Genomic DNA, 57,671 nt, shown 5'->3' on the forward strand with positions numbered 1-57,671 from the left:
GTCCACTTTTCAGATCCTAACGTCCGATAGGTGGGGGCGTTCATTCCATTTGTCGCTACGCCGGACTTGCTGATTGTCGCCGTCCATTGAGGAGCATCGCGAGCAGTTTCGAACTCTTGAAGTTCGGAAACTTAGTCATTCTGACGACCTCATCGTAGAGCCGGCGCCGCACCTTATACAGGATGATTTTTCCCGCAGGCCCATCCGACTGGACCGCAAACAAATCGCTCCATACGGCGATATACTGGACCGTCCAGCACAGATCGCGCGGTTGCTTGACCTGCGAGGCGAGGAGAATGAGGTTAACGACTACTCTCACAATCAACTCATGGGCATCACTCCGCGGGTCTGTCTTTTTGCGTCGAAGCGGAACGTTCAGTCGGTTCTCGCTAGCGTCGAGAATGTTGACGGCTTCCATGGCAAAATCGACCGCGGCAGATAGCTTGCCCAGTTCGTCGTCCGCCCAACTGTCCTGCGGTGCGCCGTTCAACTTATAGAGGGCGGTTGGGGCGCGGGATATGATTCCTGCAACGCGATTCAGGACGAACGGTTGTTCAGTTTGCGCGCCCGCGCTCACATAACTTCGAAATGTCACAAGAACTAGGCGGCAGAAGGCAGCCCATTGATCCGCTTGCCATCGGCGCGTTTCTTCATGGTGAACATCGAAGACATGCTCGAGCTTGCTCACCACTGAATAATTTCCGTAAAGCGCTGAGGTCAGCGGCTTGTAGTATCCGATGAATCCGGTCTGATACCCTGCTACTTCGTGATAAGCAAAAGAATCCTTGCTCGCTATCGCCTCGGATGTAATATTTTTGGCAAACGTGCCGAGCGCGACGTCATACTTGTTCTGCGTGTTGATTGCTTCAAAGAGCGCCAATACTGTCGAAGGCGCGGACTGAACAACGCTTCTGCAAAACTTGCGGTCCGCGAGAAGCAGTAGCACGTCATACGCGTATTGACGAGTGCTACTGCGGCGCGTACGCGCCGGCACTTGACCACGTGAAAGTAACTTCCTTTGTGCCTCCAGTTCGGCATTAGACCAGGTGTGCCGAATCAGGTGCTTCGCCGACCGCTCCAGTTCGTCTGCAATTTCCGGAAGTTCAGTAGGTGATCCTTTGACGATCACAAGGTAAAACTGACGGGCAAAGCGGCTGGCGTTCCAGCGACCGAAGATGGGCGGCCGAACGAAAGCAAACCAGGCCCAAACCATAAAATTCGCGAGAAATATGCCTCCTAACAACGCCTGCCAAGAGGCGGGTGTCAGCAGCTTTCCTTCGGGGACAAGCCACTGTTCCGCGCGCCACCAGTCAGTTAGCAAGGTGAGCAAACCAACTATCCCGACGATCGTGTACGTGCCTCCTTGCAGAGGGAATGGCGCGGTCCTAACTCTGAACCGGTAACGGATGTCCGCGATGGTCCACGCCAAAACCATTAGTGCGAGGGCCGCCAGGAACTCAGAAAATCCGAAGAATTTCGGATCTTGCGCCCGAAGCGGTATAAAGCTGATCGACCAACAGCAATGTGGCTCGCTCATGCGGATCCCCCGAGAACGGAGCAATATTGAGCGTGAATCTTCGCATTAAACTGAATGAACATAGCTCTCCGGCGTCGCTTTCGAAAAGATCACGGCGCGATCGGCGCGCTGGACCCGATGCGCGGACGAAGGCGACGTTCGAATGTCCGATCGGAGCACCAGGCAATGGCCGTTCGTGGCCGATAGCGCCGGTTCAACTTACCCCTTAAGCCGACATTCGCGAATACTGGGACAAGCTCACCAACAACCGCAATGGCCGATAATGAGACTGACATGTTTCGCGCACGAAGGTCCGTTGCCTGGGCACAACCAACGTTCGAACGTCCACGCGAGCCGTGGGCCCTCGTTCGTAAATGCCCGCTATGCGCCGGCTCCGTAGGAGCTCGTATGCAGCGCATCGCTGCACCGTTGCCAGATGCGTCCAACGAGGGGGTTTTGATAATTCAACCCTAACTCGTTCGTGAACAACGCTGACGCGTCGGACTCACGTACTACGTCAGAAGCAGCCAAGTGCTCGCGGAATAACTGTAGCGCCAGCTGTCCAAGCATCAGGCGGTCCAGCCAACTGGCCGACATCATGTTTCTCGCCAACCAGATGCGTACTGATTCAACGACGTGTTCGACGCGCCATGTTTTCGTCAAAGAATGGGATGCGAGCGCACTCGCCACCAAATAGCACAGTAGATGGGTTCGCGCCGCTGAGTCCAGTGACCGTTTTGAAAGTGACATGTTTGTTTTTTTCACTCCATCCAGTGAAAGTCCTCCGATGCGGCAGGCACATGCTATCCATACTCTCGCGCAATCCACGACGGCCCTGCGAAACAGTGACAACCAAAAAATGAATTTATCGGTTTACTCCTGTACTCCCCGACACTTCCCTCTCAACGGCTTTCCCGCAAAAATGCCCAGGCCGCGTTCCGATTCGGTGAGGAGTACAGGCAGGACCTGAGCGTTCGTTCGTGGCCGAGTCATGCCCCCCGTGCAATCTGCATCAACCTACCAGTAGATGACCTTGTGCGCCGCTCAGCGGATACTTTTAAGCGAATACATCGACCGGCTTATTGCTTGTGGCCGTTCACCACATCCTTGAACGCCTTGCCGGCGGTAAATTTCACAGTCTTCGAAGCCGGAATCTTCAGCTCTTCGCCGGTAGCCGGATTGCGCCCGTTGCGCGCGGCCCGCGCGCCTACTCCGAACGAGCCGAAGCCAATCAGTTGGACGGTATCGCCCTTCACGAGCGCGGTGGTGATCGTCCCGATTAGCGCGTCGATTGCTTCTCCCGTTGCCGACTTGCTCGTTCCGGTCGACGACGCGACGGCATCAATCAACTCTTGTTTGTTCATGGCATCCCTCCTGGATAATCGTTACAGAACGTCAGCGTGCCCGAAGGAACCAGTCCTTCGGCGACCTCCCCGGACCTCTCGACAGCAACGTGTCGACGCTTACGGTACCCGATCGGACGCCTGTGGTGCAAGCGGGCGCGTGAGTTAGGGCGATGGCGAATCAACCCGCAATTCCGTCAAACAGACCGAAGAATGCCCCGCTCGGCTCATGGACGAAACACCCGCTTTCCGATAGCTGCGCCGACGTCATGGGCCACCGGCGGGAAATGGAAAACGCCCCTCGGATTTTCGTCGCAAGGGGCGTTGTCGTGTCAGAACACTTTCGCTTATAGAGCTGCGTCCTTCAGCTTCTTCAGCGGGCGAACCTTGAGGCGCACCGAAGCCGGCTTCGCCGCGAACCATTTATCTTCACCCGTGAACGGGTCCTTGCCGAAGCGCTTCTTCTTTGCCGGCACGTCTTGCGCGACCACCTTCAGCAAGCCTGGCAGCGTGAACTCCTGCGCGCCCTTCTTGTGAATCGATGCGAGCACCGTTTCTTCGAGGGCCGCCAACAACGCCTTGGCCGCCTTCGGCTCCACGCCCGAGCGCTCGGCCAGGTGAATGGTCAGCGATGCCTTCGTGAACGTATCCTTGATAGGTTTCAAGGGAGCGGCGACAACAGACTTCTTCACAGCAGGCGCGGCCGCTTTCTTCGCGACTGGAGCAGCAGCTTTCTTGCTGGCGGGTGCTGCCGCTTTCTTGGAAGCGGGAGCCGCAGTTTTCTTGATAGCGGTTGTTGCCATGAATTCCTCTCTTGTAGTCAAAGGTTGCCCAAGACCTTTGCCTTTGCGCCGTCACCGACTAGCGCAAAGGTACAAATCCTCGGGATGGGCGCCAGCGTACCAACACCGACACAATGACGCAACGTCTGAGGCCATGAATTAAGGGGTTTTTTGCATGAAAGTCACGAAAATGGTGACCTGTACCTTGCTTCATGCGGGCGGGTCCAGAAAAACTCTTAGTACTACAGCCGTAACTATGTATTATGTTGCACCCCGCGTGCGCGGTAATGGGACTGTTGCGCCCGCCATTGATGGGTACGACGCCAGATTGACCATTGCAACACATGGTTGATCGAATGTAGTCCGTCCCATAAAATCCGGCAGAGTAACCGGCGGATCTCCTGGACGCTTAGCGGCATCATGCCTTCAGGAGTTTTTTTTACCACGCTTGCGAAGCGTGACAAGAACAGCATGGGCGAGCAGCGCGAGGGTGATATGTCGATACCAGCCCTGCCAATGACGCACCTCATACTGATCCAGGCCACACTCGCCCTTGGCAGCCTCAAAGCCAATCTCGATTTCCCATCTACGTCCCGCGACATTGACCAGTGTCTGCTTCGTCACCTTGCTGCGTGGAGCATAAACGATGTAATAGGCGTGTTCCTGCTTCTCATCGAGGCTGCGTCGTACCAGCAGGTAATGTCCAAAGCGGCGCTCCTCTGGGGATATCTGCAAGCGCCACAGTTCAGTAAGTGCCCAGTCGTACAGGCGCTCGCCTTTGGCGCCAGTGCCTGCTGACAATCGCCGCCACGCACGGGCGGGTAGGCTCTGCGCAATCCGGTCCGCACGAACGTACGTCGGTCCCTGCCACCATAGTGGTTCGTTCTTCGCGACAGCCATAACGAAGGGCTGCTCGCGCGACTCCAGCCATAGCCGCAGAGACCGGTCACCGCCGTACACCTCGTCGCCCGTCACCCAGCCGCAAGGCACGCCCGCATCCAGTGCCCGCTTCAGCATCTGTCTGGCCAGTTCAGGTTTGGTTTCAAACTTCACCGTTTCGGCAATGCCAGCGGCCTTGCAGCGCTGCGAATCATCTGTCCAGGATTTTGGCAAATAGAGCTCACGATCGATGAAAGCAGTCCCACCCTCGCCTGCATAGCAGAGGAACACGCCAATTTGGCTGTTCTCGATGCGCCCGGCAGTCCCGCTGTACTGGCGCTGGACACCGGCTGAGTGCTCGCCCTTCTTGACAAAGCCGGTCTCATCCACGACCAGCACCGCGTCACGCCCGCCCAACTGTTGGACCACGTACTGTCGCAGCACATTGCGCGCGCTATCAGCATCCCACCGGGCACGATCAAGCAGATACTGTACGCCGTGCGGTGTTGACTCGCCCATCCATTCGGCGAGTTGCCAGCCATTCTTGCGCTCGACCGTACTGAGCAATCCCTTTAGATAAGAAAGGGACCGCTCCCGCGATTCCGAACGACTGAAATTGACCGCGAGACGCTCATGCAATGCTTCCAGCTCACGTTCCCACGTACTCACGAGTGTTTTCATATCGCGCTATATAAGTAGCATTACTAACTAGTATAGGCGATAAATAGTTACGGCTGTAGTATTAGAGGCCAGTTCAAAAAGGCCGCTCAGTTCGGCTGAAGATGTTCCAGCAGACGAGCGAGCAGGCCAGTTTGAGGAATGCTTCGTGAATGTCAGATCGACGTTCGAAGCGAATGCGAAGACGACGGAAACCATGGAGCCACGAGTGAGTCCGTTCGACGACCCAACGGAATTTGCCGAGGCCGCTGCCGTGTTCGGTGCGGCGCCTGGCGATGACCGGTCTGATGCCTCGCTCGCGAAGTCGGCGGCGATGCGCATCAGAATCGTAGCCACGGTCGGCGTAGATGACCTTGGGCTTGCGGAGCGGTCGGCCGCGTGTGCCGCGAATCGGCGGGATAGCGTCGACCAGCGGCAGCAGTTGCGTGACATCGTTGCGGTTCGCGCCGGTCAGGATCGCGCTGACCGGAACGCCGTTCGCGTCTACGAGGACGTGGTGCTTGGACCCTGGTCGTGCGCGATCCGTGGGGTTTGGCCCAGTTTTTGGCCCGCCCCAACGGCTCGCACGGACGATGAATCGACAGCCGCATATGAGAGATCGAGCTGGCCGGATTCGCGCAGCTTGTCGAGCAGCAGCCCGTGCAGCTTGTCCCACACCCCGGCCTGCTGCCAGTCGTGCAACCGACGCCAGCAAGTCGCTCCAGAGCCGAAGCCCAACCGGGTCGGCAGATGGTTCCATCGCATCCCTGTCTTCAGCACAAGCAGGATGCCATTGAGTGCTGCGCGGTCCGAGACCGGCAGGCGCCCAGGGTATCGCTTGCGTCGCGGTTTGGGAGGCGGAAGTAGCGGTTCGATCAGTGTCCACAGCTCGTCATCGATGATAGGTGCCGGCATTCCTTGATCCATTGTTCATGGCATCCAAGGTTAACCGTTTGGCGGAAAAGTAAACAGCCCTTCCGGGCTCTTTTTGAACTGGCCTTTTACCGAATATGGCTTCGAGCGCCCTTAAAATGGCCCGAACTAGACAACAGCCCTGCTCTCGGACAGTCGCTACATTGCAAAAATAGCGCTTCATTTCGTGATCGACTCAGCGCTATGTGGGGTACGCAGGCAGTGGCACACAGACCTTGACTCGCTGACGATCCTCAACGTTCTATGATAGTTGTTCGTTGCACGTACGCCGTGCGAAGGCTTTTCAAGCCTTTCGCAATTGAAGCGCGCGTGGCATATTGCGGGCAGATCTACTAAGGAGGCCGCAATGCCGACACTCGAACAAATCAAAGACAAGATGAAGAAGCTTCAAGAGCAAGCCGAAAAATTGATTGCCAAGCGCGCGCAGTCTGTCCTGACCGATATCCGCAAGCTAATGGAAGAGCATGGTCTTACTACCGCGGACATCGCCGCCCACTCGACTGGAAAGAAGCAGCGCGGCCGACCGGCTGGCTCCAAGCCCAACACCACCGCGACGCGAAAGGTGCCGAGTAGCTCAGTTGTCACCGGAGTCACGCCGCCGAAATATGGCAATCCTAAAACAGGCGCCACGTGGACCGGACACGGGCGCGCGCCGGCATGGATTGCCGATGCGAAGGACCGCAGTAAGTTCTTGATTGATGGCACGAACGGCGGCGCCGTGAGAACGGCGAAGACTGCAACCAAGAAAACCGTGGCAGTTGGCAGTGCTGTGACTCACAAAGGACAGCGCAAAGGTCCGCAGCCGGCGAAATACGTCGATCCCAAGACCGGCGCAAAATGGAGCGGGCGTGGCCCGGCGCCCGCATGGCTTGCGGCGGCAAAAGACCGCTCGAAATTTTTGATTGTCAACGCGGCCACCGTCGCGACTGAGACCGGTGCCGCGAGCAAAGCCGGTAAGTCGAAGTCTTCGTCCAAAAGCAGCGCTGTTGCAGAGAAGACAGTACAGAAGAAGACGACATCAATGAAGGGTGCTGCTGAGAAGACTGTGATCGCCAAGGCGCCGGCTAAGTAGGCCATCGCTAGGAAAGCCGCAACTACGGGCTAGACGGCATCGGCGAAAAGAACCGCGCGCATGCACAGCCGCGGCTGCTCCAGCGGCACCAGTCGCGACAGGTGCCGAGTCGACGACCTGAGCGCAGTTGTCAGTTGCGGGTGCGACCCGCAATTCGGCCGGAGAGCCTTGGAGGGAAAGCCTCCGCGCGCTTTCGTGGAAAAGTTGTCATCTAAGCTACCGCTCCGGAAGCCCGGCTTTCAATGGATCCAGCCAGTCATCTTCCTACGACACCGAATGTCTGCCACTTTGATGTAACGGCCGTTTGAGGGTCTCGTTGGGCGTGCAGGCGAACAGCTGCCGATGGCCGGACCCCGCCAGTCGTTGATCGACTGCACGCGACCCACCCCGAAGATTCGCCAGTTCAAAGACAATGCTCTAGCTGCCATCCGATACGGACCAGTTCTCGCCGAGCAATGACCACTATGAGGTGACTTTGGCAACATTTTTGGCCTTTTCTGTCCTGATCCTTGGTGGTCAGGATTCCCGTTTCCCCAGCATGCGTTCGCAGGGAATGCCCGGCATCTCAACTAAAGCACACGATTCCAATGAAGATCACATGGCACCAATGCAATACGTACGCAGAAGCGCGCGATTATTCGGGAATCGTTTATCTGCACGAATGGAATGACAAGCCGTTCTATTGGGGAAAAGCGCATAAGAGCTTCTTTGGCGGCCATATGCGAGAGCGTGACGGATTGCGAGCGAGTGGGCGCTATAACGTCGGTTATCGACATTGGATTGAAGGCTGTCTTCGGCATGGAGCGAAGCTATATATCGGGCTACTGGACCAAGAAGCTCTCGTTAACATCGACGAAATTGAGAAGTTTCTGATCCATACGTACGGCCATGAGATGAATACAAAGATTGTTGTCCCGATTCGTTCATTGCAAATTGAGCATTCCGGCGTTGCACCTATGTGCCTACGTGAGGTCGACCCCAGTTGAAGTGGCCAGGCGGCAGCGTAGTCAACCCGGGTAGTACGACAGCCAAGGCGATGCGGTGCCACAAAATCGAGGTATCGTCTCTATCTCTTCAACGAAACGAGGACAGCGCTCCGCTTTCCAGGCACACAGCAGTTCCTCTTTTGCCAATACGCCTGTGTAGAAAAGGACCACGTCGAAGTGCAATTTTCCCATCTCGAAGAGGGTATCGCGGGCGACTACAAACACGCGATTTATCTGCCCCTGCGCCGGGCCATGATGTAATCGTACGCGGACTACCTTGACGCGCTAAAAATCGGTATGAAGAGCCCGCAAGAACAGGCGTTCATGAAACGCGTCAACGCACCGCCTTCGCAAGAAGCTAGCCGCCGAACCAGTCGATCGCGATCAAGTTCGAAGCAACCCGCGAACCGAAGGAAGATCACTAAGTTATAGAGGTGGCGCTAAGGTTCGACCAATTCTCCGCATTTAAGCGGGTGCTTGGCCTTGAACCGTCTTGATCACTCTTCGGCCTTGACCATTCGCTGCGGGACACAAGCCGGGCGCGGCGCGACTTCGACATCTGTTCCTCGATGAAGCTTAACCAATTATCGAAAGCCCTGCCGCTAGGCGCACCTGCAAATCAGAGCCCACGCGACGGAACCCGAGTAGTCTCGCTGCGGTACGGATCAAATCTGCGTCAGAGCCACCGGCGTTGTCGTCCCGAGCAATCCTCAGCGCCGCGTTGATCTCGAGCATCGAGATGCTCGTGGATTTCAAGGTCGCTCCGCTCTCGGCGGACCGGTCTCTGACCGGCGGCGCGTCTGAGTGCTCTCGTGTGAACCAGAAGTCTTCGTCGGAGAGGATATCTTGATCGCGCGACTGTGCTTGAACCAGCGCCGAACGTGTCGCCGTCAGAATACGGGAACCGGCCTTCTCCTTGCCGAAGCATGCCGCGAGGCGCCGCGCGGCCTCCTCAAGATGGATCGGCCCCTCGGCTGCCACGATGCGCTTGGCCAGATCGGCCAGCATCGAGACAGGAACCTCATGAGGTTCCTGTCGGCTGTTCACCGGGAAATGCGCACGCTGATAAGCGGGCATCTGCCTCGCGACGACCTCGGGAACCTCAAAGGCGGGAGCAGCCATCTCTACGGCCGCGGTCGGCCGTGCCCGGTTTGCGCCGTCGATTCTCACACCAGCCTCGGCGATCTCACGCGCGGCGTTAAGAGCGACTCGCAAACGTTCGATCTCCGTACGACGGCTGTAGAACCAGTCGGTGCTCCAAATCCGGTGAAAACGCCATCCAAGATGTTCGAGCACGTCCTGCCGCAGGCGATCGCGCTCCCGGGCCCACAGCGCGCTGTGATAGGTCGCGCCGTCACACTCAACTGCCAGAACGTACGTGCCTGGGCGATCTGGATGCCGAACTCCCATGTCAATGCGGAAGCCCGCTGATCCCACCTGCGGGTCGGCCATATAGCCGAAGCTGCGAATGACGTCGGCGACATCCTCCTCGAATGGCGAATCAGCCATCTCACCCGTCTGCTTAGCGTCATCCATGTTGCCGTTCTTCGCGAACTCCAGGAAGCGCTTAAGGATGCGCGCACCTTCGCGGCTTACGCGACTGGGGTCGATATCGCCGGGATCGAACGAGGCGAACACCTCGCATCGCACACGCGCACGGGTAAAGAGCACGTTGAGACGGCGCTCACCGCCCTCCAAGTTCACCGGTCCGAAGGCCATGCTGGCAAGCCTGCCACCGGGTGTAGCGGGACCATAGCAGACGCTGACCAGGATCACGTCACGTTCGTCACCCTGCACGTTTTCGATGTTTTTGACAAATAGATCCTCGGCTTGTCCTTCGCGAAGGAATGCGTCGAGAGTCGCGTCGTTGCGTCGCGCAAGCTCCAAAAGCTCCGTGATCAGGTTCTTTTGAGTCGATGAGAAAGTGACAATGCCGAGCGAAAGCTCCGGATGTATACGGGCATGCTCGGCCACGCGAGCAACAATCGCCTCGCCCTCTTTCCGGTTGTCGCGCTTACCGCCCTTGTCGTAGACACCATCGACGCGAGTGAAACAAAGGCCGTAGGCGGGATCATTTTGCAGCGGTGACGGAGGCAGTATGAGCTCCTCATCATAGAACTCCCTGTTCGACATCCGGATGAGCGAGGGATCGCGCGAGCGATAGTGCCACTGAAGCATGCGCGATCCGAGGCCGCGGGCCTCGCAGAGGCTGAGGATACTTTCCATCGAACTGATCTTCGCGGCGCCGCCGAGCAGATCCTCCTCCCCTTCCTCACCCGGATCATCGTCGGCCTCGTCGTCGAGAAGCCGGTCGAAAAAGGACGACGGCGGCAATTGCTTCTGGTCGCCGACCACCACGATCTGCTTGGCGCGTGCGATGGCGCCCAGCGCATCCTCGGGACGCACCTGCGACGCCTCGTCGATGACAAGCAAATCAAAGGTCAACGCCCCAGGCGGAAGATATTGAGCCACGGAAATCGGGCTCATTAGCAGGACGGGCTTGATCCGCTGCACGGCCGTGCCCGCACTCGAGAACAGTTTGCGGACCGCGATATGCCCTCGCTTCTTGCCGATCTCGCCGCGGATCACCTTCATCTCGCCCATCGCGCCCTGCGGAACCTGTGCCAAATGTCCAGCCAGGATGCCCGTCACATTCTCCGACAAGCGCTTCCTCTCGAGCAAGGCGAACGTCTCGACGAGCTCATGGCGCCTCTCCAGCCTCATGTCGCGAAGCACCGGAGACGAGTCAAGCGCTACGCGCCAAAGCCGCTCGGCGCGTGCGAAGCGAAGTTCCACTGCCGCCGCTGCACCATCGAATTCACCAGATTGCATCCTTCGCATCAGGTCCGGCACGCCAGCAGACGTCATGCGATGTTCCAAACGCCTCAGATTCGTCCAGGCCGCGTAACGGTCGGTCGATGATGCCATCGCACCGAGGCGCGCTGCCATCTCGCCGAGCTCAGCCCTTTCCAGGCCCAAATCGCCGAACACGGTTGGGTCGAGAGTCAAAACGCGGACAACCTCGTTCAACCCGCGACGGGTCGTCGGCTCTGCTTCGCGTAGCATGCGCCGCGTCTTCGCGACCACATCCGGTTGCTGCGCGAGACTCAGCAGTGCGTCATGCGGGCAACTCAGCGCAGCATCGCCGATGCGCTGGCACCACGTTGCGATCGTCAGGAGGGGCCCCAAGTCCGTCCGCTCGCCACGCCAGGCATCGCCCATGACGCGAAGGCAATAGTCTTTATTGTCTTCCCAGCGCGCCTTGCGGGATCCGACACCGTCGAGACAGTCCACCAATTCGACGCGCTTATCCGCCGTCTTTGGCAGGGCGCCGCGCAGGAACCCCGCAAGCACGCGAGACGCGGTGCGATAAGCACCGCCCAATCGAGCGAAGAAGGACCGGCTGCCGGCCACCAACGGTCCGCGCAAAGCGGTCGTCGTCGCGGCGAATGCCGCCTCCACGAATGTCTCCTCGGCAGTGTCTTGTGCTGACCGCCACGCAACTCCGGCCTCGATCGCCTTCTTGAGCCTCGGCAAGTCGGGCGCGGAAAGGAATGCGAGGGCGGTGTCGGCGGCTCCCGCCGGCAGCCCTTCCAGACGGTCAAGGACGTCCGCCAGGCTTATCACCGACGAAATGCTGATGGGGACGGTGACTCCCAATGCTCGCGCGGAACTACCCACAGCTTCTTCAAGCACGACCACGGCAGCACGCGCAGTTTCGAGGAGCGTGGACAGACGGGTAAGGTCGAGCGGCTGGAGATCGAGGTTTTGGGTTCCCGCGAACGGATGTAGGTCGGCGTCGCCCTCTTCCTTAAGCAGTTCACCGTAGCGAGCAACGGTTTCGAGCAGGTGTCGCTCTTGTTCCCGTGTCATCTGCGCGAGGTCTTCGCTGGAGATGGTCGGAGCCGGTGCACCCGAGCCGATGTGGCGCACCTGCAGGCTCAACACGGAGAAAGCTGTCTCCCCCGTTGTTCCGATCGGACAGTGCAGAGCTTCCGCGAACAGGTTCAGCTTGTCGCGGGTTTCGGTAAGGGCAATCGGCGCGCCGGGCAAGGCGGGGACTGCGGCGGCGGCCCCAATGGTTCGGGCGAGCTCTGCGAGCACCGCTTTCTTGTTAGCGCTCCTGGAATGAAGCTCAAGGCAAACGTCACGCAGACCAACCTTCATGAGACGGTCATGCACGACGGATAGTGCGGCCATCTTCTCGGCTATGAAGAGGACACGCTTTCCCTCCTTGGCCGCCGCCGCAATGATGTTGGTGATGGTCTGTGACTTACCCGTTCCCGGGGGACCCTGCACGACCAGGTTGCGGCCCGACCTGACTTCCTCGATGACGCGCGCCTGCGAGGCGTCGGCATCAACCACGTGGAACAGCTTTTCGGGTGGGAGCATCTCATCGAGGCGGTCGTCGGGGCCAAAGAGCGGAGCCTCGGACTCGAAACCTTCGAACAGCAGCCCACGCGTCAGATCGTGCTCGGCAATTACCCCGTCAGGCCACGCGTCGATCGCAAGATCGCGGTACATGAGGAGCTTGGAGAAAGAAAAGAAACCGAGTTGGATACCATCACGATCGAGCTTCCAGTTGGTCCGTCCGGCAACAACCTCCTCAACCTGTTCGAAGTAGATCGAAGGTTTCCACTCCTCCTCGACCTCAATGTCGGGCAACTCGATGCCGAAGTCGTCCTTCAACCTCTGCTGGAGCGGCAAATTGGTAAGGACGTCTTCATCTCGGATACGGAGATCGTAGGTCGAGGTGCGCTGGTTGCGAACGAGCTCAACCGGCAGGAGAACGAGCGGCGCCTCGCGCGCCACCGCCGAAGACTTGTCCTCAAACCATGTGAGGAAGCCGAGCGCCAGATAGAGGATATTGACGCCCGACTCCTCCTCAGCGGTCTGTGCCTCGCGCGCGATCTTGAGGAGTTTCTTCTGCAGGGCATCGGGGCCCATACGTGTTTCGAGCCGCGCATCCGTGTAGCGCTCGGGCTCGAAGCCTTCAGCACCGGCATCGGATAAGTGGATGCCGTCAGTGGAGTCATCTCGGTCACGCCCGATAGCCAGGAAGCGCACAGCCTTCCTACCTGAAAGGATTGCGTTTACGTCGTCCGACCGCTCGTTGACGATGTTCACGACATTCCCGCGTGCGTTCGCGCGGTTGACGTGCACGAGCCGATTTCGGGTCCCCGTTTCGACCAGCCGCTTGCGGGTGTCGTTGAACAGGCGGATCAAAGCCGACCGATCTGACTTATCGGTCGAATGCTCGTCGATTGCAACGGTTGCCACTTATCTGCCCCCTGTCCGCCAGTTTCTCTGATACCGGCTTTTTTGATGACTTCTTGACTGGTGTCGATTCGTCCTTCCCTGCCCCATTCAAATAATGTTCTTTGGCGAAAGGTAGGGTTGATTTGAGCTCAATCGACGCGTACTGAATTTACCAGAATTTCTGAGCGGACCCGGACACGTCTCTGCGCTTTGTTAGTTAGGTCTCTGAGATATCGGCTGATCGGCCCATTTTCTTTAGCCTCATCGGAGAACAGCGCGAGTTAACCCGCAGACCAAGCAACGAATGTCTCAGCGGCATGGAGCAACACCGAACAGAATAGGCAAAGGCGGCCGATGTGCGGCCGCTCGGACATCCGAGCGTCGGCTCGGCCCAGACAATGTTCCTTAGCATGTCGACTCGATATCGGCGAGTAGTCGGCCATAACTGCTATTCGTGGAACTGAAAATAGAGCCGCATGGAACGTCCGCATCTGTCGCTGACCGGCCAATTCAGCCTTCCAGCTCGGCAGGATCTGAAGGGCAGTTTTTAAGGTACTACGGCCTTTCGCTCGATCAGGTCGGCTGGCGGCTGGTCGGCCGAGGCAGTCGTCAGTGTCACTGGATCGGCATGGCCCTCAAAGGCTAGTGACCGTACTCGCGAGCCAGCCATGCGCCGACATCGTTGATCCGCCGGTTCTTCGCATAGAACTTCCACTCATCGTGTATCGGCTTCACCGCTGCAAGGAATGCTCTCCGATCCGTGTCTTTCCAACCGGGAGCGCCAGCAACTGAATGTTCGAGTATAGTGCCCAACGTAAAGGGGTCGGCGTTTTCAAACTCTTGTCGCGTCTTCTGCGCGAACTGCCGCATAGCCCCCCACTCCTCCCGAAGTGTGCGATGTTGCGCATCGTCGGGTGTGATGGGCACACCCGTCCGCGCTTGTTCGTCCGCCACCCGCCGCGCCATTGCATCGTTGACGAGCGCCGTGCGCCTGTCCAGCTCAGCGAAGAATGCGTTAAAGCACGATGTCGCAAGGTCACGAAGCGTGATCCGGTGAAAGGGATCGAGGCTCTTGTCGATATCGGCGCTCTTTACGTCGAGAGACTCCAAGAGCCCTTGAATTCGCGTGACAAGCTCCTGCGTTTCAGGTTTGGGAATCGGCCCGGCCCATCGGCCCGCTCGGGACATCAGTTGAACCGAGATGTCGGCGAACAACTGGCTCACCAGCCGCAACTTCGAGAGAAGCCGGTCGGCTTCCTCGATTTTTTCGTCCAGCTTTTTAGTCTTGGCCTCAAAACCGAATCCCTTGATGAACTCGAAGTGGTTGATATTCGCGAGCAGCAAGATTAGGATGCCTGCCGACAGACAGGCTGTCGCGGCAGCAACGTGGTCGGCAATCGCGATCCACAGACCTGTGCCAACTGCCACGGCGCCGAGCAAGTTGCCAACGAAAGTTCTGGTTTTTTCCATGGATTAGTTGTCCCCTGTCTGATAGGCGGGATTAGACCCACATCCTCATTACGGCAATCGCCCGATAACCTTGAGCCTGATCAACTGACGTAGCTGCGGGGTGCGCGGTGCGATCCAGAGTCGTATTGCGTTACGCACGCGCTGGACCTATTCGAGAAGCGAGTTATGGACGATGAACGAAGAGCACCCAAACATCGCCGACAAGATCATCCTTGCGAACGGAGACGGCGTTTCGTTCACGTAAGCGCTCAGTGGCTTGTGGATTGGGCCGTTGCTCGGCGGAACTCCGCTTGAATCACGGGCCTGCCATGGGGTGAAGCGAGTTTCGAGAAGTCTACGGGAACGAAAAAATTCCACCAAGCTAGGAATACTTCGAAGCAAATCAACAACGCATTTGCATGAAAAAAAATACGAATAGGTTTAGGATGATTTCAGGAGATGTCGAGGTATAGATAGCTCCGAAACGAAAATGGCGCCCGCATTAGGACGCCATTTCTAAGAAGGGGATCGCTCGATACGCCCGCAAAGTTGTCTCAAGCGATCCCTTCACCAACTCTCACAAGCCGGGAGGGCTTATGAGTCCAGCAAACCTGTATCTGGTGCAAGTCGCGAATCTGCTTCTTGCCGCTCATTATCTGTGTTTGAGTGGGGTCGCGATTCTCGCGGCGTTGAATCGAAGTTGACCCCTTCCAGAAACCCGTGTCAACAAAATGCTGAGACATTTGTGTCTAATCTACACCAATTGCGCTGAGCACGCGTAGGCAGTGTTGTGCCCGCCGGAAAGGGCGGGCATTCAGTATATTGATGACGACGTCCGAAGGCACCGTGAAATGACGCGCTATTGCAAGGGAGACATTGCCAAGTGTCACCTGGAAACGGCTGTAAACATCTTCTTGCGCGGATTGGACCGGCCATCAGTCATTACGCTCGCGGGCGCCGCAAATGGAATTCTCGACACCTTAGTCAAGAGAGCAGGCAAAGAGCCGTTTTTGGACTACGCGCGACGGGTCCACCACGAAAGCGTCGGGCATATGCCAAAGAGAAAGTCATATGCCCATCATATCGACAAGGCGCTCGGTATTATTGCTCACAAGCATCTGTCAAAGGACGACGCGGACCCACTTGAGCTCGACCTCGACGCTCTGGCTTTTCGCGCGTTGTCTCGAGCCATAGTCGACTACATTGCGCTAAACGGCCCGGATGAACCGTTCGTAAGAGCCTTTCCTAGTTGGGCCTGGACCAGCCAATGGCCAGGCGATGATGGAACAATTCAAGCACATTCCCGATAGGATGAGGCCGCGATGACTCTAAAGTCGTATAGTCGATTTGAACTGGCGGAGCATCAGCTGACAGCCGCAATTGGTCTGTTTGTCAGCGGCGGCGACCGATTTTCCGCCATTTCCCTCGCCGGTGCCGCTGACGTAATCCTTTGCCGGCTAGTGCTAAACCGCGGGCAAGAAAATTTCACTGTGATCGCTTTGCAGAATGCACTTGAACGAGGCGCACCTGCAAGAACGAAGGAAGTTCACGGCCAAGAGATGAACGAAGTCCTGTTCATCAACCAGATCAAACACATGGATGATGACGATGACGGGTTCGTTGATATAGATCCCGACGAATGCGCCCTCGGAGCTATCTTGAAAGCGCTTGTAAACTACGTCGTCATCGTTGGTCACCGGGCAGACGTAGTCCAAGCGTTCCTCGCTTGGATAAGACTTAACCTCGACCCAAACAAATACAACATTTATCTCGCTCCCGATTGGCAGCCGGCGGAAGGCGCGGAGACCAAGCTATGAACAACATTCCGGCCGCGCCGGCACCGCCGCATATGCTTACGCTTTGCCCTTACTTATTGAAACCGATCGCGGATTTGGCAGAGGTCGACGAAGAGCACATCATTCCTCATGCAATGGGTGGCTCGAATCAGTTTGTCCTACCGGTGGACAAGCCTTCCAACTCGGCATTTGGAATGACGGTGGACAGCGACTTGATCCATGACCCGCGGCTTAGGTTCATGGCTGCGTCGCAAGGTATCAAGTCCCGCACAGGCGATGTCACTATCGAGCTCCCAGGCGTCATTGTGGAGACCGGTATGAAGGTTCTCGTCCCGTTCAATAAAAACGGATTGGGCCAGGCGCGGGTCATGGATGTCTACAAAAGAGATCCGATCACGAACAAGTTGACCGGCATAGCAGGCTTCGACGATCAAATTAACAGCACGCTGCAACGCCTCAGCAAACGCGGCGAGAAAAAATGGGAAATCGCCAGCCGCAGCCGCATTGACCAGCCAGTCGTAAAAGTCGAGTTCCCGTCGGACCCTTTCAAGGTTTCAAAAGGCTTATGCAAGATCGCCTATCTAATGGCTTGTCGGACTTTGGGCGATAGTTTTGCATTATCCGCCGACGCGACTGCGTTCAGGATAGCTATCCATGCGAAAGATTTCGCAGCCTTCGATAGCTGTGGACTACAGCTATTTTTCGCGGCGGAGCTGCCGCTGCTGGTTTTGCCTAATCTCACCGCTGCACAACACCTCGTTGCCTGCTTCCGAGTCAACGACCTGATGATGGTGGCGGTAAAATTATTTGGTAGTGTGGTCGTGTCTACGTTTGGCTTTCCCGCTCGAAGCAACTTAGTTCGCCCGCTGGACGGGATTGTGGTGATCAACGACAACCGCACCAGAACTCATACTGAGAAGGGCCTGCAAGAGATAACTTCAGTCGACGAGATGGTGCGCAGGATGGTGGCATACAAGGAGCGCCAAGATGCGTCAAAGGGTGACCATGCGCATCGAGGCGAAGAAGCGAGCGGCTGGAGCACGGCGAGTTCTTTATCGGCACGACTGCTTGCCTGAGCGCGCTCTATGGCACTCAACGCTACGACGAATTGATCGAGCTGGTGGACAGCGCGCGCGGCACTACCGTCGTTGGGGAGCCGATCCGCTGATGGCGTTTGGCCGGCCGAAGCACTCCCTATGCACAGGCTTCACAGGAATGCAATGGCCTATTGCGAACATTCATTGTTCGTCGATCATTCTAGGACGACGGCTATATATACGATGTCCTTTATCACAAATATCAGGAGCCGCCATGCCGACCCCGGACAACCTGCGTCTGACCCTCGTCCGCGCACCCGACGATGAGGCGTCCTTCAGTCCCGGATACCAGCGCGAGCTACGGCAGTTCTATAGCCTCGCCCGTGCCGAGGGTGGCCAGATAAGCGCGGTCACCTTCACGACCGACCGTGCGGATGGGGGTGACGGCTTCGTTGGGGAGTTCATGATCCCGTTCACCCCGGTCGCCGGGTCCCCGCTCACCTCCGCGACCGGGGCCTGGCTGCAAGGTCGAGCCGGGCGCACATTGCGCCTGACAATGGGCGACGTTGAAGTCGAGGCGACCGGTGCGGACGAACTGTTCGGGCTTTTAAATCTGACGATGGCGGTCAGGGAACGGCACGAAAAACCCGCGACCGATCATGTCTGAGACCGCGCTCGCTGGCCGGTCGCCCGCGCCGTTGGCCGCCCTGATGGTCAGTGCTGGTGAACGCGCTGGCATCCGGTTTCTTGAGCGCTTCACATCGGCCATCCGCAACCCAAACACGCGACGTGCCTATGCGCATGCAGTGAGCGAATTCATGGCTTGGTGCGCGGAGGCCGGCGTCGGCTCCATCACGGATGTGCAGCCGCTGCATGTGGCCGCCTGGATCGAGCTGCAAACGCAGACCTTGTCGACACCGACGGTTAAGCAGCACCTGGCCGTGGTCACCTGTTTGACTGGCTCGTGACCGGCCAGGTGATGCCGCACAATCCCGCCGCCTCCGTGTGTGGGCCGAGTCACACAACGCGCCAAGGTAAGACGCCGGTGCTCAACGCGACCGAGGCGCGGCAGCTGCTCGACAGCGTCGGTGTGACCACGCCGATTGGCCTCCGAGATCGGGCCTTGATCACTTTGATGGTGTTTTCGTTCGCGTGGATTGGCGCGGCCGTTGAAATGCGGGTCGAGGACGTGTATGTGCAGAATCGGCGGCTTGGGTGCGCCTCCATGAAAAGGGCGGGAAGTGCCATGAAATGCCTGTCACCATGCGCTTGACGCCTATTTGCAGGCGTATCTCGACAGTACTGGAATTGAGGCCGTTGCGAAGAGCGCCTCGTTTCGGACAATCCAGCGTGGCACCGGCCGACTCAGCAAGACGCCGCTGCCGCAAGCCAACGCGTATGCGATGGTTCGGCGTCGCGCGATCGCGCCGGCATCAACACCAAGATCGGCAACCACACGTTCCGGGCAACCGGAATCACAGCCCATCTAAAAAACGGCGGCGCACTGGAGAACGCGGCATTGATGGCAAACCACGCATCAACGCGCACAACCTAGTTATACGATCGCCGCCGCGACGAAATCGGTCTTAATGAAATGGAACGAATCCGAGTGTAGATCGATATATCCATGTAGCTGAAGGAGCGAGTTCGGCCATGAAGCGTCATTTGCCCGTACCGTCGCTCGGAAGTTCAGACGTCGGATCCACCCAGCAAGCGGCCATTCAATTCACGAGAGTGAACGTTGCTTCATCGGCCATTGCGGACCTTGACTCGTTGCAACTGCTGACATTCGGCAACTTCCATTTCCGAGCGACGCGATACTGACGCACGTGTTCATCGGGGTTTGATCTGGGGGCTGGGAACTGGTCGGAATAGACCGCGGGCAGGAAACCGCCGGTTGTCACTTCGTCTGACAGCGCCAGCAGCAGGCCCGGCTCGCCGATTGATGGTGGATCCCAGGTGCTCGTGTGCCGGCGCGCGGGGGAGGACGTTACGAGCGCCAGGTTGTAGCAGGCACAGATGCATTAATATCGGTTTGCGTACAACGCTCAGCAACCGGGCGTCTTCAGTTTTCCCCGATCGGAACGCAGGATGACCAAGAGATGCGATCGACGCAGGTGCAGATTGAGCGCGCGTTGCACCCTTCGGTTTACGTTGCCGGTAGATATTTCACTTCGCAGCAGTGGTGTTTTTCTCAGCACGCCCGGGCGTCGCCCAAATGGCCCATATATCCACCCGCCGGTCTGTAGGATTTCCGTGTTCCGACGGACACGAAGGACATTTTTCGATCGGCGATACGTGACCGGGGCCGGCGGTGAGCACCAGTACCTGCTCGGACCTTGGCGCAAGCGTGGGTGCCAGAGTCCCTAATGTTGAGAGCAACAGCTTCTTGATTTCTTCGCCACGTGCCTGGGCGAGGCCAACGTTCGCATCGAAACGTTCTCGCTCGGCACTTTTCAACGGTAATCGATCCGTGGCGCCGACGATTAACAGAGTGCCCTCTTTGCCCAACTGGCGATTGCTTATCCAAACCTGTGCCGCCTTTTCCATTGATGTGGACAGGGTCGCGGTGCCCCCTTCAATCTGGTCTGTGGCACCAGGCAGAAATCCGACGACTTCTCCGATGCGCTCTGGTCCGATGGCCACCGCAGCTTTAGTGACGGAGGTGCCTTCAGACACCTTTTTTTGCTCCGTCGGATTTCCGAAAAAGAGACTGACTATCAGCAAGATGCCGCTCATGAGAGGACCGAAGACATGACACAGTCGCATGGATTTACCGAGATTCTGCATACGCGACGTGTACGGCCAAGGCGACATGGCGCCCGCATTTTCTTCAAATTCTCGGTCCCACCGTTCCTTGTCTGCGTCCACGTACTCATGACGCTGCGTCACTAGCCAGATCATGATTCCGATCAGCGCGAGGTGACCCGCGAGATACGAAACAGCAACGATCATTGACCATCGAGCCCACAGGTTCGAGAGTATCTCTGCGGTGCGCGTTCCATGTACCGCCCAGTTCGCTGCGATAAGCGCGAAGGCTGCCTGTGGACCAAACTCAGTCAGCTTTCCGGTCCAGTGATTGAAAATGTCGTGTAGCTCGCTCGACGCGTCGCCGGAGGTTTTGAAGCGACGAGCTTTGGTAGCGACGACGCGTGCTGGGCGCCTCGCGAATGGTTTCCAACCAATGGGAGGCGGTCCCCGCATGATCATTAGTATCCGGTACCGTGACCGTTCTTCCTGGCTGCGGCTTTTTTAGCCGGTGCTGCTTTCTTCGCGGCTACCTTCTTGGTTGGCGCTTTCTTTGCAGCGACCTTCTTGACGGCAACTTTCTTGGCTGGTGCTACTTTCTTTGCAGCGACCTTCTTGACGGCAACCTTCTTGGCTGGTGCCACTTTCTTTGCAGCGACCTTCTTGGCCGGTGCCGCTCTCTTTGCAGCGACCTTCTTGGCGGCCTTCGCGTGTCCCGGGCCTCTTCCATTCTTCCTTGCCATTGCCATTTTTGTTCTCCGGATCCTAAGGTCGCTTCGTATGTCCCCACGGCATTGAAGCACGCTCTTTATCCCGTTGCAACAAGATGTGACTTGCGTACGAGCGGTCATGCTCTTCAAAGAAAGAAGGCCGCGACGATCTACAGCTGGAAACGGAGCGATGAATGGGACGCGTCGGACCCGGTCGATCGCGTCAATGCGACGCTCGAGCCGCGTCTGATCCAGCTCGTGCGCAAGGAACAGAAGGAAGGTCGCGATTACAAGGAAATTGATCTACTCGCACGGCAGGTCGAGCGGTTGGTGGGCGAAGCGTGCCGCGAACGACGCAATGGTGAGCCAATCAGGGAGCATTCGCGGGGGTGCGCACCAGCTGAGCGGATGATGACGCGCTCTTAAGAGAGTTGACGGTCTCTACTGGGTCGATCTCGACGGTTCAATCTTCCTGAATGCTTCCATTCGAGACAGGTAGGTTCTGTGACTTCTCGATTGGCGGGTTTGGCCGACGAGTTGCCAGCAGAAACAGTAGACCCGGTGGTCGTTCTACCTCGAAAGCGGCCGCCGAGTCTGCGCTGGGTCGAAGGGCAGCTCAGGGTGATCAGCGACATTCGAACAACACAGCTCGCGAACGCTTAACGCGCGCAGTTTTCCGAATCTTGAGAGGCCTCCTTAGTGGCCGGTTGGCGGCGTTTGGCGGGACGAGCGCAGCTTGAAACATCGATGACGCAGATCTCGGGCTGCGGACCCGCAGGCGATTCGCTTCGGATGCGTAACGCCAAATCACGCAGCCGCTGTACTACCGCCTCAAAACTCAGGTAGGTACCATCGAGCTGTTTCCAGCCCTTTGGTCGCGGTTTTTGATGCACCAGGAGAAGGATGCCTTCGCGGCCATCTTGGGCGCGCAGATATCGGCCGCATAGCTGGTTGACCAGCGCATCTTCAAGCTGCTGCATCGTCCAACTCTTCGCGACCTTGATTTCGGTGGCCACACTGGCGTCGCTGGCTTTCGCTCTGAAGCGCAGGTCCGGCTCCTTCTCATCGGCAACGTGCACTTCGCGCTCGATTGAATAGGCGGTTCCCTGCACCTGTCTCAGCCTATCCGCCATCCAGTTCTGCACAGCACGTTCGTCAGGCCGTGCGCTCAGGGTTGTGCCTTGCTGGAAGTCGCCGTGGACAAGATCGTGTTGCAGGTCTTCTAAGCGCTGCAGCGCCGCGAGTTGCAGCTCGCGGCCGGTCACCGGCGGCCTTTCAAACTGCTGCTCAACGCGGAAAGCCTCATCTGCGCGCCAGGCTGTGTGCTCCGCGTCATTGGCCGCCCGTTCTTGCGCCAGCGCGAGCAGCCGTGATCTCGCCACCGGGAAATTGGGCGTATCTATCAAACGCAGGATGGCGGCGTAGGTGGCATGTCCCGGTGTGTTGACCAAAGCGGTGAATGTGGCTGAACGTGCTTCTTGCGCCTCGTCGCGTTCATCCGGGGAATACACGCCCTTGTTCGCGCGATCACGGTCCTCTTCTACCCGGACTACGCTATATGCCAGCCGGACCAGACGCTCGAGGGTTGCTACATCGAAATGCACGTCCGGCGGTGCCGGGCGCGACCAGGGCGAACCGAATATCTGGGGCAGCGCCCGCTCGACGAGAGCTGTCTTCTCAGCCTCGCCCAGCAGATCGAGCTTTGCCATCAGGGCGTCCGTCGCACCCTGCGTGTTGATCGCATATGCGGCACCCAGGTATTGCGCGCTGACTTGCGGTTCCGTCGAAGACTGAAACCTACCGAGGACCAATGTGTAGAACGCCTGCTTTGTGTCTGCAAGCAAGCCGCGCTTGAGGATGGACAGCATCGACTGCAGAGCAACGCGGTTCAGGTCAGATCGTGTTTGCAGTTCGCGCCACAGGGTGGGCGCCATCAGGCGGGCAAGGATTTCGTCGCTTCGGCTGATGGCCTCGAGGATTTGGTAGTGAACCCCTGGCGTGGGGTCGTCCAGATTGCTTGCCGCCTCCTGGGCCAACACCTTCTCTACCGTAGCGGGCCATGCCGCCGCCAGTGCCGCAATCCAATCGGGAAAACCGTTGATCTCCAGCGTCGCGTATTCAGCGGCACGAATCGCGTGCTCTTCGGTCAGGCGCAGCGCCCAGTCTGTCCGGACCGCCGCTTCAATCGAAACCCCTGCAATGCCCAGGCAATCAATCGTGCTGACCTGGTTGCGTTCGCTGGGCGGGCACATGCTGTGCAGCGTCGGTTTCCAGGCTCGCCAGATTTCGGCAAGCCCGGCGGCAAACGCTGCCGCGACGTCCTCGCCAACCAGCTCCGCAATGGGAGCAACGCTGTCGATCGCGTAACGCGAATTGCTACTGGTGACCTCACTGAGTAACTGCCAAAGGCTGTAAATCCGGTGGTCAACGCCCGTTGCTGTGGTGGGCTGCACCTGACGCAGTTGCGCCGGATTTGCCCGCAGATCGGCAATGAAGGCGACCCAAGACTGCTCCCGCTCGGACTGTGCGTTCTCGCTTTCCCGCATGATCTCTGCCAATTCCTCTTCGCTCTTGATTTCTTCCGCCGACTTGGTGTGTGGCGTCATCCATTCGACATAGGCCGCATGCATCTCAGTGTCCGCCGCGGCGACGCCAGCAATGCGTGTCTTCAATGCCTCGGGCTCGCCAGCCGTGAGCCAGAGATTGAGCGCTGCATTAATCGCCAACTGCCGTTCGGTAGCGCGCGCGCGGAATGCACCATCGGTCAGAAGCCAATCAATGTCGTCGAGCAACAGCCCGGGCGACCACCCAAGGAACCCCATCTGGAAAGGGTAGAGCAACGGGCGTCCCGTCAGAGTTCTGTTGTTGCCCAGCCGGTCGGCAGCCCGCCAGAAGGCAGCACGACGGCGCTCCGGCGTTCGATGCAACAGTTCGACCGCATTGGACGCCTCGTTGATCCGCCGCTGCGTCCTATTCAGACGCCGATCGCCGATACGTAGCACTGCGTCGATCGATGAGGTTGGCGCGACATTTGTTGGTGAAAAAACCAGCAGATGCTGTGCGGCCGCCCCGAGCGCTGTGGCGTACTGCTCGTCCCTTGGCGACCTTTCGCCAATACCCCCTTGCGGTTCCGCTTCTAGCTGTTGCAAGAGCCCTTCGATCAATCGAGTCAGGTCGGCGGAACTCATCAGCCGCTCGGCGAGCTTTGCCCCGTTCCAGTCGAACCTGAAGCCGCCCCCCTCGGCGTCACCCAGGTGAATGACCGCCAGGATCGCCAGCAGGTTATCGACGCCGATCAGTTGCGGGAACAAGTCCTCGACGGCTTCCCAGACAACCGTTGGCGAAATTGATGCGCACTGCAGCTTGATGTATTCGGCGTAGTCCTCGTGTACGCTTTCATCAGCAGCAGCAAGCAACGCGCGACCGGCGGTGATGGCGGTGTAGAGGTCTTGGTATTGGCCGAACGACGCGGCGACCGCCAGATCAGCACAATCTTTGATCTTGCCCAACCAGATCAAGCGCAGCACGAAACGGCGAATTTCGTCGTGTTCCTTGTCTGCCGCCCAGATGGCGCGCAGCGCCGGTGCAATGTCCGGCTGAGCAAATCGCGCAAGGCTGCTGAGATCTAGCAGCGGCACTTCTTCGTCTCGGCGCATCCGTTCCACCAGCGCCGTCAGCAACGTTTGCCTGGTTTCAAGGGAGAGGCTTGCCGGGTCTCCTGCGGTGAACAGCAGAAAGGGCGCGCGGCGCACAACCTCACTGGCCACGCTTTCATCCCAGAGAGCAAGCCAGGCCGCCGTTTCCAAGAGCGAAGGCTTGACCAGCTCTACCTCATAGGTCCGCGAAAAGAGCAGATCATGCAGTCGGCGTTGCGGCAGATTGGCCTGCCGCAGACGCTGCAGCCAACGTGCTGCCAAGTAGCCGCGCGCCACACCTTCGTTGTCGTTGTGCAATCTGGCGCGGCCGAAGGTTGCCGGGTCGAACGCCGGCCGTATCAGCAGCTTGATCCGATCTTCGCTGGACCAGTCCGGCAGCACGTCGTCGATCTTGGCTACAGTTCCTTCGGTTTCGAGCGGGGCATCGCTATCCGGTATCGCGACGGTCGTCTGCCGGCCAAAGACCAGGGCTGCGCCGATCCGTTCCAGGCCGTGTTTGGCGCGCTCGGCGTCGAGGCTATCCCGTCGGCCGCGTCCCGGATCAGTTTCCTGGAGTCGTTCACGCAGGCCAACTTCGGTCATCACGGTGAAGCTGCCAAGGCGGCTGTGGCTGCGCCAGTAGCGCACAATCCAGTCCAGGTCTAGCGGCCGGCAGGCGAATCCCCATAGGCTCGCTGCCTCAATGGCGGCCATCAGCCCATCGGGGTTCGGGGCATTTTTGCCTACGGCATAGGTCCGGACTTGCTCGGTATCGAGCGGGGCCATCACCACGATCAGTGGGGTTTCGGCAGGCGTCGGTTCCGGGTGTTTTTCGTGGTGGAGCACGCGGCGGATCAACGTTTCAAGTGAAGGGAGAGGTTCGGCGGGGTTTTCACGTGGCAGTGGCAGTTCGTCGTTCAACCGCCGCGCATCGCGCGCGAATTCCCAATCGGTATGACGGCCGGACAGAACGATGTGGGCGCGGCCCTCTCCACCGGCAATCCCTTCGGCAATTTGCCGCAACGCTCTTTCCAAGCGGATATTGTCTAGTTTCGCCTCATCGATGGAGTCAATGAAAAACCATCCCGGTTCATTGCTGTTGCGCCAAGCATCCAAGCGCTGCCGGTCAGCAGGCCGCAACGCCTTATCGAACCCGTCGCGGCCAACATCTTGAACAGTCGCGTAGACAGCAAACCTGCCTGCTTCCGTCTGCTGGCGTGCTTGCTCGATCAGTTCCTCGGTCTTGCCACTACCGGCCTCAGCAAGGATAACGACGCGGCGCTTTGCGATCAGCTCGGGCCAACCTAGCAAACCATTCGACAAGCCAGCAGCGACTCGATACCTTGAACGGCCCAGCCAATTTGTATTTTCTTGCCATTCATAAAACTGGCGATTCAGCGGGATGGTGGTCATTGGTAGCGTCGCGTTACGTGGTCCCGGGGCATTGTCACAATGGCTTCCGGCTCTGGCCGATAAGGCCAGAACATCAGCGGATGGTTCGCTCCTCGTCCAATTATGGATCCAGGGAAGGACTAGAGGTGGCATTAGCCTCGCTGAAGCATGGTCCTTCCCTGCCCGTCAGTGGTTGATCGTGTAGATAGCAGAGGGAAGCTGCAGCAGGAACCCGATACTGATGAGACTAAGCCCCACCTTTGAAAGCAGCTTATATCTGCGGATAGCATCCGTTTCCTCCGTTGCGCTATACGCACCTGAATCGAGGACATCGATGTTCGGCAGACCGTAGACGAACGTCATGAGGCCACCGATAAAGCCGGCGACGATACCAATGACGTTCAGATAGGCAACTGCATTGTGCATGGTTTGCTCGACTTTCCTAGCTGTCCGACAAACACGCTCGATGGAACAACTTGCCTAAGCCGTTGAGTTCGATGAACCAAAAGTCGAATCCGGCTCCCTTCGCGCCCTTGAACTCGTTATTCCACGGCTCGTTGGTGTACGAAGCGATGCCCAAAGACACCAAATGCTCGATGTAGGTGTACACCAAGTCGGGTTGCGCAAGTTCCTCGGGGCGAACAGCAACGGCTTCAAGATGTTGCTTTTGATTATCCAACAGCCCCGAAGCGTTAATTAACGCTGCCCTCTCGTCTTTGAGCAGGACCACTACCGCCTTCTGCGGCGGTCGCATGTAGGCGGAAGTTTGAGCAGCAGCGATTTGCTGGATCAACACGGCTTCGTCTGGCGCGAGCTGGCCAACGATCTGTACGAATGCAGGATGAGCCTCGCCGACTCGCTCTCGATCCATCGCCCGGGCCAAAAGGCTAACGAACATGTCTCCGACGATGCTCTCTTCGTCGTGGAATCGAAGCTGCTCCACAATCGGCAATGCCAGGGACTCAATCGGGGCGATTCGCCGATCCTCCGGTACGCGATCAATAGATTTGCGGAGATGTTTTGACAGCCTATCTTGAAGGGCAGCGGAGTATTGCAACGGGAAGAGCACCAAGCGAAGGGTCTTAACTAGGTCCTGCCCGATCTTCCCCGTTTCCTTCAAGGCTCCCGACACGGTGTCGTCATAGGCTGCCTTAACGACCTCTGGCGGGATCGCTTTAATCAAGTCGACTTCATCCATGTGTGTGCCCCCGTTGTTGTTGTCCATGCTGCGCGGCAGTAACCGCTTTTCTTGTCTACCGTTTCTCGACACCGACATCACGGACACGCACACCGGATCGCCATTGCACGATGGCCGGCACAACGAGGGCAGCGAGGTGCCGCGTATCATCCTCGGTCCCCGAGTAGTCGAATGAAAGCGACACCGTTACAACAGCAGCGCGTTCGATTACGGGGCGAACCCGCTCGAGAAAGTATCGAATGTCGTCGTCAGTCCAAAGATCCCCGGTCGCCCACATGTCCGATCGATTGAACAGGTCCAGACAAAGATCGAAGATCACCGGCCCGTCGAATTGCACTTGGGCAAGCTGGCCCGCGTCATCATGCATGTATTCGCGGGCTCCTGTATCGATGAGCAGCCGTTCGCCAAGGCCCGGCTCAGTGCCCGTCTGCTTGCAGAAGAAGTGCACCTCTGTCACGAGTTTCCGGATCACGGCTGGCGCGATGAACGAGTCGTATTGGATGCGCTCTTCGTTGCGAACCATCGCCTCAATTTCCGTCAGCTCGGCCGCTAGCAGCCGGTCACGTGCCTCCTCGTTTTCATGGAAGTCGTTGATGCTGTCCCAGTGGTGGTCGGCATGGACGAGCGAAAACCGTCCGATCTCGCGTTCTAAGCCGAAGCGCGTCCAGACAAGGAATGCCCAGCGGTGATCGTCCATGAGCCAGACGTCCGATCCGAGATCGGAAAGGTACTCACCATCAGGCTGTAGCTGGTTGAAATCGATTTCGCGCATGACCTTGTCCTAGCTACCCAGTGGAAACTTTACGCCCGGAAATTTCGGCGCTATCAGCTTGATTAGGCGCTCAAATTGAGAGCGCTCCAGAAAACGGCCAAGCGCATCGAGCTTTCGATACAGCTCGGCGGTCCCAAGATGTAACGTGCAACCAATGAACCGCTTTGACCCGTCGATCCAATGCGCGTGCGGCCTCGAAGGATAGGGTTCGGCGTCGCCCTTGTGAACACGCCACAGCTCGCCACGAACTTTGTAGTCCGCCTCCGCAAAGAATTTTCCCGCAGCATTGACCCACGCCGCGGAGCCTATACTGACTTCGACGAAGTCGTCACCGTCAACAGCGAATTCTCGGTTCAGATCGTTCACACCCACCATGGCCTTGTGCTGTCTTCCTTGTTTCGCGCACGCGAAAATCATGGTGCGCTTTTCCTCGCATTTTCCGGTCAGTGACTTCCTACCGCCTCGGGCGGATGAATCTTCAATACGCCTTTGAGGATCGGTCTGTCGCGTAGTAGCCGGAGCCCGAGGGCAACACTCTGGCACGAATCCAAGCTGATCAATCTAGCCCATCTCGCGCCCTCGCTACCAACGATAAAGTAGGTGTCCACACCTAACTGTGAACGTAGTGCGTCGGCATCGATTTCCAAGACCTCAAATTCGATCTCATCGGCCCGCTCCTTGACGACGAATATCGGAGACGCCAGTATCGTTGCCGGTCCGTTGCCATCGAAACTTGAAATTGCTGCCATAACCTTCCTCGATTTCCGTGTTAGTAGCCAGCAGCCATCACCGCACCGATCACCGCTGCGCAAGCGATTGGCAAGATGGTCAACTTCCACTTGCCTAAGCTGATTCCCCATCCGCTCACAGCAAAAAGTCCGACAGCCTCAATTCCGCGCATGATGTTCAGAGGCACCACGATGCTTTCCCGTGGTTTAGTGCGGTCGTCAATTACTACGGGCAGGAAATGATCTTACCCGTCTTAATATCCTTCTTGCAGGGAATGAACTGTCTGAGCCCGTCGTCGGAGGTGCCGCTCGCACGGGGACAGACGTTGCGACAGCATTCGTCAAGCTGCTCTTCGACAAGAAAACTAGGAATCCGTGCGACACGATTCGAGGGAGCATCTTCATACTTTTCCGAGCCAACGCACAGATGCTCGCGCTACCTACATATAGCGCGACACGCCGACTCGGAAGCTACGTGACACCGTCAATCGGCTCAAAAAGAATTCGCCTTGCACGATTGTCGATTCTTGCACGTTCGACAGAGACTTGAGATCGATCAGTACGCCGAGCGAGCGCCAAAGCTGCTTCATTTACCGACTGAGGTGCAGATGATCCCACGATTACCCGTGCGAATGCCTTATTCGGGACCTCAAAGAGATGCAACTTAGCGCCGTCTTTTTCCACGATACGCGATGCGTCGCGGAGTGATCGGAAAATTCGGACCTCTTTCTCGTAGCTCCAATCGGGTATCTTCGTGAAGAAAGCATCGAATGGAATTTGCCGACCGTAAGCGACTTGGTAGGTTTCAAAACCATACTTTATGTCGCGAAATGATCCAAATCCGGGTATGTGGGTCATGTCGATCTCGGGCGGGTCGTCCCACCAAATGTGAGCGGGACCATCGAAAGGCCTCAGGTCGCTTCGGATTCCAATGACGAAACCGCTATGATTGGAAGCGTAGTGAGCCCACATTAGTTCACTGTCAGGGCACTTTGATAGGCACAGCACACCAAGGGCGCCCATTCTGTGAGTAATGAAAACTTCGACTTCGGCCCATTCCGCGCGAAACCCATCGGCAATGGCAGCATCTCGTTCTCGTTCAAGCGGCTCAAGGTGGAACCGGCCTTCGTACGGGTCGTTTAGCTCATGTAGCGGCGTAAAGCGAACAATATGCTCGTCGAGCACAGAAATGCGCTCGGGCGGATAGTACTTATACAGCAGGTTGCGGTCGTCCATATCAACCTCCGTCCGATTCGAGAGACCGCAACAAGGCGATCCGTGATGCGCCCTGCCCGGCTCCGCATTGCTGCGTAAATCACGCCCTTGGATTCTCCCCTTTACTCAGCCGCTTGTCGCCCTCCAGATGCAACGAGGGGCGAGCAGCCGGAAAGCAGCCGCTTGTGGTGGGTAGCGTCTGGCCGGGTGCGCGAGTCGCGCCCGGCACCCTCGATGTGCTACGGCCACAGAGCTTGTGGCCAACTCCATTGTCTATTCACAGCTCACCGCTAGCGAATGCCAGCGCCTACCTCGATCTGCGTTTCCTTGTGAAGCGCATACAAGACCGCCTGACGCAAGCTTACTGGATAGCCGATGTGGAGGAGCAGATTAGGCCGCCCCTGCGATCGCGACTCAGCGAATCTCGAGTCAAGTTGTGCCCCGGCGAATGGCGCCCCGTGATAGAGAACGCACAGCGAAAGCTTGGATAGCTGCACGCGCGCGAAACTCCGGTTCTTGAAAGTGCCCGATCACGAGACGGCGCGAACGGGTGAGCCCGAACGCTGCAGGATCTGGTAAATGCTCGCCAGATGCTGCTCACCTATTTCGGCGCTGGCATGTCGGACAACGGCATATCGGGGCGGCGTTACCCTAAGGGAGCGACACACCGTGGACAAATACGGCTTGGCGCCGCGGCTAACGCAACGTTGCGCTGCGAGAATGATCGCCGCATCATTAAATTGTGCACGCAACCACGTCAACACCAGGCGATCGCGCTCGTTTTGAACTCGCACCCATTGTTCCATCGCACCCCCAAAAGCTGTATGTATATACAGTGCCTTGAAGATAGCCTATGCTGATGGCAAATACAAGACCGCGCAGTACCCCTTGATGCCCTCGGTCCGCCACCGCCCGATTACACGGCGCGGACATGTCGTCTGGAGCCGGCAATGGATCTCGCAAAACTCGATTACTGGGTGAGTTGTGCCGAACAAGTGAAAGGAAGAGCCGCTGACCAGGACACCCCGTTGGTTGTACGCCCCTACGCGTCCGATCCCACGCTCGCCGCATCGATCATCTCGCGCGAACACATTGTGATCGGCCACATCGTGGACGATGAACGCGGTGAAATGGCGATCGCATGGATCGATCCCGTGGGAGACGTGAATCGGCATCCTGTTGGCGCCAGCATATGGATGGGCGAGACTGAGTGTGAGGCTGCGATGCTGTGTTACGTCAGCGCATGTTTTGGCGACGCCCTACTCGCCTATGATGAAAACCCGGCACCCGATGCGGACTCGCCACTGAACTGACGATCTCATCAATCGATTCTTCGTTAACCGTATCGCCAGTTACGGAGCCGTGCATAACTTGGTGCCCTTCGCGACAAGTGCTCGCTGATATTGGTCGTTGTCGACAAGCAGATGGTCGACGCACTCCTGCAGCTGTTTCACGTGCCGGCGCAACACGTCTGCCTCGGCGGTCGCCTGCAGACGTACGGAGTCGTTTTGAAGTTTCAAAAATTGTTCCGTTCCGCGTAGTTAGGGGGCGCTCAAGATTTGGACTTTTGCGCACGCTTCCGTTCCGCGACGCCTTGATGGGCAAGGCTTCCTACTTCTCGTGGAGTCGTCGTATGGACTGCCGCAATACAAGCTCGCGAAGTCGGTGATTTATATGATTGTGCGGTGCGGCTATCGTACGTTTTCATCCGAATCTTGAGCGCACCCCCACACGCCACTTCACGATGTCGAGAGGGCATCGCCGTCAGTCCCGGCGGGCCAAGGTCGGGTCGGCGAGGACATCGGCTAGAGCAGAAGTAACTTTCTCATGCGTCTCGGGATTAACGTAGAGGTATTGCCCTGCGGGATTCACCTCGAAGAAGACGTATTCTCCGCGCGAGGTAAGGCGCAGATCCACCGCGCCGTAAACTAAGCCCAATCGGGCCATCAGCGAGAGCACATGCTCCTCAACCGATTGCGGGAGAGAGTGCTCGAAGTATTCGACGTCTTTGTTCATACGAACGTCATTCGGATACTGCAAGTCCTTAAGCGGCGTCGCAGCCGCGTAGCAGCGGTTGCCGACTGCTGTCACGCGGATGTCAGCAACGCCGTCTACTCGCTCCTGAAAGATGACCGACGCGAGTCGGACCGCGTTGACGAGCTCTGCCTCCGCTTCGCCGACAATCCGCGTCTCGCGCCAGCTATCCGGCAGAGCGAGAAACTGCTTGAAAACCGTCTGGCCGGGGTATGCATTCCAAAAGCGAACGGCCTCGTCTGGGTCGCTCGTCATCAGGGTTGCGGGAACGGTCAAGCCGCAGTCCTGTGCCAACGTGAGTTGAAACGGCTTATGGTTCGCAACCGAGTCGCGAGCGGGTTCGTTCACCCAGAAGGCGTCCATCGAGTGGAACAAGCCGTAAAGAGCGGTGTGCCACTCTGACCGAATAAATTGAGCGTGTCGGGCGTCAGCCGACGAGAGACCGATCGCTTGGGGACGCCTCCACCATACGGCGTGCACGTCCGTGAGGTCAAAACTCCCTTGAGACCCGCGTGAGAGCGAAAATCGACGTTCGTTATCCGCAAAGCGCAGCGAAAGTGCGATCTGCGTGGGGAAATGTGAGAGGTCTAATACATCGGGCGCCTCATGGCCTTTCGCATGAAGCGCCTTGATCACCGCCTGTGCATGGCCATCATCGAGCGCGGAGATGATGAGTACGCTCATAGCCGCTGGACCTGCGGGTCTAAATGAAACTTAGGAACGTGATAATCGCCGGTGGGTCCCGTTGGCAGGGTGTAGATGGCTCGATTCCACGGAAGCGCGAACTGCATCATCGCGGCCAAGTATTCAGGTGAGACCTGATGGGGTGCCGCGAGCGAAAACGGTGTCATGCCCGCAATACCGGATGCTGGCCCCGTCCATCCTTGCTCATAGCCTCCTCCGACGGGGCCCTCGATAAACTCTGGTTGGTTCGGAAATGTGTGATCGGTAAACGGATACGGGCCTTTGGGCCAAATATCTAGAGCCGGATGACTCAGATCCAAATGACCCTTTTCAAAAGGCGACTTCATTTGTGCGACTGGTGCGTTGAGCTCGGCGTTGGCGATTTCGGACGGCACCTTGTCGACAGCTATCTCAACTTCAACAAACAAGCTACCGAACGAACGTGCGAGTAACTTATACGAACGCACTGCGTCCACAGGCAGGGTTAGACTTCGGCCGGACTGCAGCTTGAGGACGAACGTGCCGGGATCCTTCGAGCGCGCGATTGCACCGTGCAGCACAAGTTGATTCTGCTCCTCGTCCTCTGGGGCCTGAGCTAGCAGTTCTTGAAACGACTTTTCTTCGTTCGGCATGGGTTCCTCCAGCAGCGGTCGCGGCAAGGTGCCACGACGCGCTCAGGCGACATCCGATGTTGCAGAGTGGAAATCCGCGTGTTTTTTGTTTTGCTAATGTCGGGATCGGCGAGGCTCCGTGAAAGGTATGTCACTTAGGGAGCCTTACGGGCAAGAATAGGTAAACCCCACCCGATCTGCAAACGTTGCATCCCGGTCGCATCCGCCATCGGATAGCAGCACCGCACAATCATGTAAATCAACGACTTCGCGCTTGTCTTGTCGCACATTCACTCCACGAGAAACAGAAAGCCCTTGCCCATCAAGGCGTCGCGGAACGCGAGCGTGCGCGAACTGTGCGGTTCGAATGGCACTGGTTGACCCAGTGTTGACTGTCGCCGGCGCATGGTCGACAGCGCGGTCCACCTCCTTGTTCCCGAAGAGCGCATCTGCAGCGACCTGAGCCTTCGAAAGGATCGCGCCTGCCCTCAGATCGAAATCGCGCCCACCTCGCGGATTGCGCGCGACGGGCACCGCGGGGCCCCTAGTTGCACTTAATATCTACCACATAGCCGCCCCAGGAAGCGGCGGTTGCTCCCTGGGGTTTTGCTTTGAGATCGCCGCTACAGAAAATTGTTGTTGACGCTCTGACTTCTGCCACTATTGAGACCGTGCGTACGGTGAGTACCACTAGACAAATCGCAATCACCGTCAGCATTGTTTTGGTATAGAAATCTAGCTTCATTTGGCACTCCTTTTGTATTCCGAGTACACACAAATTTACCACCTCTCTCTTCACATACCCGAGCTAGCCACTTGAGGTATCCGGCTCGTGCTGGTTGATTTTGTCAATCACGCGGCTAACCTGGGGTGCGCTCAAGATTTGGATGAAAACGTACGATAGTCGCACCGCACAATCATATAAATCAACGACTTCGCGCGCTTGTCTTGTCGCAGTCCATATCACGACAGCACGAGAAGCACGAAGCCTTACCCACCAGGGCGTCGCGGAATGCAAGCGTACGCAAATCCGAATCCTGAGGCTACCCCAAACAGGAAGTGTTTGATTTAGCTCGAAATGTTATTAGGGTCGACTCGCAAACCCGCATGGGGCCAAGGGCCCGCTACCCCGCATAGGGGTGCCGTCAAGAAACGGACGCCAACGTACGTTAGCCGCACCGCACCAGCAATACAAACAATGAGTTATCGAAATGGCGCTCTTTCCTGTGGCCCCTCAGGAAAAGGTTCCACTTGTCATGGCGTACGCAAACGTCCGAATCTTGAGCGCACCCCTATTTTGGCGACGCGTTACCCATCTGCGTCGAAGATCCGGCACCCGACTCAGACGCGCCGCTCAACTGACGCTCTGTCGATTCGTTCCCCTGCCCAAACAATGCATGCGTCGATCACCTGGCTAGACTTAGAGCTCCGTTTTCTATGATTCAAAGCCCGCGAGGCACTGTTTTGCCGGACTGCTTCGTATGAGCTTGTCTAATCGCTGGCTCGCTTCAACAATCGCTTGCAGACGGGTTTCCCGCAGTTGTCGATCGTGCTCGTTGACGACTACCGTAAGTGCTTCGACCAGAGGTTTTGGAAAAAGCCATTCGCCCGAATCGCGACCGTGATTCAGTGGATCTGAAACTTGGCGTTCAACGCTGTCGAGAAATTTGGTTTCGAGCAGGCCATGTCCCGCCTGCGTTAGAAACCCGGTTAGTAGTGTCACCTGAGCCATGCAATGGGCTGACGCACGATCCCCAGCCCCACTTCGGATCGTTTCGAGCGCCAGCCTGGTGCGCGACAATTGGGAAGTCCGCTCGGCCATCATAGTTGTCGCGCAACCGGCGCATTGACTCACCAAAACTGCAACTTCCGCTGACCTGTTGCCTCATGTAGTTTGCTACCGGTCGGATTGTCCGGCAGGAGCGGTGCGAGGTGACGAGGCAAATCAGCATGACGACACGCAAGGAGTTGGTTGCAGCATTGCAATTGCGGTATAGCAGCGCGGCGTTCGGCGACCGGATCAAGATTCTCGACGAGTTCGTAGCTTTGACTGGGTATCACCGCAAGCACGCCATACGGCTGCTGCGTGAGAAAGCATCCCCTACGCAGGGGACGCCCGCACGGAATCGTCTCTATGACGAGGCAGTGCGCCAAGCATTGATTGTGTTGTGGGAAGCGGCCGATAGGATTTGCGGCAAGCGTTTAAAGGCGCTGATTCCAATATTGGTTGATGCCATGGAACGGCATGGTCACCTTGACCTGGATCCCGTTATCAAATCGAAGCTCGCTCATATCAGCGCGGCTACCATCAATCGCATGTTGGCCAATGCGCGGTTGCACATCGACGGGCAGCGCAAGCGCCGTAAGGGCGTGGGTGCAGCAATTCGACGAAGCATCCCAGTGCGCACATTTGCTGACTGGCGCGATCCGCCACCCGGATTCTTTGAAATCGACATGGTCGAACACTGCGGTGGCCCGAAGACCGACGGTGACTTCGTTCACACGCTCACGTTGACTGACATCGCCACTGGCTGGACAGAATGTGTGGCGATGCGAGTGCGTAACCAGATGCTGGTCATTGAAGGGTTGGACAAAGCGGCGGCCGATCTGCCGTTCGCAATGCTCGGGGTTGACTCGGATAACGACAGCGCGTTCATGAACCAGAGCGTCTTCGATTACTGCAAGGGACGTGGTCTTGTTCAGACTCGCTCGAGGGCTTACAAGAAGAACGATCAAGCGTGGGTGGAGCAGAAGAACGGCTCTATCGTGCGTCGGTTGGTCGGCTATGGCCGGCTGAGCGGCATCGATGCCAGGAACGCCTTGGCGCAGTTGTACGCATCCTCGCGGTTATACATTAACTTCTTCCAACCCTCGTTCAAGCTGAAGTCCAAGACCCGCGATGGCGCACGCGTGTACAAGGTCTACTTCGCGCCGGCGACGCCGTGCGATCGGCTTCTGGCGCACGACAGCATCGAACCCGCTATAAAGGAGAAACTGAAGGCGCAGTTCAAAGAACTCGATCCTGTGCGCCTTCTGCAGGAGATGCGAACGGCTCAGCAAATATTGAGCGATCTCGCTGCCCACGGAGTGCGTGCCGAAACGGTATCTGCTGACGCATCGGACGTTGCAGTCTTCCTCGCAAACCTGTCTGTGGCGTGGAAGGACGGGGAAGCACGGCCCACTCATCGAAAACAGCCCACAGCGAAACACTGGTGGAGAACCCGAGTCGATCCGTTTGCTGACGTATGGCCGGTTATTGAGGGCTGGTTGATTGCTGAACCCTCTGCATCGGCGGGAGCCGTGATGAGTCGACTTGCCGCAATGGTGCCCGACGTCTATGCAAGCGAGGCACAGTTACGGACGCTGCAGCGTCGCATCAAGGTGTGGCGAGCCGAGCGCGTCAGAGAACTGATCTTGGGCGGTCTGCGCAAGTCCGCCGAGACGCCGGTTGAAGCATAAGTTGCGGAAAAACTGGAAGCCAGAGAGACCGGGCGCTTCGCGCCCGGCAAACCATAAAAGGAAGGAAAAAGGCAAAACGACAACAATCGGTCGGGTAACATTCCTTCTTGAGGCAACACGACCGGACATCGTAGTTGACGATATCCAGCCAGCCGAAACTGAAGACTAATTTTATTGACGGAAGCCTGATCCATCGGCAAGAACAAAGCTTTCAGGTGCATCGACTTCGCGGGCATCGCTTTTTCCTTCTTTCGTTTCTTCGACGTTGCCATCCACAAGTCCAATTTTCGTTGTCGCGAAGCTGGCTGACGACGCATCCCTGCAGCGACTCCACGGAGCAGCAACAACGCATTCAAACTAAAACAACTTTTCTAAGATTCCATCACCTGGTCCGGTGCTACATGTAGCTCGAACAAAAGATGGTGCCGTGTGGCGAGCTCACGTTTTCGTCCGTTTCCTGAAGCACCCGAACTTCAAGGCATCCAGCACCCGTCGATTACCTGTCGGCCTTCGCAACCAGCGCTCGCCGGTATTGGTCGTTGTCGACAAGCAGGTGCTTGACACGCTCCTACAGCTGTTTAACGTGCTAACGCAAGGCGTCTGCCTCTCCGGTCGCCTGCAAGCGAACCAAGTCGTTCTGGAGAACACGACATTTCGAGCAATGGACTAACCTGCCGACGCTGGACCGAATTCCTCCAATGGATCGAAACCCATCAAGCGCCCTCAGAACGCGTCGTCCCACGGCTTCGCCGTGCCTCGCGGATATTTCCCCTCAAGGCTCTGGTTAATAGCCTCAGCAAAGGCCTTGCACTCATCACGCAGTGATTGGACGTCGACTTTCGACAGGATAACTAGGTTGCCGTCGGCATCGCGACCGGCTCGATGCACAATGTCGTGGCGAACCTTTACGGCAGCCATTAACATCGAGATGTCCGGCAAATCTATCTGGAAGGTAGCCTTCAGTATGGGCTTAACTTTATCCAACCGATGCCACATGAAGGTGCTCAGATAGTCCTTGACTGACTCTTTGAGTTTGTCGAATCGCACAAAAATTTCCGACAGCGTAAGGCTTTGTGACTGGAAATCCTTATTGGTCGCCACAAATCGGCGTAACACCTGCTCGTCTGCTTCTAGCCAAAATTTAAGCGTATCCGAAAGATATGCTTCGAGGGCGGCAATCATCGATCCATGTGCCATCTGATGAACAATATGTTCGGCCCGCGGATTCCCGGCGACAGTGTCTAAGACAACGTCAATCTGGTCGAGCCGCTCAACCAGAAATCTATAAGGATCGTCTCGGGAAGAGACCACTAGTTGCGACAAATAGCCGTCGTAATCGACACCCTCGTGCTGGATAGGTGCCCAGTCATTACCCACATCGCGGTACAAGCCATGGATGACAGGTTCCATGATTTCGTATGGAACGATATGTCCGAAGCGCTCTTGTATCTCGTCGTTCGGATCGTAGGGGCCACCCCAGACGTAAACGTAGTCCTTGTCCTCTCCGTCCCAAGGAGTTTGATTGGCAGGATCTTCGTAACGGTCGCAGAACCACCGCAGCATCGCCGCTTGCAGTAGTTCAGGAGGCGCGTCGGCGAGCCACTCATCGTTTGGTTCGAATGGGCTCAGCTCGACGTTTCCAGCTTCGGGTGGAAGATCAAGGTTACGGTAGTCCATAGGTGTCTCTTTCGTCGGGCTCGTCAGGCTCGGATTTCGTTGGGAATTGGTGGCGATAATAACCGGCCTGGATATTTCATTGCTGCCTAGTCCGTGTCGGCAACTAGATCAGTCGCCGCTGCTCGATTCGCATCAACATCGCCAGTTGCGGGTCGTCTTTGGTCGCCTCCTGTTCGCTAAGCTGCCGGAGGATTGCGCCGGCGGAGAACGGCCAGTTAGCGGAATCTTCATCGAGAATGGCAAGCATCAGATCGAGCAGACTTCGTGGCGAAGTGCCGACCAACTTCTCGGTGATCTTCGGGTCATAGAGCACGATGGAATGGCCCCTGAGCGGAACCAGTCTCGGCACCACCACTTTCACCAAGTCAACGAGCTGATCCGGTACCGAGGTCACAAGATCAACCAGCTTTTCCGACAACTCCGGTAAGCGAAGCGCTTTCTGACGCGGCCACACGCGTAGCAAAAATCCGTGCAGCTTGCCTGGGAACGGTGAGTCCGGTACCTGCGCCAGCTGCTTGAGGCACCGCAGTGTTGACGTACGGAATTCTTCCTTGGCGTGAATCAGGACCTCCCGCAATTCGCTATCCGAAAGATACTCGCCCGGATCGCGCGAAAGATCGCCGTATCCCCATGCGAGGAGGAGGATATTTGCCAGCCGCCCTGCTTCTTCGCGTCTTAAAGCGCTACGGCATGCCAGCGAAACGAGACTACCCCTGATTTCCCGAAACAACACAGGCTGCGGATTGTTGTTCCTCCAAAAATAGCCCGACCAGAAGGCGCGACCGTCATCGTTATCGATCGGCTGAACTGCGAGCGGCAGGATATGCTGCATGGTCCAGTCCTTCGCTACAGAGAAAAGCCAGTTCATTCGCCCCGCAATCATGACGATTGCATACTGCCTGTAGTCACCCGGCATCGCCAATAAATGCTCCAGACGGCGAAGCCATACCCCAGGCAACCCCGTTTCGGGCGTGGCCGACTGCAGCCCGGGATATTTGAACCACGTGTCGACCATACGGCCGACGCTGTTGCGCATGCTCCGATCCGCCCAGCTCCTTTTCGAATTCACACTGACGTTCATAGGCCCATCCTTCACCGCGGCCAGAATGGCGACCCAGAGCGCGTCCCGGGCTAGGGGAGTGCCGGCACTCAGCTGCTGGAAATTCCGACATAGCCAATCCGCGGCGGGATCAGCGAGCTCGGCAAGGTGCGCTGCCGGGAGTCGAGCGAGTCGATGCGCGATCGCACGAAGCAAACCCGGGGAGGTCTCGGTCTCGACGTAGAGCAGCGTGCGCCATGCGGAAGGATCGAATATCCCGTTTTTCCCGGCGACCGTTATGGCGCTCAGTGCGCGCGCCGGCCTTGCTCTCGCAAGACCGTTGAAAGGCCGGAGGATCACGCCCTCGGCGAACCGATACCCACCGAGATCCTTCGCCTTCTCGACGATCTCGCCAAGCGGCAACCGATCGAGTGCCGAGCTACTGTTGTCGGTCCCGAGGATCCTTGGCCCCGAAACCATTGGCTGCACGGCGTCCCGGGCACTGTCTTCCGTCCAGTCCGATGCGAGACTCCGCAATGCAGCGATTGCAGGCAAACGGTCGGCTGACAGGCTGACACCGTGCGTTGCGAGCCACTGGATACGGTCAAGCCGGTAGCGAGCAACTACGATTTCTCTGTCGGGCTGGTCATCATCGAACGGGTAGTGACCGCTGCACAAGCGCTCCTCAAGCAATACAACCGTGGGAGATGGCAGTTGCAGCCACCGATTTTTCAGTGCCTGCAGAAGGTCTGTTTGGTTTGCATGCGTCCAGAATGACCGATCATCAAGAGCCAGAAAAGTGTGGCCAGCATCCTCTCCCGATGTGAGCGCGGGTTGGCCAGCCGCCCAGATTCGCAACCGTGCGAAGGTGGGATCATTGGCGTCCCAGCGGGCAACCTCTGCGCTTGCAACGCCTTGGTCAAAATCGACCAGGCGCGACACCATCGATGCCAGTGTGATCAGGTGTGCCCTGACATCAGAGTGAAAGCCATTTTGCTCGTCATCGCTACTGTTCGTGATCGGCTCGATATACATGGTATCCCGATGGCCGAGTTCGTCCTCCAACTGCAGGCCCTCCTGAAGCTGCTGCCTGAAGAGTGTAACGGCGAGGGCAAGCGATTCAGGTGGTATCTGAAGCGGCTGATGCGGGCGGGGATATTCCACGTCGACTTGGATCACATCCTCAAGCTCAAGGCTGTCGCTTTGTTCAGGCGCCCTTTTGCGCATGGAAGCCTCAACCTTAAGAAAAGGTCGATAGAGCGCCATGGCATGCCGAACAATCTCAGGCGACCAGCCATCGGCCTGAGCATCCTGTTCGATGGCATATTGGCCTACGTCCGTGTCGCGCGTGGACCGCTTCCAGCTTCGCAGCAGAAGGCGCCAGCCCGCTCGTACCACCGGTGAGTAGCGGCCCGAATCTATACGCAACGACCGCTCCAGGTCATCCAGAACATGGGGATGAAACGGTATCTGTTTTGCAGCCCACCACAAGGTAGCTGGCTGGTTGGCGATCCTGACGATCCATCGACCCAGGTTTGCGAGGCGAGGCGGCAAGGCCGGAACGTCGCCGGCCCGGATGCGAAAACGGGCAGTCGCCGCCTCCGGAAGCGCCTGCAGGTCGCCGTGCGTAGCAATCATTCCATCCCACACGTCGGGTGCCGCCCGCTGCAGGTAGATATTTTCGGGATCGGGCGGTTCGGGCAGTGGGTCGGAGTCGAGTCCGAATGCCTCGAACGGATCGAACCGGCTTGGCTCTCCGTCTTCATTTCTTTCCGGGTTGCCATAGCGTTCATTTCGATCAAACACGAACAGCCAGTCGGCCGGCAACACGATACCGTTGCTCGCGATATGTCGGGAACCTGTCAAGTTACCCGCAAGATTGGCTACGATGCCGCGCTCGTGAGGTGCCATTGCAGCAGGTCCCAGCGCGGCCCCCTCGATGACTCGGTCATACCAACCGTCGAGGTCGCGTGCGCGATCGGCCCATCGTGCGAGGGTGTCCCAGAGGGGCGCGTGGCCGTTGGAACTGTCATAGGTGATTGGCTCAACACCCTTATGCGCCCATTGCTGCGCAGCCTGTTCCCTATCGCCCGACTGGAATGCGTAGAGGGCATGACGCGGGCGTCCCGACCGGCTCAACGCTTCCAGAAGATACTGGACTGGAGGATCATCAGCCGAGTAGCCAACAAACACGATCTTGTAACGTTGCAGTAGCGCCTGGATATAGCGGGTAGCCCAACCGTCCGAAAGATACGCGTGACCGAAATCGGCGCTGGATAAGACAAATTCGTCGCCGCATGCGCGGCGGTATTCAGCATCGACGACACCATGCAGATGAATGATCCCGTGGAAGTCTCCTTCCCTGCCAGGATCAGGCAGTTGCGGCGGGTACGATGATCTGAGGTCCGGCCCGCACGCCTCGAACAGGCGGTCAAAGTTCGTTGTGACGATGCGAACCAGACCTCCGCGCGCACGGGACAGATCCAGCAACGTCCGATGCGCGTCCAGACCGCACTTTGGCGGAGGTTTCAACGCTATAGACACCGCCTCACGGACATCGGATGCTTCAAATTCACGTTCAAGCATGCCGAAGACTCGGTCGAAAGCGACCAGGCCCTTGACCTTTGCGGCCTGTTCCGCCGTCGCTGCGGCCTCGATCAGCCGGCGCGCGGGGCTATCAGTCGCCGAACCAAGAAGGTCTAGAACATCTCTGGCCAGCTTGGCGAAATCTGGCAGGTCCGCCTGTGCACGCGAAACGCCTGCCCCGCAAAAGAACAACACATTCCCCGCGTCACGGGCGAGCAACAGCTCATCGGGAATCGACGGTCCGTTTTCCACAAAGCGCATCGGCGTCCCTATTCTCTTGTTTTTAATGCATGGATACGGCCAACGAGTCAGGCCCTTCCGCTCTCAGACTTCGCCCGCCACTGGAATGTCCGGTGGCGTTGACTCCGCCCTTGCATGATGAAATTATGTCCGGCCCGTTCGTACCGCATCAGGAGCGGGATGTGCGGTTGCCGAGCGCACGCCAGTACTGGTCATTATCCGGCACATTGTCTTTGCCTCTCTGCTTCAGCGATTTCCACTTCCCTCGCCTCTCGTAGCACGCCGTCGATGGAGTTCGCAATAGTGAGTCTCGCGGGAAATCACCGTCCGACTCCTTTCACCCCTTGCTCCGCAAGTACAAGCCACCGGTCCAGAATAGTCAGCAGATCCGCAGATATCTGCACCTGCGCGTGCGGCCAGAGTGACCCAATCCCGACGATGGTTTTAGCGATGAACAGCATGGAATACTGCAACGGCATCGCTACCACTTGCAACGCACCGGAGTCCCCCGCGTGAGTCAACGTCAACTGACTCAGCGCGAACGGTAGCGTGTGGACGTACTGGGACAGGAACGTCGTCACACTGATGTAGTAGTCGTGGTTGATTCCGCTGGCAGCATTGCGATCCTTTTGACTTCGAAAGTATGCTGGAGCCTTGCCAGCAGCGATCTTTCCTTTCATATCATTCGATAGGTCGGTGTAGAAAGCGTGGGTGGTGACCATGCCGTGCAAGGTTTTCGCGCTGGTTCGGATTTCCTCGACACCCGGACCAGCCGCGCCGATGTTCTCTAGCATGTGCAGACGATGTTCTTGGTCATGCAGTTCCCATACCAAAATCCGTAATTCACGTTCGGGAGGAAGGATGGTCTGGAGGCTAATGTACGCCAATGCGTCGAATGCCTCGATCAAAGTGCGGGCGATCGCGCAGGCAGCGCCGATATCCCAAAGTTCAGGTGGCGAGGAGCGCTCAGGCGTAGGAGATAGCTTTCGCAGGCTGATCGCGTGACAAAGCAGTTTCGTAAAGATGGTCTCGGCGTACGACAGATGTCTTTCAACGACGGTGCGTCCGACCAGACGGTCGGACATCGCGCAAGCATGGGCGAGGATCGCATCGTATTCACTGAGGATCGCCCTGTATCGCTCCGGGGTCATAAGGCCGATGCTCATCGTGGTCGCTCTTCCTTTACAGTTATCCGCCGGAGGAGCTGCCCTCCAATAGGATCTGCATGTTGTAGGGCGTCTGGCAAGTGATCGCTTCGCATGCGTTTCCATTTTGACAGCTTCGAGAGCGAAGCCTAACAGCGTTGCAAAGGCAATCAGCGCGAATACCGGCATGATATTGTTGACGACGCTCATTCCGAGTTGCAGTTTGCCTCTCGTGCGAAATGGTGGCTTAGCTAGTGCGACAAGTTAGCTGTCGGCGGTCCATCGCCGTAGAGCGTATTAAAACTATCAACGTTGCGACAATAAATGTGTCAACTGGTGATCATACCTCGACCACGTTCCGTCCCAGCCTTACTAGGAAAGGGTTTCCAGACGCGAATTAATTGTGTCACCGGCGAAGGTCGGTCCGGCGGTAGCAGTAGCCGGCAGTAAGGTCTTAGTCAGGGCCAGAAGCGGTCACTCGACGGATAGGCGCGAATCATCGACAATCCGGACACACATTGATCACGAGGCTCGCACGGCCTTACGAATCTTGCGGTGCCACGCGCGCGGCGAATTTTTGGCGGCGGCCGATCCACCAGGAGGCGCTAACCCGATGCACGACTCCGATTGGATAGACCTGGACCGTCTGGTCGAAGACGCAATGAAGTGTTGGGGCATTCCCGGTCTTGCCATCGCCGTGGTTCAAGACGATGAAGTCATCTTGCTAAAGGGTTATGGCGTGCGCGAGCTCGGAGTCAACGCTCCGGTTACATGCGACACCCAGTTCATGATCTGCTCGCTGACCAAGTCAGTCACGGCCGCTGGACTCGCGCTTCTGGTCGACGAGCAACGGTTGGATTGGGAGACGCGAGTTCGTGAAATACTGCCGGAGTTCCAGCTTTGCGACGCGGCCGCGACCGAGGCAATCACGATATCCGACTTGCTTACGCATCGCAGTGGGCTTCCGCGTCACGACCGGATATGGTCACCTCCGGGTGAGCGGTCGCGGGAACAGATTCTTGAAGCCATGCGCTATCTGGAACCCAGCCGAAAGCTCCGCGAAGCGTACCAGTACTCGAATCTCGGTTACGTTGTAGCGGGAATGGTCGCGGAACGACTTAGCAGGCAAGCGTGGGAAGAATTTACGGCACAGCGGCTGTTGTTACCTCTCGGCTTCAGCAACTTTGGATTTTCGACAGCAGCGTTGGAATCGTCGATCGACCACGCGCATCCGTATGGCCTCGACGGGCGTGATGTTTACCGCGAGGAGTTGTGGCCGATGCATGCGGCACCTGCTGGAGGCATCACTGCCTCGGTAGAGGATATGGCTCGTTGGCTTCAGTTCCTGCTATCGCGGGGACGCGCCAATGACAAGCAACTCGTTTCAGTTGCCGCGGTTGATGCAATGATGACCCCGCGCGTAGACGTTGGCGATTCGGAGTTTGCGGAAATTGGCAGAAGCCAGTACGGATACGGGCTAGAGTCTGCACACTACCGGGGTGACCGGTCTGTCTTTCACACCGGTTCGCTACCGGGCTGGGCCACGCTGGTCAGCATGCTGCCGGATCATGGGATCGGTGTCGTCGTGCTTACCAACCGCGACCCTTGTTCTGTTCGTGAATTGATAGCTTACGCAGTCTTTGACCGATTGCGCTCGCTCCCGCCAATCAACTGGCTGGAGATTTTTCAGATCAAACGGAAAAAGCAACTTGAAGAAAAAGCATACACGCAAGGCTTTGAAGTGCCTGGCGTGTCGGCCTTACTCTTTGGCGAGCCACCCCGCGATTTCGTTGGCGAATATGAACATCCGGCCTACGGTTGCATCTCAATCGTTCAAACCGCGTCCGAGGCGCGCTGGTCCTGGCGGGGTCTCAGCGGGGTACTGATATATCGCGGTGGAGACTCCTTCCAGCTAAAGGAGGACGGTATACCTCGCTATGCGAGCGGAATTCCGATCTTGTTTGAGAGAAACGCCGGGGGTCTCGTTGATCGTCTGAAATCGCCGCTCGAGCCGGCCGTCTCGGATATTGTCTTCCAACGTCAGATAGCCGGATGAATGATCGTTTTAGCACACGCTTGCCGAATAGCGGCCGCTAGATGGGCCGTCAGGAACGCTAACAATCGATTTGCAAACGGCGACAGATTCCTTTAGAGCGAAGAGAAGAGCGCCCATGATGAGGATGCGTTCAACCCGGGGGCTACATCAGACTTTGAGGAGCACTTGTCTTGCTGGTCTCAGGCTTTCCTACACAGCTTCAGCTGGACAGCTTGAGGATGCAGATCCTTTCGATTAGGAGCAAAACGTGTATTCGGAGCATCCCTCGTTTCCGCAGCCAGAGGACGACACAGTAAGAGTGTGGCGATATATGGACTTCACGAAGTTCGTCTCGCTGCTTGAAAGCCGTTCGCTGCACTTTACGCGAACTGATAAGCTCGTCGACCCATTTGAAGGCTCGTACCCGAAGTTGAGCGTGCTCGCCCGACAAAATCCACCTCCCGGCTTCCCGGTTGAGCACTACGCGGCATATGCGAGGGCTATGACGGAGGACGCACCGAAGATGGCAAAGAACATGGTCAAAATGGTCGGGCTAAATTGCTGGCACATGAATCAGCATGAGTCTGCGGCGATGTGGTCTCTGTACTTGAACAACAGTAATGGCGTAGCCATCCAGTCCACATACCAAAAGCTTCGAGACTGCTTCGCGGGCGTTCAAGAGAATGTCTTTCTCGGCGAAGTTAGATATATAGACTACGAATCGGGGTTCATCGCGGGGAGTTCAAACGCGTTCGATCCGTTTACATAAAAGCGGAAGAGCTTTGAGCACGAAAAAGAGGTGCGCGCGGCTATTGTTCGGGCGCCACCAACTGTGGAAGGCGTTGGGTGGGATTTCGCGGCCACGACGTTTACACATGGTGAGCTAATCCCCGTCGCGCTCAACCTCCTAGTCGAAAAGGTGTACGTAGCCCCGAACTCACCGGAATGGTTTGTAAGTCTGGTGAGGGCCGTAATCAAGCGATATGAGTCAACCTTCGAAGTAATGCACTCGCAAATGGACGCTGGACCGTTATGGTAGCGACTTCGAACGGCAGGGATGGAGAAATTTCCAGGTCCGGAAGGGGTCGACATGGGTCTGCCGCATCCGGCAGTACGCGGCCACTAAGCTTCATTCGCACGCCCCGTCGCTCGGACGCTCAGACGTCGATTCCGCCCAGCAAACGACCATTCGATTTGAGAAGCAGGTCCGCCGTTCACATACAAGCGGCGGGCGCTGCGCTTCTGATGACATGCAGGACGTGTGAGAGAAGGTGGAAGTCCTCTGTGCGCCACCAAACCGACGCCGAAAAAAACAAATAATGGAGGGGTAATCCCGGGCTTTTTCCCACAACGGTTTCTGCCCCCAATCGTCCTTAGCGTCCTATAGTGATGTCAGATGCTGGCCAACCGCGCCGTCGCGGGGGGAAAGTGCAACGGAATGTCCCGGACCCGTTTATCAGCCGCCAACGTACAGTCTTTTTCCCATTGTGTTTAGACATGGCATCGTTGCGAAATCCTGATCCCGCGACGGCCAGTAGAGCATCCTGCCAGCTCACCGGTCCTAAGGATTTCCTGGTGCGGCCGAGTAACGAAGATGTGCACGGTCCGGTCGGGAGGAAAAGTTTAGATAGGTGGCGTAGCGGCCCGTCAGGGGACACGGGAGTACAGCCGAGACAGGCTGCGTTGAGCGGTTGCGGACGCACCACCCCAGTCCTAAAACCCAAAAAAGGAGCCGCCGATGTTGCTTACCCGCATTCCCGATCCCGCTGCCCGCCGCGGACTGCAGGAGATCGCCGGCTGCGACGAGGACGCACGCGCGCTCGATATCGTGTTCGTCCACGGGCTGGGAGGAGATGCCTGGACCACGTGGATGGCCGACCCAGGTGACATCGGCACCTTTTGGCCATATTGGGTCGCCGCGGATCTGCCGAAACTGGGCCTATGGACGCTGGGATACGCCGCCAGCGGTTCGAAATGGCAGGACGAGTCCATGCCGCTTGCCGACCGCGGCAACCAGGTGCTCGATCTGCTCAGCAACGAGGGCCTGGGCGAGCGCCCGCTGGCCTTCATAACCCACAGCATGGGCGGCATCGTCGTTAAACAGATTCTCCGCCATGCCGAAAGTTTCGGCGTTCTGCGTTGGGAGGCGATCGCCGCGCAGACCAAGGGCATCGCTTTCATCGCCACGCCGCATTCCGGAGCGCATGTTGCTACCTTCGCAGAATTGGCCGCCGCGGTTTATCGCACCAATGAGCATGTCAGGGAGCTCGCCGCCCATGACCCGCGGCTGCGCGAGCTGCACGGTTGGTTCCTCAACTATCAGCGCAAGCGCAACGTGATCTGTCGCGCTTACTGCGAGAAGCGCGAGGTGCGCCCCGAGATCCCCTTGCTCGGCGTCAAGCTTCCGAAGGGCATTCTGGTCGTGGATGAAACCAGCGCCGAGCCTAACATTCCAGGCGAGCGCGCCGTACCGCTCGACGAAGATCACATCAGCATCTGCAAGCCGGGCTCGCGCGATGCCCAAGTCTACAAGGGCGTCATGCGCTTCCTGAAGGATTGCTCGGCGGAAGTGGTCCGCCCTCGCTAGGCCCGCTGCAGCAAGCCGCGCCAGGCGCGGCGGGCCTGATAGTACCGGTGCTCGCACACCACGGGGCAGAACCGCACGCAGCATGGTCATCCGCTGCCCAAGCGGTACAAGCGGCGCTGAGCTGGAACTGGCCGCGACCGTGGGATTTTTCCGGTTACCTTGCCGAAAAGCGCCACGACTTCACCGGGCGCGACTGGCTGTTCGACGAGGTGCGCAAATGGTACGAAGACGATGACGGCGCCCAGGCGATGCTGATCCGCGCCGACTTCGGCGTCGGCAAGTCGGCCTTCATGGCCGAACTCACGCACGATGCTCACGGTTTGCAGATCGCGGCCTGTCACTTTTGCAATCACTATGTAAATGCGACGCTCAGCCCGGCGACCTTTGTCTGCAGCGTGGCGGCACAGTTCGCCGACTCTCTGCCGGCATACCGGTCGGCAGTCGAAGCCGATCCGGACGCCCGCCGCTGGCTCGACGACGCGCAACTGCAACTGGATCCGGCGAGTGCGTTCGCGCGCGCGGTCGTCGGCCCGCTCAACGCGATCGAACCCCCGGGTGCGCCCCACATATTGCTCGTGGACGCAATGGACGAGGCGCTGGACTTCAAGGCCACTGCGGCCATCAGCCATCCGACCACGATCGTGCGCCTGCTCGCGAACCAGGCAAAACATTTGCCCGCCTGGCTGAGAGTTCTTGCCACGAGTCGACGGATTCAGGAAGTCCTGCAGCCGCTCCAGAACGCGTTCCGGTACGCGACACTGGACGGCGAGGATATCCGCAACCTCGACGACATCCGCCACTACGTCGCCGGACGCTGCGCCGGCGCAAAGCTGGCACCGATGCTGGTAGAAGGCGGCAAGAGTGCATGCGGTATCGCGGCGTTCCTGTCGGACTCTGAACAAAGTGGCGGCAAGTTCCTCTACGCAGTCAGCGTACTCAACGACGTTGAGTCCGGCGCGCTGCCGCTGGATCGCCTTAACGACCTGCCACCCGGGATGGACGGGTTCTATCTGGATGCCTTCGAGCGGCGCTTTCCGGAGAGCGAGGACTACGGGCCCATAGGCGCATTGTTGGGCGTGCTCTGTGTCCAGCGCGAGCCGCTGTCACGCGCCGAACTGGCGGCGATCCTGGGCACGACTGAGGCGCAGGTCGGGAAGATACTCAAGCAACTCGAAGACTTCCTGCAGGTGCGCGCCAGGCGCTACGCCTTCGACCACCTGTCCCTCGCGCAATGGCTCAGCGAGGAAAATGGAAATGGTTTTCCGCGCGCTGGCCGGTTTTCGGTTGCGCCGAGGGACGCCGAGGTACGAATCGCCGCCTGGGCACGGCGCGAACTCGCCGCGGACCGCGCGCATGAATCGGCGTATCTGGCGCGACATCTTGGCGCGTACCTGAACCCGCGGGAGCGAAACGACCATTTCGCAAGGCTGCTACTCGACTTTCGCTGGCTCGATGCCCGGTTGCGCGCTGCGGGAGTCAATGCGTTGCTCATGGATTTCGAAGATGTGGACGAGACCCCGACGTTAAAGGCTCTGAAGCGGCGCGCGCTTCGACAGAGCGCCCATGTGCTCGGATACGACAACATTGACTGGTCAGGCAATGATTTGTTGGCGTCACAGATATTAGGTCGACTGCAATCACAGGGCGATCAGGACATCCAAGCCTTGGGCGCGCGGGCGACCGAGCACCTCAGACGCAACGCCGGGTTGGTGCCCCTGACCGACAGCCTTCGATCAACCGAAGCGTTGCACCGTACGCTCGAAGGACATACGGATACGGTATCCGCGCTCGCGGTGCTGGCCCACGGGCGGCTCGCGTCAGGGTCGTGGGACGGCACGATCAGGGTGTGGAACCCGGCGACCGGCGTGTGCGAGACAACGCTCGAAGGACACACAAAGCAGGTGTCCGCACTCGAAGTGCTTGCCGACGGGCGACTCGCGTCGGGATCATGGGACGAGACGATCAGGCTGTGGGACCCGGCGAGCGGCGTGTGTGAGTTGATGCTCGAAGGTCACACTGGTTCGGTACGCGCGCTCGCGGTGCTGGCCGACGGGCGGCTCGCGTCGGGCTCATCGGACAACACGATCAGGTTGTGGAACCCGGCGAGCGGCGCGTGCGAGGCGACGCTCGAAGGACACACAAACCGGGTGTCCGCCCTCGCGGTGCTTGTCGACGGGCGGCTCGCGTCCGGGTCGTCGGGCGGCTATGACACGATCAAGCTGTGGAATCCGGCGAGCGGCGCGTGCGAGGCGACGCTCGGAGGACTCAGGATCCGGGTGTCCGCCCTCGCGGTGCTGGCGGACGGACGGCTCGCGTCGGGGTCGAAGGACGGCATGATCAGGCTGTGGAACCCGGTGAGCGGCGCGTGCGAGGAGACGCTCGAAGGACACAGGAAGGGGGTGTCCGTGCTCACGGTGCTCGCCGACAGGCGGCTCGCGTCGGGTGGGGCGGAGGAAGACACGATCAAGCTGTGGAACCCGGCGAGCGGCATATGTGAGGCGACGCTCGAAGGACACACGTACCCCGTGTTCGCGCTCGCGGTGCTGGCCGACGGGCAGCTCGCGTCGGGCTCATCGGACAACACGATCAGGTTGTGGAACCCGGCGAGCGGCGCGTGCGAGGCTGTGCGTGAAGGACACATCAATGGGGTGGCAGCGCTCGCGGTGCTGGCCGATGGACGGTTTGCGTCCGGGTCGCTGGACAACACGATCAGGCTGTGGCACCCGGCGAGCGGCGTGTGCGAAGCGACGCTCGAAGGACACGCGGTGACCACGCTCGCGGTGCTTGCCGACGGGCGGCTCGCGTCGGGGTCGTGGGACACGATCGAGCTGTGGAACCCGACGAGCGGCGCGTGCGAGGGGACGCTCGAAGGACTCACGGGTCGGGTATCCGCGCTCGCGGCGCTGGCCGAGGGGCGGCTCGCGTCGGGGGCGTCGGACAATACAATCGAGTTGTGGAACCCGGCCAGCGGCGCGTGCGAGGCAACGCTCGAAGGACACGCGGGTCGGGTAACCGCGCTCGCGGTGCTGGCCGACCGGCGGCTCGCGTCGGGGTCGTACGACTTCACGATCCGGCTGTGGAACCCGGCGAGCGGCACCTGCGAGGCGACGCTCGAAGGACACACGGACGAGGTGGCCGCACTCGCGGTGCTGGCCGGCGGGCGGCTCGCGTCAGGGTCGGATGACCACACGATCAGGCTGTGGAATCCGGCGAGCGGCGCGTGCGAGGCGACGCTCGAAGGACACACGGGCCAGGTGACCGCACTCGCGGTTCTGGCCGACGGGCGGCTCGCGTCGGCGTCGTGTGACAGGACAATCCGGGTCTGGCAGGAACGCAACGGTCAATGGACGGGGACGGTCCGGTTCGTCGCTGACGCCGCTATCCTGGCGCTTGCCTTCTCGCCGCGCTCGGGGGTGCTCGCGGCAGGAGACCACAGCGGACGTGTTCACTTCCTGAAGGTGGATGCCGTTGGAATTTTTCCGGTGTGAACCGGGCGCGTGGTCCCGAACCGCCGGCCCGTCCACATGATCTCCTGCCGTGCGCCTTATGCGCACATTGATCTGACGTCGCAAATCTGCCTCGCGAGCCACCTGAACGTGGGCAACTGCCGTGGAGAAGGGCGGGCACACCACTTCATAACCGGATTTTCTTCTGTGTATAAGCACTTTGAGGGATGCCGCGTCTGTTGAAGGGCTGGATAGTCTAGGGAATCCAGCCCTTCTCGTTTTTGCGACAAACACCCCCATTTACTGAGCACATCGGACAGAATGCCCACCGAGCTTGGGGGCCGCCGAAGACCCTCTAAGGCGACAGTAATAAGGAGGCTCGTGCCGGCTGTCGCTCTCAGTGATGGCGCTCGGCTGGCGAGTATTGTGACGCCCGCGGCGTATACGAATGGCCGCTCCCCCAACGAAAGCTGCCGACCACGGCTTTGCAAGTCGAATGACAGTTCAGGGTCGAGGCTGTGTCAAAACTCAAAAACACTAGGTTTTAGGGGGTCGTTTTACCCCCCCGGAGGGTCACGAGGTCCGTATAGAGCGTTCTGACAAGCCGACTTTCTAGCCAAGGCGTAGCGCCACGCGTTTTGACACAGCCTCGGTCGACAAGACTCATTCGGGTTTCCCGTCACGCGGCATTCGCAGGGGCGCGGAATCGGGACACGCGAACGACGGCTTAGGCCGAGCTTGGGTTATTTATCACGCGCTGCCGAAGAGCGACTGTGATTCAAGTGGAGACATTCGACTTCGTCCATAGCGGCCGGTCAGAACAACATAGAGTAACTCCCCACGAACATAGGCGGCTCCGGCCGAGCTACGGTCATTCGAACGAGCGTCGGCGACTGCCCTTCATGGCCGCTTATCGCCGATCGAAGCGCCGCGGTCGGTTACGGTCGCTCGAGCCGAAGCATGGCGACGCCACCTCTTAGCGACATCGACCAACTTACCAGGCACCCTTCTCGGAACTTGCCGGCTTCGATGCCGCCCTGGCCAAACAACGTTCCAGTTTCGGCGAGCTAACCCCGTCTTCCGCCAACATGTGTCGTGCTTCGACGCCCGAAAGGTCAACGCCCACTGGGCCTTCAAGGCTGGTCCAGCAACGACTCTCGCGACACCTCGGCTTATTCGAGACGCGGCTGAGTCGCTTAAAACCAACTCCGAACTGTGGAGCACGAGGTCCATACCGATCTCGAACCCAGCGTTGGGCGACGGGTTCTTTGGAAACCCCTCAAAAATCCTAGTCAGGTGTGGCCACAAAACGGCCCCAGATTCGCGCTCGCCGCGCGGCATTTCATCCCAGTCGAACACGATCCGCTTCGCAACCACCAGTCTCCACCGTTCCCGCCCTAACCCGCGACCGTAGCCGACTCCGTGCGGCTGTCAAGGCGTTCGGGGCCGTGTCCTGCGCTTTGCTCCGTCCCGCACCAACCCCTCACTTGTTTCCTTGACATCCACCCGGCGCCGGCTCCTTCAGTCGCACGGGCGCGAACTCAGGAGACTGGCGGCAACAAAGCCACCCCTGGCTTCGACCAGGATGAAACCAACCCCTACGACGGGGCGGAATCTTGGAGCCCGGTCAGCGCAACACCGATCAACTTCTTGCTCTGGAGATTGCCATGCAACTCGCCTCTTCTTTCCATTACCGCTCCCCGGCTCTTCGTTCCAATTCGCCGCTGTCGGACGACCAGATTCGCGCCGTGGCCCCGTCCATTTTTGCCGAGGGCAAGCACGATAGCCGCTCGGAACGTTACACGTACATCCCGACCATCGACGTACTCAACGGTCTGCGCAACGAAGGCTTCCAGCCCTTCATGGTCTGCCAGACCCGCGTGCGTGATCAGGACAAGCGCGAGCATACGAAACACATGATCCGTATGCGCCCCGCCAATGAGATTACCGGCAATGACGCCAACGAAATCATCCTCCTCAACTCGCACGATGGCACGAGCAGTTATCAGATGCTCGCCGGCGTCTTCCGTTTCGTCTGCCAGAACGGCATCGTAGCCGGGGACACCGTGGGCGAAGTACGCGTGCCGCACAAGGGCAACATCGTCCAGAACGTCATCAACGGCGCATTCGATGTGCTCGACGGCTTTGACCTGATTCGCGAGCAGACGGCAGGCATGCAAGCCGTGACCCTCAACCGCGACGAACAGACCGCCTTTGCTCGCGCCGCGCTCACGCTGCGCTATGACCCCTCCGAAGCTGACGCACCCCCGCCCATCACTGAAAGCCAGTTGCTCGGCGTGCGCCGCTTCGAGGATCGCCGCGACGATCTCTGGACCACCTTTAATCGTGTGCAGGAGAACCTGACCAAGGGCGGATTGCACGGTCGCTCGCGGTCCGGTCGCGCGATTTCCACGCGCGCGGTCACCGGCATCGACCAGAACGTGAAACTGAACCGCGCCCTCTGGGTGCTGGCTGACGCCATGCGTCAACTCAGAACGTAAGCCCGACGGGGTAGCAGCGTCTGCACCCATTCCCGACTACATCGTGAGGATTCCTACTCGGGTCCGAGCCTCGTGGTGTTTCGCAACAAACGTGACCCGGGAAATCTTCCATTAATTTCTCTGGAATTTGTCATGCAATCCGAAATCACGACACAAGCCAATGAAGTGAGCGCCGAAACCGCCGTTATCTCGACCGACACAGCCGCCGAGGCTGCGAGCGTGCTGGAAACGGATTTCGGCAAGGAACAGCCGATCGAACACGTGCCCTACTCTCGGCTGCGCATTTCGCCGCTGAACGCACGCACCAAGCCACTCACTGGTATCGCGGGCCTAGCCGACAATATTGCAGCGAAAGGACTGCTGCAAAACCTCGTGGTCCACTTGATAAAGGGTTCGCGCAGCAAGCAGCCGAAGCTCGGCGTATGTGCCGGTCAGCGACGGCTCGCCGCGCTCGACCTGCTGTACAAGGACGGGCGCATCCCGGCCGATTATCCTGTGCCGGTGCGCATCGTCACCGAAGGCGAAGCGTTCGCGGTCAGCCTGATTGAAAACAGTCAGCGTGAAGCACTCGACGTTTTCGATCTGATTGTCTCTTTCAAACGGCTGGCTAATGAAGGCAAAAGGATCGACTACATCGCGGCGTTGTTTACCGTCTCGCCGTTGACCGTTAAACGCCGTCTGAAGCTGGCCGATGTGTCGCCCAAGCTACTTGCGCTGCTGCGCGAGGACGACGCCATCACGCTCGACCAGTTGGCCGCACTCGCGCTCGTTGACGACCACGAAACCCAGGAAAGGCTCTGGTTCGACGCGCCCAACGAATGGCAGCGCGCGCCGCACTATCTGCGACAAGCCATCACGCGCGCCGAGATCGACGCAAGCCGTAGCCGGCTGGTGAAGTTCGTGGGGCTAGATGCCTACGAATCCGCTGGGGGCTATGTGAGACGCGACATGTTCAGCGACGAGCAGAACGCGGGTTTCGTGGCCGACGCCGAACTGCTGCAACGGCTCGTTTCAGAAAAGCTCGACGCCGCCGCCGAGGAAGTGCGCGCGGAGGGTTTCGGTTGGATCGAAACGCGCATTGAACGCGACTACAGCGAACTGAACAGTTTCGGCAGGCTCGAACCCGTCCAGCGCGCTTATACCGCCGACGAGCAGCGCGAGCTTGACGCGCTCAACGCGCAACGTGACGCACTGACCGCCCAGTTCGACGCCCTTGAAGAAGGCGATGAGGACGCTTACGAGGAAGTCGAACGGCTCGAAGCGGCTCTGGATACTGCGAATGCTGCCATCGAGAACTTTGCCAAACGGGCCGAAATGTGGGATGTCCAGCAGATAGCCGAGGCCGGTGCGTTCGTCATGGTCGGCCCGAACGGCGAGTTGATGATCGAGCGTGGACTCGTTCGGCCTGAAAGCAAGGCGACCCTCGAAGAACAGGGCGCGATCGTAAGCGGACTGGCAGACGAGAGCGACGGAGCGATTTCAACGGGTACGGCGGCCCCGAAGGAACGGCCCATCCATAGCGCGACACTCTGTCAGCGCCTCACGGCGCACCGCACCGCCGCCGTGCAGGCCGAATTGACCAAGCGCCCGTCCGTTGCACTCGCGGTCCTACTGCATCGGCTCCTGCCCATTAGTTTCCCCAAGCGGTACGGACAGGGTATCGACGCGAACAGTGTCCAACTCAACGGCAGTTGCACCCATGACAAACTCGCGAGTGCGGCGGACGATATGCCGGCGAGCGTTGCATGGGGGATCATCGACGCACAGCGTCAGCAGTGGGCGGCAACCCTGCCCACGCGTCGCGCCGATCTGTTGCCGTGGCTGATCGAACAGGATCCTGGCACGACCTTGCTCGACCTGCTTGCGTTCTGCACGGCTTCGCTGGTCGATGGCATCAGCGGCACCGAGAAGCCGCACGCGGTCAATGCCATCAGTAACGTGCTGGAACTCGACATGGCACGGTACTGGACTCCGACCCGCGCGTCATACTCGATCACGTCAGCAAGGCACGCATCATTGAGGTTGTCACCAACGCTGTCTCCCCGAAGGCCGCTGCCGATCTTCAGAAGATGAAAAAAGGCGATGCGGCAGCCGCCGCCGAACTGCGCCTCGCACAGGTGAAGTGGCTCCCGGAAATACTCACCGATCAGGAGTTGCCCATCGTGAATTACTTCGATCCTGACGACGAGGATGAGGACCATGACGAAAGCGACGCGAGCGACGGCGACAGGGACAACGGTGATGCCGGAGGATACTCACCGAAAGACGATGACGTCGGGGATGGCACGAACGGTGTGAATGGTCCGGACGGCACGGACGGCACAGGCCCTTCTGCCGCGAACACAATCGCTGGAAACGGGAAATCCGTCCCGGCTGTCGTTGCGGCAACTCCGGCATGGCCGTTCCCTACCGCCGCAAGCGCTGAGGCATAGCAACGCATGCGGTAACAGAGCACGCTCCGTCCTTCACCGGGCGGAGCGCTGACGCGCCCATGACCCGCAAAGGCTAGGCTGCACCGCTAGGCCTCATGGACAGACCGGAAACCCACTTGCTTGCCTCTTCCTTGCTCAACACTTGCGCGCCACCCGCTGATTGCTCGATTTTCTCCCGCCAGCCGTCCTGCGTGGCACGCGTCACTCGACGCGTGGCTTATCACCCAGCAGCCCCCACCAATCCCCGCAATAATCGCCATCAACAGAACGGCGAGAACACCAGCCAGCAGGTTGCGCACAGTGCGCCGAAACCGTTGCTCCATCGCTTGTGCCGCCGTATCGACCTGTTGACCTGCCTCGGCCACGGCCTGCCCGAACCTCTGCACCGCCGTGTCGAACCGGTCTCGCTGGTCTCTGGCTGCAACCGAGAACGCACCGACGACCCGATTTCCGACGGTTCGCGCGATCCGGTTCGCCGCCCGCTCAGCCAAGACATTCAGCCCGGCTTCGCTGAGTGTCGCCAATGCCGCCCGATAGCGCTCCTCATGCTCGCGAATCATCGCTTCTGCAAGCTGGATCGTCGCCTTGCAGCGAGCAAGCGCGTCGCGATGCTGCGCCATGAGTGCCTCTGTCGCTTCGGCTGCCTCTGCCCGAACATCATCAAGGCTCCCCTCGCCCGCTTCACGTATGCGATCAGGCATCGCCTCATAGAGCCGCGCATAGTATTCCAGCACCGCCAGCACTGACCAGAGCGCGTCGTTATCCCGCAGATTCAGCGCATTCGACACGCGCCGCATCCGGCCAAGACTGGCCTCATCTGGCGCCTCCCCCGTCACATCGCGAAAGAGTCGCGCGAGCGGATCGGACGGTCGTGCTCGCCTGCTATGCATCGGAAATCACCCCGGCGAACATCGTGTCGTACAGCGCACGCCAGCGCAATAGTTCCGCACGCTGTCCAATGGGCAACGTCTCAGCCGCCTTGCTAATCGACAACCGCTGGCTTCGAAGATCGTCCGATACCCGATCCGCGAGGTCGGGGAAATCCAGCGACTTGCCCTTCGCTTCAACGCTCTTGCGCACGTTCGAAT

Annotated in this window: 40 protein-coding genes and 4 pseudogenes (1 of these 44 running past the window's edge); 17 read left to right on the forward strand and 27 right to left on the reverse strand. The window is 58.5% G+C overall.

The genetic code is table 11. The features are described from left to right. Window positions 1-55: 55 nt before the first annotated feature. From M0D69_RS02755 to M0D69_RS43670, 6 genes and pseudogenes are all read right to left on the reverse strand, one after another. Window positions 56-1,537 (reverse strand): hypothetical protein, encoded by a 1,482-nt coding sequence (locus tag M0D69_RS02755; protein ID WP_301780553.1) that lies wholly within the window; start codon window positions 1,535-1,537, stop codon window positions 56-58. Between the two features lie 1,058 nt (window positions 1,538-2,595). Continuing rightward, a pseudogene (locus tag M0D69_RS02760) lies at window positions 2,596-2,886 on the reverse strand (HU family DNA-binding protein); the annotation flags it as partial. A 320-nt stretch (window positions 2,887-3,206) separates the two neighbouring features. Further along, window positions 3,207-3,662: an HU family DNA-binding protein gene (locus tag M0D69_RS02765; protein ID WP_301780554.1), complete on the reverse strand. Its 456-nt coding sequence runs from the start codon at window positions 3,660-3,662 to the stop codon at window positions 3,207-3,209. Between the two features lie 240 nt (window positions 3,663-3,902). Next, a pseudogene (locus tag M0D69_RS02770) lies at window positions 3,903-5,201 on the reverse strand (IS701 family transposase). A 73-nt stretch (window positions 5,202-5,274) separates the two neighbouring features. After that, window positions 5,275-5,790, reverse strand: coding sequence for an IS5 family transposase (locus M0D69_RS43665; RefSeq protein WP_367619682.1), 516 nt, complete (start codon window positions 5,788-5,790; stop codon window positions 5,275-5,277). Continuing rightward, complete coding sequence (locus M0D69_RS43670; protein WP_367619677.1) at window positions 5,682-6,092, reverse strand: transposase; 411 nt, start codon at window positions 6,090-6,092, stop codon at window positions 5,682-5,684. Before M0D69_RS43670 ends, M0D69_RS43665 begins: the two co-directional genes overlap by 109 nt. A 364-nt stretch (window positions 6,093-6,456) precedes the next feature. On the opposite strand from M0D69_RS43670, the gene M0D69_RS02780 reads away from it, so the two are divergent. Both M0D69_RS02780 and M0D69_RS02785 read left to right on the forward strand, forming a co-directional pair. Continuing rightward, on the forward strand, window positions 6,457-7,182 hold the full coding sequence (locus M0D69_RS02780; protein WP_301780556.1) for an H-NS family nucleoid-associated regulatory protein: 726 nt from the start codon (window positions 6,457-6,459) through the stop codon (window positions 7,180-7,182). Window positions 7,183-7,769: 587 nt separating this feature from the next. Then, a complete protein-coding gene (locus tag M0D69_RS02785; RefSeq protein ID WP_301780557.1) occupies window positions 7,770-8,168 on the forward strand; it encodes a hypothetical protein in 399 nt (132 codons plus the stop codon). 576 nt (window positions 8,169-8,744) lie between these two features. Here M0D69_RS02785 and M0D69_RS02790 read toward each other — a convergent pair. Together M0D69_RS02790 and M0D69_RS02795 are read right to left on the reverse strand one after the other, a co-directional pair. Continuing rightward, complete coding sequence (locus M0D69_RS02790; protein ID WP_301780558.1) at window positions 8,745-13,448, reverse strand: DUF3320 domain-containing protein; 4,704 nt, start codon at window positions 13,446-13,448, stop codon at window positions 8,745-8,747. Between the two features lie 621 nt (window positions 13,449-14,069). After that, window positions 14,070-14,897: a hypothetical protein gene (locus M0D69_RS02795; protein ID WP_301780559.1), complete on the reverse strand. Its 828-nt coding sequence runs from the start codon at window positions 14,895-14,897 to the stop codon at window positions 14,070-14,072. A gap of 830 nt (window positions 14,898-15,727) precedes the next feature. Between M0D69_RS02795 and M0D69_RS02800 the strand changes: the two genes are divergently transcribed. The 5 genes and pseudogenes from M0D69_RS02800 to M0D69_RS02820 all read left to right on the forward strand — a co-directional run bounded on the left by M0D69_RS02800 (window position 15,728) and on the right by M0D69_RS02820 (window position 19,264). Then, complete coding sequence (locus M0D69_RS02800) at window positions 15,728-16,186, forward strand: hypothetical protein (RefSeq protein WP_301780560.1); 459 nt, start codon at window positions 15,728-15,730, stop codon at window positions 16,184-16,186. A gap of 12 nt (window positions 16,187-16,198) precedes the next feature. After that, window positions 16,199-16,693 (forward strand): hypothetical protein, encoded by a 495-nt coding sequence (locus tag M0D69_RS02805; RefSeq protein WP_301780561.1) that lies wholly within the window; start codon window positions 16,199-16,201, stop codon window positions 16,691-16,693. Beyond that, complete coding sequence (locus M0D69_RS02810; RefSeq protein WP_301780562.1) at window positions 16,690-17,748, forward strand: hypothetical protein; 1,059 nt, start codon at window positions 16,690-16,692, stop codon at window positions 17,746-17,748. The genes M0D69_RS02805 and M0D69_RS02810 overlap by 4 nt, the downstream gene beginning before the upstream one ends. A 235-nt stretch (window positions 17,749-17,983) precedes the next feature. Further along, window positions 17,984-18,376, forward strand: a complete 393-nt coding sequence (locus M0D69_RS02815; RefSeq protein ID WP_301780563.1) for a hypothetical protein — start codon at window positions 17,984-17,986, stop codon at window positions 18,374-18,376. Then, window positions 18,369-19,264: pseudogene (locus tag M0D69_RS02820) on the forward strand (tyrosine-type recombinase/integrase). Before M0D69_RS02815 ends, M0D69_RS02820 begins: the two are co-directional and overlap by 8 nt. A 614-nt stretch (window positions 19,265-19,878) precedes the next feature. On the opposite strand, the gene M0D69_RS02825 reads toward M0D69_RS02820, so the two are convergent. Both M0D69_RS02825 and M0D69_RS02830 read right to left on the reverse strand, forming a co-directional pair. After that, window positions 19,879-20,664 (reverse strand): hypothetical protein, encoded by a 786-nt coding sequence (locus tag M0D69_RS02825; protein WP_301780564.1) that lies wholly within the window; start codon window positions 20,662-20,664, stop codon window positions 19,879-19,881. Window positions 20,665-20,918: 254 nt separating this feature from the next. Next, window positions 20,919-21,206, reverse strand: a complete 288-nt coding sequence (locus M0D69_RS02830) for a hypothetical protein (protein WP_301780565.1) — start codon at window positions 21,204-21,206, stop codon at window positions 20,919-20,921. Between the two features lie 114 nt (window positions 21,207-21,320). Here M0D69_RS02830 and M0D69_RS02835 point away from each other — a divergent pair. Further along, window positions 21,321-21,567, forward strand: a pseudogene (locus M0D69_RS02835) (oxidoreductase); the annotation flags it as partial. Window positions 21,568-21,826: 259 nt separating this feature from the next. On the opposite strand, the gene M0D69_RS02840 reads toward M0D69_RS02835, so the two are convergent. The 7 genes from M0D69_RS02840 to M0D69_RS02870 all read right to left on the reverse strand — a co-directional run bounded on the left by M0D69_RS02840 (window position 21,827) and on the right by M0D69_RS02870 (window position 30,128). After that, the gene (locus tag M0D69_RS02840) at window positions 21,827-26,215 is read right to left on the reverse strand and encodes a hypothetical protein (RefSeq protein WP_301780566.1); all 4,389 of its coding nucleotides are present in this window, start codon (window positions 26,213-26,215) and stop codon (window positions 21,827-21,829) included. Window positions 26,216-26,380: 165 nt separating this feature from the next. Further along, window positions 26,381-26,620 carry a hypothetical protein gene (locus M0D69_RS02845; RefSeq protein WP_301780567.1) on the reverse strand — a complete coding sequence of 80 codons (240 nt, stop codon included), beginning with the start codon at window positions 26,618-26,620 and terminating at the stop codon, window positions 26,381-26,383. Window positions 26,621-26,636: 16 nt separating this feature from the next. Further along, window positions 26,637-27,392: an Abi-alpha family protein gene (locus M0D69_RS02850; RefSeq protein ID WP_301780568.1), complete on the reverse strand. Its 756-nt coding sequence runs from the start codon at window positions 27,390-27,392 to the stop codon at window positions 26,637-26,639. 55 nt (window positions 27,393-27,447) lie between these two features. Next, entirely contained in the window at window positions 27,448-28,164 is a 717-nt protein-coding gene (locus tag M0D69_RS02855; protein ID WP_301780569.1) for a UPF0489 family protein, read from the reverse strand. A gap of 9 nt (window positions 28,165-28,173) precedes the next feature. Further along, window positions 28,174-28,581 carry a hypothetical protein gene (locus M0D69_RS02860; RefSeq protein WP_301780570.1) on the reverse strand — a complete coding sequence of 136 codons (408 nt, stop codon included), beginning with the start codon at window positions 28,579-28,581 and terminating at the stop codon, window positions 28,174-28,176. 26 nt (window positions 28,582-28,607) lie between these two features. Then, entirely contained in the window at window positions 28,608-28,913 is a 306-nt protein-coding gene (locus tag M0D69_RS02865) for a hypothetical protein (RefSeq protein WP_301780571.1), read from the reverse strand. A gap of 450 nt (window positions 28,914-29,363) precedes the next feature. Then, window positions 29,364-30,128 carry a DUF2971 domain-containing protein gene (locus tag M0D69_RS02870; RefSeq protein WP_301780572.1) on the reverse strand — a complete coding sequence of 255 codons (765 nt, stop codon included), beginning with the start codon at window positions 30,126-30,128 and terminating at the stop codon, window positions 29,364-29,366. A 929-nt stretch (window positions 30,129-31,057) separates the two neighbouring features. On the opposite strand from M0D69_RS02870, the gene M0D69_RS02875 reads away from it, so the two are divergent. After that, entirely contained in the window at window positions 31,058-31,420 is a 363-nt protein-coding gene (locus tag M0D69_RS02875) for a hypothetical protein (RefSeq protein ID WP_301780573.1), read from the forward strand. Between the two features lie 39 nt (window positions 31,421-31,459). Here M0D69_RS02875 and M0D69_RS02880 read toward each other — a convergent pair whose 3' ends face one another. The 5 genes from M0D69_RS02880 to M0D69_RS02900 form a co-directional block, all read right to left on the reverse strand. After that, entirely contained in the window at window positions 31,460-31,627 is a 168-nt protein-coding gene (locus tag M0D69_RS02880) for a hypothetical protein (RefSeq protein WP_301780574.1), read from the reverse strand. A 244-nt stretch (window positions 31,628-31,871) separates the two neighbouring features. Next, window positions 31,872-32,825: an MvdC/MvdD family ATP grasp protein gene (locus M0D69_RS02885; RefSeq protein WP_367619678.1), complete on the reverse strand. Its 954-nt coding sequence runs from the start codon at window positions 32,823-32,825 to the stop codon at window positions 31,872-31,874. Then, window positions 32,822-33,457, reverse strand: a complete 636-nt coding sequence (locus M0D69_RS02890) for a hypothetical protein (RefSeq protein WP_301780576.1) — start codon at window positions 33,455-33,457, stop codon at window positions 32,822-32,824. Before M0D69_RS02890 ends, M0D69_RS02885 begins: the two co-directional genes overlap by 4 nt. Before the next feature lie 523 nt (window positions 33,458-33,980). Then, window positions 33,981-34,181, reverse strand: coding sequence for a hypothetical protein (locus M0D69_RS02895; protein ID WP_301780577.1), 201 nt, complete (start codon window positions 34,179-34,181; stop codon window positions 33,981-33,983). 690 nt (window positions 34,182-34,871) lie between these two features. Then, the gene (locus M0D69_RS02900; RefSeq protein ID WP_301780578.1) at window positions 34,872-35,261 is read right to left on the reverse strand and encodes a hypothetical protein; all 390 of its coding nucleotides are present in this window, start codon (window positions 35,259-35,261) and stop codon (window positions 34,872-34,874) included. Window positions 35,262-35,599: 338 nt separating this feature from the next. Here M0D69_RS02900 and M0D69_RS02905 point away from each other — a divergent pair, with 338 nt between their 5' ends. Further along, window positions 35,600-36,895, forward strand: a complete 1,296-nt coding sequence (locus M0D69_RS02905; RefSeq protein WP_301780694.1) for a transposase family protein — start codon at window positions 35,600-35,602, stop codon at window positions 36,893-36,895. A 723-nt stretch (window positions 36,896-37,618) separates the two neighbouring features. Here M0D69_RS02905 and M0D69_RS02910 read toward each other — a convergent pair. The 3 genes from M0D69_RS02910 to M0D69_RS02920 all read right to left on the reverse strand — a co-directional run bounded on the left by M0D69_RS02910 (window position 37,619) and on the right by M0D69_RS02920 (window position 43,792). Further along, window positions 37,619-38,572, reverse strand: a complete 954-nt coding sequence (locus tag M0D69_RS02910) for a HEPN domain-containing protein (RefSeq protein WP_301780579.1) — start codon at window positions 38,570-38,572, stop codon at window positions 37,619-37,621. A 103-nt stretch (window positions 38,573-38,675) separates the two neighbouring features. Beyond that, window positions 38,676-42,458, reverse strand: a complete 3,783-nt coding sequence (locus tag M0D69_RS02915; protein WP_301780580.1) for an SIR2 family protein — start codon at window positions 42,456-42,458, stop codon at window positions 38,676-38,678. A gap of 299 nt (window positions 42,459-42,757) precedes the next feature. Beyond that, window positions 42,758-43,792 carry a hypothetical protein gene (locus tag M0D69_RS02920; RefSeq protein WP_301780581.1) on the reverse strand — a complete coding sequence of 345 codons (1,035 nt, stop codon included), beginning with the start codon at window positions 43,790-43,792 and terminating at the stop codon, window positions 42,758-42,760. A gap of 403 nt (window positions 43,793-44,195) precedes the next feature. Here M0D69_RS02920 and M0D69_RS02925 point away from each other — a divergent pair, with 403 nt between their 5' ends. From M0D69_RS02925 to M0D69_RS43675, 7 genes are all read left to right on the forward strand, one after another. Then, window positions 44,196-45,638, forward strand: coding sequence for a serine hydrolase (locus tag M0D69_RS02925; protein ID WP_301780582.1), 1,443 nt, complete (start codon window positions 44,196-44,198; stop codon window positions 45,636-45,638). A 310-nt stretch (window positions 45,639-45,948) separates the two neighbouring features. Beyond that, on the forward strand, window positions 45,949-46,386 hold the full coding sequence (locus M0D69_RS02930) for a hypothetical protein (protein ID WP_301780583.1): 438 nt from the start codon (window positions 45,949-45,951) through the stop codon (window positions 46,384-46,386). 969 nt (window positions 46,387-47,355) lie between these two features. Beyond that, the gene (locus M0D69_RS02935; RefSeq protein WP_301780584.1) at window positions 47,356-48,204 is read left to right on the forward strand and encodes a triacylglycerol lipase; all 849 of its coding nucleotides are present in this window, start codon (window positions 47,356-47,358) and stop codon (window positions 48,202-48,204) included. Between the two features lie 47 nt (window positions 48,205-48,251). After that, window positions 48,252-51,692 carry a hypothetical protein gene (locus M0D69_RS02940; RefSeq protein ID WP_301780585.1) on the forward strand — a complete coding sequence of 1,147 codons (3,441 nt, stop codon included), beginning with the start codon at window positions 48,252-48,254 and terminating at the stop codon, window positions 51,690-51,692. A gap of 1,625 nt (window positions 51,693-53,317) precedes the next feature. After that, window positions 53,318-54,151: a DUF932 domain-containing protein gene (locus tag M0D69_RS02945; RefSeq protein ID WP_301780586.1), complete on the forward strand. Its 834-nt coding sequence runs from the start codon at window positions 53,318-53,320 to the stop codon at window positions 54,149-54,151. Between the two features lie 132 nt (window positions 54,152-54,283). Continuing rightward, entirely contained in the window at window positions 54,284-56,224 is a 1,941-nt protein-coding gene (locus M0D69_RS02950) for a ParB N-terminal domain-containing protein (protein WP_367619679.1), read from the forward strand. Next, complete coding sequence (locus M0D69_RS43675) at window positions 56,221-56,583, forward strand: hypothetical protein (protein WP_367619680.1); 363 nt, start codon at window positions 56,221-56,223, stop codon at window positions 56,581-56,583. Before M0D69_RS02950 ends, M0D69_RS43675 begins: the two co-directional genes overlap by 4 nt. A gap of 86 nt (window positions 56,584-56,669) precedes the next feature. Here M0D69_RS43675 and M0D69_RS02955 read toward each other — a convergent pair whose 3' ends face one another. Together M0D69_RS02955 and M0D69_RS02960 are read right to left on the reverse strand one after the other, a co-directional pair. After that, window positions 56,670-57,473 (reverse strand): hypothetical protein, encoded by an 804-nt coding sequence (locus tag M0D69_RS02955; protein ID WP_301780587.1) that lies wholly within the window; start codon window positions 57,471-57,473, stop codon window positions 56,670-56,672. Further along, on the reverse strand, window positions 57,466-57,671 hold the final stretch of the coding sequence (locus M0D69_RS02960) for a P-loop NTPase (RefSeq protein ID WP_301780588.1). It continues 487 nt past the right edge of the window; 206 of the gene's 693 nt are visible here — the last part of the coding sequence; its start codon lies beyond the right edge, outside the window; it ends in the stop codon at window positions 57,466-57,468. The genes M0D69_RS02955 and M0D69_RS02960 overlap by 8 nt, the downstream gene beginning before the upstream one ends.

Origin of the sequence: Caballeronia sp. SEWSISQ10-4 2 (assembly GCF_030464885.1) — a bacterium.
Taxonomy (GTDB): domain Bacteria; phylum Pseudomonadota; class Gammaproteobacteria; order Burkholderiales; family Burkholderiaceae; genus Caballeronia.

Excerpts from the sequence above, each read along its gene's own strand:
- M0D69_RS02810 (WP_301780562.1), top strand. The coding sequence starts at position 16,690 with ATGAACAACATTCCGGCCGCGCCGGCACCGCCGCATATGCTTACGCTT.
- M0D69_RS02890 (WP_301780576.1), bottom strand. The coding sequence starts at position 33,457 with ATGCCGAACGAAGAAAAGTCGTTTCAAGAACTGCTAGCTCAGGCCCCA.
- M0D69_RS02935 (WP_301780584.1), top strand. The coding sequence starts at position 47,356 with ATGTTGCTTACCCGCATTCCCGATCCCGCTGCCCGCCGCGGACTGCAG.
- M0D69_RS02895 (WP_301780577.1), bottom strand. The coding sequence starts at position 34,181 with ATGAAGCTAGATTTCTATACCAAAACAATGCTGACGGTGATTGCGATT.
- M0D69_RS02850 (WP_301780568.1), bottom strand. The coding sequence starts at position 27,392 with ATGGATGAAGTCGACTTGATTAAAGCGATCCCGCCAGAGGTCGTTAAG.
- M0D69_RS02785 (WP_301780557.1), top strand. The coding sequence starts at position 7,770 with ATGAAGATCACATGGCACCAATGCAATACGTACGCAGAAGCGCGCGAT.
- M0D69_RS02855 (WP_301780569.1), bottom strand. The coding sequence starts at position 28,164 with ATGCGCGAAATCGATTTCAACCAGCTACAGCCTGATGGTGAGTACCTT.
- M0D69_RS02875 (WP_301780573.1), top strand. The coding sequence starts at position 31,058 with ATGGATCTCGCAAAACTCGATTACTGGGTGAGTTGTGCCGAACAAGTG.
- M0D69_RS02920 (WP_301780581.1), bottom strand. The coding sequence starts at position 43,792 with ATGAGCGTCGTCAACAATATCATGCCGGTATTCGCGCTGATTGCCTTT.
- M0D69_RS02780 (WP_301780556.1), top strand. The coding sequence starts at position 6,457 with ATGCCGACACTCGAACAAATCAAAGACAAGATGAAGAAGCTTCAAGAG.
- M0D69_RS02840 (WP_301780566.1), bottom strand. The coding sequence starts at position 26,215 with ATGACCACCATCCCGCTGAATCGCCAGTTTTATGAATGGCAAGAAAAT.
- M0D69_RS02945 (WP_301780586.1), top strand. The coding sequence starts at position 53,318 with ATGCAACTCGCCTCTTCTTTCCATTACCGCTCCCCGGCTCTTCGTTCC.
- M0D69_RS02815 (WP_301780563.1), top strand. The coding sequence starts at position 17,984 with ATGCCGACCCCGGACAACCTGCGTCTGACCCTCGTCCGCGCACCCGAC.
- M0D69_RS02765 (WP_301780554.1), bottom strand. The coding sequence starts at position 3,662 with ATGGCAACAACCGCTATCAAGAAAACTGCGGCTCCCGCTTCCAAGAAA.
- M0D69_RS02915 (WP_301780580.1), bottom strand. The coding sequence starts at position 42,458 with ATGCGCTTTGTGGAAAACGGACCGTCGATTCCCGATGAGCTGTTGCTC.
- M0D69_RS02845 (WP_301780567.1), bottom strand. The coding sequence starts at position 26,620 with ATGCACAATGCAGTTGCCTATCTGAACGTCATTGGTATCGTCGCCGGC.
- M0D69_RS02955 (WP_301780587.1), bottom strand. The coding sequence starts at position 57,473 with ATGCATAGCAGGCGAGCACGACCGTCCGATCCGCTCGCGCGACTCTTT.
- M0D69_RS02795 (WP_301780559.1), bottom strand. The coding sequence starts at position 14,897 with ATGGAAAAAACCAGAACTTTCGTTGGCAACTTGCTCGGCGCCGTGGCA.
- M0D69_RS43670 (WP_367619677.1), bottom strand. The coding sequence starts at position 6,092 with ATGCCGGCACCTATCATCGATGACGAGCTGTGGACACTGATCGAACCG.
- M0D69_RS02950 (WP_367619679.1), top strand. The coding sequence starts at position 54,284 with ATGCAATCCGAAATCACGACACAAGCCAATGAAGTGAGCGCCGAAACC.
- M0D69_RS02800 (WP_301780560.1), top strand. The coding sequence starts at position 15,728 with ATGACGCGCTATTGCAAGGGAGACATTGCCAAGTGTCACCTGGAAACG.
- M0D69_RS02925 (WP_301780582.1), top strand. The coding sequence starts at position 44,196 with ATGCACGACTCCGATTGGATAGACCTGGACCGTCTGGTCGAAGACGCA.
- M0D69_RS02755 (WP_301780553.1), bottom strand. The coding sequence starts at position 1,537 with ATGAGCGAGCCACATTGCTGTTGGTCGATCAGCTTTATACCGCTTCGG.
- M0D69_RS02865 (WP_301780571.1), bottom strand. The coding sequence starts at position 28,913 with ATGGCAGCAATTTCAAGTTTCGATGGCAACGGACCGGCAACGATACTG.
- M0D69_RS02805 (WP_301780561.1), top strand. The coding sequence starts at position 16,199 with ATGACTCTAAAGTCGTATAGTCGATTTGAACTGGCGGAGCATCAGCTG.
- M0D69_RS02900 (WP_301780578.1), bottom strand. The coding sequence starts at position 35,261 with ATGATGGCCGAGCGGACTTCCCAATTGTCGCGCACCAGGCTGGCGCTC.
- M0D69_RS02930 (WP_301780583.1), top strand. The coding sequence starts at position 45,949 with ATGGACTTCACGAAGTTCGTCTCGCTGCTTGAAAGCCGTTCGCTGCAC.
- M0D69_RS02885 (WP_367619678.1), bottom strand. The coding sequence starts at position 32,825 with ATGAGCGTACTCATCATCTCCGCGCTCGATGATGGCCATGCACAGGCG.
- M0D69_RS02825 (WP_301780564.1), bottom strand. The coding sequence starts at position 20,664 with ATGATCGTTGCTGTTTCGTATCTCGCGGGTCACCTCGCGCTGATCGGA.
- M0D69_RS02870 (WP_301780572.1), bottom strand. The coding sequence starts at position 30,128 with ATGGACGACCGCAACCTGCTGTATAAGTACTATCCGCCCGAGCGCATT.
- M0D69_RS43675 (WP_367619680.1), top strand. The coding sequence starts at position 56,221 with ATGAAAAAAGGCGATGCGGCAGCCGCCGCCGAACTGCGCCTCGCACAG.
- M0D69_RS02860 (WP_301780570.1), bottom strand. The coding sequence starts at position 28,581 with ATGATTTTCGCGTGCGCGAAACAAGGAAGACAGCACAAGGCCATGGTG.
- M0D69_RS02830 (WP_301780565.1), bottom strand. The coding sequence starts at position 21,206 with ATGGCAATGGCAAGGAAGAATGGAAGAGGCCCGGGACACGCGAAGGCC.
- M0D69_RS02910 (WP_301780579.1), bottom strand. The coding sequence starts at position 38,572 with ATGGACTACCGTAACCTTGATCTTCCACCCGAAGCTGGAAACGTCGAG.